56 protein-coding genes, 1 tRNA gene, 1 pseudogene, 1 riboswitch and 3 other annotated features (1 of these 62 running past the window's edge) are annotated in these 57,671 nt (G+C 46.8%); of the genes and pseudogenes, 6 read left to right on the forward strand and 52 right to left on the reverse strand.

From position 1 onward, the window contains the following. Window positions 1-58: 58 nt before the first annotated feature. The 13 genes from GBH70_RS06450 to GBH70_RS06510 all read right to left on the reverse strand — a co-directional run bounded on the left by GBH70_RS06450 (window position 59) and on the right by GBH70_RS06510 (window position 9,925). Window positions 59-132: transfer RNA gene (locus GBH70_RS06450), tRNA-Arg, on the reverse strand. Window positions 133-348: 216 nt separating this feature from the next. Beyond that, window positions 349-858 (reverse strand): metallophosphoesterase, encoded by a 510-nt coding sequence (locus tag GBH70_RS06455; protein WP_151680271.1) that lies wholly within the window; start codon window positions 856-858, stop codon window positions 349-351. Beyond that, complete coding sequence (locus GBH70_RS06460; protein WP_151680272.1) at window positions 855-1,463, reverse strand: XTP/dITP diphosphatase; 609 nt, start codon at window positions 1,461-1,463, stop codon at window positions 855-857. Before GBH70_RS06460 ends, GBH70_RS06455 begins: the two co-directional genes overlap by 4 nt. A 13-nt stretch (window positions 1,464-1,476) precedes the next feature. Beyond that, the gene (gene rph, locus GBH70_RS06465) at window positions 1,477-2,217 is read right to left on the reverse strand and encodes a ribonuclease PH (protein ID WP_151680273.1); all 741 of its coding nucleotides are present in this window, start codon (window positions 2,215-2,217) and stop codon (window positions 1,477-1,479) included. Between the two features lie 101 nt (window positions 2,218-2,318). Further along, on the reverse strand, window positions 2,319-3,359 hold the full coding sequence (locus GBH70_RS06470) for a GerMN domain-containing protein (RefSeq protein WP_151680337.1): 1,041 nt from the start codon (window positions 3,357-3,359) through the stop codon (window positions 2,319-2,321). 253 nt (window positions 3,360-3,612) lie between these two features. Then, complete coding sequence (racE, locus tag GBH70_RS06475; RefSeq protein ID WP_151680274.1) at window positions 3,613-4,422, reverse strand: glutamate racemase; 810 nt, start codon at window positions 4,420-4,422, stop codon at window positions 3,613-3,615. A gap of 10 nt (window positions 4,423-4,432) precedes the next feature. Then, window positions 4,433-4,885, reverse strand: a complete 453-nt coding sequence (locus tag GBH70_RS06480; RefSeq protein WP_172967582.1) for a MarR family winged helix-turn-helix transcriptional regulator — start codon at window positions 4,883-4,885, stop codon at window positions 4,433-4,435. Between the two features lie 306 nt (window positions 4,886-5,191). Further along, window positions 5,192-5,545: a DUF1648 domain-containing protein gene (locus tag GBH70_RS06485; protein WP_151680276.1), complete on the reverse strand. Its 354-nt coding sequence runs from the start codon at window positions 5,543-5,545 to the stop codon at window positions 5,192-5,194. Between the two features lie 135 nt (window positions 5,546-5,680). Continuing rightward, window positions 5,681-5,905 (reverse strand): helix-turn-helix domain-containing protein, encoded by a 225-nt coding sequence (locus GBH70_RS06490; RefSeq protein ID WP_014097816.1) that lies wholly within the window; start codon window positions 5,903-5,905, stop codon window positions 5,681-5,683. Between the two features lie 151 nt (window positions 5,906-6,056). Beyond that, the gene (locus GBH70_RS06495) at window positions 6,057-6,533 is read right to left on the reverse strand and encodes an acyl-CoA thioesterase (RefSeq protein ID WP_151680277.1); all 477 of its coding nucleotides are present in this window, start codon (window positions 6,531-6,533) and stop codon (window positions 6,057-6,059) included. Window positions 6,534-6,640: 107 nt separating this feature from the next. Continuing rightward, window positions 6,641-7,408 (reverse strand): succinate dehydrogenase iron-sulfur subunit, encoded by a 768-nt coding sequence (gene sdhB, locus GBH70_RS06500; RefSeq protein WP_151680278.1) that lies wholly within the window; start codon window positions 7,406-7,408, stop codon window positions 6,641-6,643. A gap of 75 nt (window positions 7,409-7,483) precedes the next feature. Continuing rightward, on the reverse strand, window positions 7,484-9,235 hold the full coding sequence (gene sdhA / locus GBH70_RS06505; RefSeq protein WP_151680279.1) for a succinate dehydrogenase flavoprotein subunit: 1,752 nt from the start codon (window positions 9,233-9,235) through the stop codon (window positions 7,484-7,486). 81 nt (window positions 9,236-9,316) lie between these two features. Then, entirely contained in the window at window positions 9,317-9,925 is a 609-nt protein-coding gene (locus tag GBH70_RS06510; protein WP_151680280.1) for a succinate dehydrogenase cytochrome b558 subunit, read from the reverse strand. Window positions 9,926-10,365: 440 nt separating this feature from the next. Between GBH70_RS06510 and GBH70_RS06515 the strand changes: the two genes are divergently transcribed. Then, window positions 10,366-10,815: a YslB family protein gene (locus tag GBH70_RS06515; protein WP_151680281.1), complete on the forward strand. Its 450-nt coding sequence runs from the start codon at window positions 10,366-10,368 to the stop codon at window positions 10,813-10,815. A 212-nt stretch (window positions 10,816-11,027) separates the two neighbouring features. On the opposite strand, the gene GBH70_RS06520 is transcribed toward GBH70_RS06515, so the two are convergent. The 12 genes and pseudogenes from GBH70_RS06520 to zapA all read right to left on the reverse strand — a co-directional run bounded on the left by GBH70_RS06520 (window position 11,028) and on the right by zapA (window position 25,773). Then, on the reverse strand, window positions 11,028-12,257 hold the full coding sequence (locus tag GBH70_RS06520; protein WP_151680282.1) for an aspartate kinase: 1,230 nt from the start codon (window positions 12,255-12,257) through the stop codon (window positions 11,028-11,030). Between the two features lie 167 nt (window positions 12,258-12,424). Continuing rightward, a riboswitch (Lysine riboswitch) is annotated at window positions 12,425-12,602 on the reverse strand. A gap of 130 nt (window positions 12,603-12,732) precedes the next feature. After that, complete coding sequence (uvrC, locus tag GBH70_RS06525; protein ID WP_151680283.1) at window positions 12,733-14,505, reverse strand: excinuclease ABC subunit UvrC; 1,773 nt, start codon at window positions 14,503-14,505, stop codon at window positions 12,733-12,735. 72 nt (window positions 14,506-14,577) lie between these two features. Beyond that, window positions 14,578-14,892, reverse strand: a complete 315-nt coding sequence (gene trxA / locus GBH70_RS06530) for a thioredoxin (protein ID WP_151680284.1) — start codon at window positions 14,890-14,892, stop codon at window positions 14,578-14,580. 194 nt (window positions 14,893-15,086) lie between these two features. Beyond that, entirely contained in the window at window positions 15,087-16,067 is a 981-nt protein-coding gene (locus tag GBH70_RS06535; RefSeq protein WP_151680285.1) for an electron transfer flavoprotein subunit alpha/FixB family protein, read from the reverse strand. 27 nt (window positions 16,068-16,094) lie between these two features. Further along, on the reverse strand, window positions 16,095-16,868 hold the full coding sequence (locus GBH70_RS06540; protein ID WP_151680286.1) for an electron transfer flavoprotein subunit beta/FixA family protein: 774 nt from the start codon (window positions 16,866-16,868) through the stop codon (window positions 16,095-16,097). A 64-nt stretch (window positions 16,869-16,932) separates the two neighbouring features. Next, the gene (locus tag GBH70_RS06545; RefSeq protein ID WP_151680287.1) at window positions 16,933-17,706 is read right to left on the reverse strand and encodes an enoyl-CoA hydratase; all 774 of its coding nucleotides are present in this window, start codon (window positions 17,704-17,706) and stop codon (window positions 16,933-16,935) included. 43 nt (window positions 17,707-17,749) lie between these two features. Beyond that, complete coding sequence (gene fadR / locus GBH70_RS06550) at window positions 17,750-18,343, reverse strand: fatty acid metabolism transcriptional regulator FadR (RefSeq protein WP_151680288.1); 594 nt, start codon at window positions 18,341-18,343, stop codon at window positions 17,750-17,752. Window positions 18,344-18,488: 145 nt separating this feature from the next. After that, window positions 18,489-20,185: pseudogene (locus GBH70_RS06555) on the reverse strand (AMP-binding protein). Between the two features lie 238 nt (window positions 20,186-20,423). After that, window positions 20,424-22,778, reverse strand: coding sequence for an endonuclease MutS2 (locus GBH70_RS06560; protein ID WP_151680289.1), 2,355 nt, complete (start codon window positions 22,776-22,778; stop codon window positions 20,424-20,426). 134 nt (window positions 22,779-22,912) lie between these two features. Continuing rightward, window positions 22,913-24,631, reverse strand: coding sequence for a DNA polymerase/3'-5' exonuclease PolX (polX, locus tag GBH70_RS06565; protein WP_151680290.1), 1,719 nt, complete (start codon window positions 24,629-24,631; stop codon window positions 22,913-22,915). A 346-nt stretch (window positions 24,632-24,977) separates the two neighbouring features. Continuing rightward, window positions 24,978-25,508, reverse strand: coding sequence for a CvpA family protein (locus tag GBH70_RS06570; RefSeq protein ID WP_172967490.1), 531 nt, complete (start codon window positions 25,506-25,508; stop codon window positions 24,978-24,980). After that, window positions 25,501-25,773: a cell division protein ZapA gene (gene zapA, locus GBH70_RS06575; RefSeq protein WP_151680292.1), complete on the reverse strand. Its 273-nt coding sequence runs from the start codon at window positions 25,771-25,773 to the stop codon at window positions 25,501-25,503. The genes GBH70_RS06570 and zapA overlap by 8 nt, the downstream gene beginning before the upstream one ends. A gap of 115 nt (window positions 25,774-25,888) precedes the next feature. Between zapA and rnhC the strand changes: the two genes are divergently transcribed. After that, complete coding sequence (rnhC, locus tag GBH70_RS06580; protein ID WP_151680293.1) at window positions 25,889-26,821, forward strand: ribonuclease HIII; 933 nt, start codon at window positions 25,889-25,891, stop codon at window positions 26,819-26,821. 49 nt (window positions 26,822-26,870) lie between these two features. Here rnhC and GBH70_RS06585 read toward each other — a convergent pair whose 3' ends face one another. The 4 genes from GBH70_RS06585 to GBH70_RS06600 form a co-directional block, all read right to left on the reverse strand. Further along, window positions 26,871-27,062, reverse strand: a complete 192-nt coding sequence (locus tag GBH70_RS06585; protein WP_151680294.1) for a hypothetical protein — start codon at window positions 27,060-27,062, stop codon at window positions 26,871-26,873. A gap of 77 nt (window positions 27,063-27,139) precedes the next feature. Further along, window positions 27,140-29,554, reverse strand: coding sequence for a phenylalanine--tRNA ligase subunit beta (pheT, locus tag GBH70_RS06590; protein WP_151680295.1), 2,415 nt, complete (start codon window positions 29,552-29,554; stop codon window positions 27,140-27,142). Between the two features lie 14 nt (window positions 29,555-29,568). Continuing rightward, window positions 29,569-30,606 (reverse strand): phenylalanine--tRNA ligase subunit alpha, encoded by a 1,038-nt coding sequence (pheS, locus tag GBH70_RS06595; RefSeq protein WP_151680296.1) that lies wholly within the window; start codon window positions 30,604-30,606, stop codon window positions 29,569-29,571. Between the two features lie 49 nt (window positions 30,607-30,655). Then, window positions 30,656-30,891, reverse strand: a binding site (T-box leader). A gap of 63 nt (window positions 30,892-30,954) precedes the next feature. After that, window positions 30,955-31,710, reverse strand: coding sequence for a TrmH family RNA methyltransferase (locus GBH70_RS06600; RefSeq protein ID WP_151680297.1), 756 nt, complete (start codon window positions 31,708-31,710; stop codon window positions 30,955-30,957). A 104-nt stretch (window positions 31,711-31,814) separates the two neighbouring features. Here GBH70_RS06600 and sspI point away from each other — a divergent pair, with 104 nt between their 5' ends. Beyond that, window positions 31,815-32,027, forward strand: a complete 213-nt coding sequence (gene sspI, locus GBH70_RS06605; RefSeq protein ID WP_151680298.1) for a small acid-soluble spore protein SspI — start codon at window positions 31,815-31,817, stop codon at window positions 32,025-32,027. Window positions 32,028-32,279: 252 nt separating this feature from the next. Here the strand turns inward: sspI and GBH70_RS06610 are convergent, their stop codons facing one another. From GBH70_RS06610 to GBH70_RS06620, 3 genes are all read right to left on the reverse strand, one after another. Next, window positions 32,280-33,317: an oxidoreductase gene (locus GBH70_RS06610; protein WP_151680299.1), complete on the reverse strand. Its 1,038-nt coding sequence runs from the start codon at window positions 33,315-33,317 to the stop codon at window positions 32,280-32,282. Between the two features lie 264 nt (window positions 33,318-33,581). Continuing rightward, the gene (locus tag GBH70_RS06615; protein ID WP_151680300.1) at window positions 33,582-34,682 is read right to left on the reverse strand and encodes a M42 family metallopeptidase; all 1,101 of its coding nucleotides are present in this window, start codon (window positions 34,680-34,682) and stop codon (window positions 33,582-33,584) included. 95 nt (window positions 34,683-34,777) lie between these two features. Continuing rightward, window positions 34,778-35,776, reverse strand: coding sequence for an O-antigen ligase family protein (locus GBH70_RS06620; protein WP_253693573.1), 999 nt, complete (start codon window positions 35,774-35,776; stop codon window positions 34,778-34,780). Window positions 35,777-35,828: 52 nt separating this feature from the next. Here GBH70_RS06620 and GBH70_RS17130 point away from each other — a divergent pair, with 52 nt between their 5' ends. Then, window positions 35,829-35,975, forward strand: a complete 147-nt coding sequence (locus tag GBH70_RS17130) for a hypothetical protein (RefSeq protein WP_253693575.1) — start codon at window positions 35,829-35,831, stop codon at window positions 35,973-35,975. Between the two features lie 131 nt (window positions 35,976-36,106). Here the strand turns inward: GBH70_RS17130 and dut are convergent, their stop codons facing one another. Beyond that, the gene (gene dut, locus GBH70_RS06625; protein WP_151680301.1) at window positions 36,107-36,553 is read right to left on the reverse strand and encodes a dUTP diphosphatase; all 447 of its coding nucleotides are present in this window, start codon (window positions 36,551-36,553) and stop codon (window positions 36,107-36,109) included. Window positions 36,554-36,697: 144 nt separating this feature from the next. Here dut and GBH70_RS16690 point away from each other — a divergent pair, with 144 nt between their 5' ends. Beyond that, a complete protein-coding gene (locus GBH70_RS16690; protein WP_172967489.1) occupies window positions 36,698-36,871 on the forward strand; it encodes a hypothetical protein in 174 nt (57 codons plus the stop codon). Window positions 36,872-37,116: 245 nt separating this feature from the next. On the opposite strand, the gene rplT is transcribed toward GBH70_RS16690, so the two are convergent. The 18 genes from rplT to GBH70_RS06715 all read right to left on the reverse strand — a co-directional run bounded on the left by rplT (window position 37,117) and on the right by GBH70_RS06715 (window position 56,275). Continuing rightward, on the reverse strand, window positions 37,117-37,470 hold the full coding sequence (rplT, locus tag GBH70_RS06630; RefSeq protein WP_151680302.1) for a 50S ribosomal protein L20: 354 nt from the start codon (window positions 37,468-37,470) through the stop codon (window positions 37,117-37,119). Window positions 37,471-37,502: 32 nt separating this feature from the next. Next, on the reverse strand, window positions 37,503-37,700 hold the full coding sequence (gene rpmI / locus GBH70_RS06635; protein WP_151680303.1) for a 50S ribosomal protein L35: 198 nt from the start codon (window positions 37,698-37,700) through the stop codon (window positions 37,503-37,505). A gap of 28 nt (window positions 37,701-37,728) precedes the next feature. After that, a complete protein-coding gene (gene infC / locus GBH70_RS06640; protein ID WP_172967491.1) occupies window positions 37,729-38,250 on the reverse strand; it encodes a translation initiation factor IF-3 in 522 nt (173 codons plus the stop codon). 88 nt (window positions 38,251-38,338) lie between these two features. Then, window positions 38,339-38,467, reverse strand: a sequence feature (ribosomal protein L20 leader region). 185 nt (window positions 38,468-38,652) lie between these two features. Further along, window positions 38,653-40,578: a threonine--tRNA ligase gene (thrS, locus tag GBH70_RS06645; protein WP_151680305.1), complete on the reverse strand. Its 1,926-nt coding sequence runs from the start codon at window positions 40,576-40,578 to the stop codon at window positions 38,653-38,655. Window positions 40,579-40,617: 39 nt separating this feature from the next. Then, window positions 40,618-40,837: a binding site (T-box leader), on the reverse strand. 72 nt (window positions 40,838-40,909) lie between these two features. Beyond that, window positions 40,910-41,746 (reverse strand): putative sporulation protein YtxC, encoded by an 837-nt coding sequence (locus tag GBH70_RS06650; RefSeq protein ID WP_151680306.1) that lies wholly within the window; start codon window positions 41,744-41,746, stop codon window positions 40,910-40,912. A 137-nt stretch (window positions 41,747-41,883) separates the two neighbouring features. Next, complete coding sequence (gene dnaI, locus GBH70_RS06655; protein ID WP_503827271.1) at window positions 41,884-42,819, reverse strand: primosomal protein DnaI; 936 nt, start codon at window positions 42,817-42,819, stop codon at window positions 41,884-41,886. Between the two features lie 5 nt (window positions 42,820-42,824). Further along, window positions 42,825-44,222: a replication initiation and membrane attachment family protein gene (locus GBH70_RS06660; RefSeq protein ID WP_151680308.1), complete on the reverse strand. Its 1,398-nt coding sequence runs from the start codon at window positions 44,220-44,222 to the stop codon at window positions 42,825-42,827. A 14-nt stretch (window positions 44,223-44,236) separates the two neighbouring features. Then, complete coding sequence (gene nrdR, locus GBH70_RS06665) at window positions 44,237-44,695, reverse strand: transcriptional regulator NrdR (protein ID WP_151680309.1); 459 nt, start codon at window positions 44,693-44,695, stop codon at window positions 44,237-44,239. A gap of 107 nt (window positions 44,696-44,802) precedes the next feature. Continuing rightward, window positions 44,803-45,186 carry an adenosylmethionine decarboxylase gene (gene speD, locus GBH70_RS06670; RefSeq protein ID WP_151680310.1) on the reverse strand — a complete coding sequence of 128 codons (384 nt, stop codon included), beginning with the start codon at window positions 45,184-45,186 and terminating at the stop codon, window positions 44,803-44,805. Window positions 45,187-45,571: 385 nt separating this feature from the next. After that, window positions 45,572-46,603 (reverse strand): glyceraldehyde-3-phosphate dehydrogenase, encoded by a 1,032-nt coding sequence (locus tag GBH70_RS06675; protein ID WP_151680311.1) that lies wholly within the window; start codon window positions 46,601-46,603, stop codon window positions 45,572-45,574. Window positions 46,604-46,735: 132 nt separating this feature from the next. Further along, on the reverse strand, window positions 46,736-47,338 hold the full coding sequence (gene coaE, locus GBH70_RS06680) for a dephospho-CoA kinase (protein WP_151680312.1): 603 nt from the start codon (window positions 47,336-47,338) through the stop codon (window positions 46,736-46,738). A gap of 28 nt (window positions 47,339-47,366) precedes the next feature. Further along, window positions 47,367-47,999: a sporulation membrane protein YtaF gene (gene ytaF / locus GBH70_RS06685; protein ID WP_151680313.1), complete on the reverse strand. Its 633-nt coding sequence runs from the start codon at window positions 47,997-47,999 to the stop codon at window positions 47,367-47,369. Between the two features lie 69 nt (window positions 48,000-48,068). Then, window positions 48,069-48,902 carry a DNA-formamidopyrimidine glycosylase gene (mutM, locus tag GBH70_RS06690; RefSeq protein ID WP_151680314.1) on the reverse strand — a complete coding sequence of 278 codons (834 nt, stop codon included), beginning with the start codon at window positions 48,900-48,902 and terminating at the stop codon, window positions 48,069-48,071. 35 nt (window positions 48,903-48,937) lie between these two features. Further along, window positions 48,938-51,565 (reverse strand): DNA polymerase I, encoded by a 2,628-nt coding sequence (gene polA, locus GBH70_RS06695; protein WP_371862238.1) that lies wholly within the window; start codon window positions 51,563-51,565, stop codon window positions 48,938-48,940. A gap of 162 nt (window positions 51,566-51,727) precedes the next feature. Next, complete coding sequence (mdh, locus tag GBH70_RS06700) at window positions 51,728-52,666, reverse strand: malate dehydrogenase (RefSeq protein ID WP_151680316.1); 939 nt, start codon at window positions 52,664-52,666, stop codon at window positions 51,728-51,730. Between the two features lie 97 nt (window positions 52,667-52,763). After that, entirely contained in the window at window positions 52,764-54,038 is a 1,275-nt protein-coding gene (gene icd / locus GBH70_RS06705; RefSeq protein ID WP_151680317.1) for an NADP-dependent isocitrate dehydrogenase, read from the reverse strand. 182 nt (window positions 54,039-54,220) lie between these two features. Further along, entirely contained in the window at window positions 54,221-55,336 is a 1,116-nt protein-coding gene (gene citZ, locus GBH70_RS06710) for a citrate synthase (RefSeq protein ID WP_151680318.1), read from the reverse strand. Between the two features lie 471 nt (window positions 55,337-55,807). Further along, entirely contained in the window at window positions 55,808-56,275 is a 468-nt protein-coding gene (locus tag GBH70_RS06715; RefSeq protein ID WP_371862170.1) for a DUF441 domain-containing protein, read from the reverse strand. Between the two features lie 176 nt (window positions 56,276-56,451). Here GBH70_RS06715 and ytvI point away from each other — a divergent pair, with 176 nt between their 5' ends. Then, complete coding sequence (gene ytvI / locus GBH70_RS06720) at window positions 56,452-57,570, forward strand: sporulation integral membrane protein YtvI (protein ID WP_151680319.1); 1,119 nt, start codon at window positions 56,452-56,454, stop codon at window positions 57,568-57,570. 56 nt (window positions 57,571-57,626) lie between these two features. On the opposite strand, the gene pyk is transcribed toward ytvI, so the two are convergent. Next, window positions 57,627-57,671, reverse strand: partial view of a pyruvate kinase gene (pyk, locus tag GBH70_RS06725; protein ID WP_151680320.1) — the final stretch only. 1,716 nt of this gene lie beyond the right edge of the window; 45 of the gene's 1,761 nt are visible here — the last part of the coding sequence; the start codon falls outside the window, past its right edge; the stop codon is at window positions 57,627-57,629.

Raw genomic sequence — 57,671 nt, forward strand, 5'->3', positions numbered from 1 at the left:
AAAAAAAGGCTGAATGACCGGGGAAACCCCCTGTCATTCAGCCTTTTTTTATTCGAAGCGTCCCAGAAGGGATTCGAACCCCCGACCGACGGCTTAGAAGGCCGCTGCTCTATCCAGCTGAGCTACTGGGACATTTTTCAAATGGCTCGTTGCGAACATACATTATTATACTCAGCAAACAATCAGTTGTCAATCCTATTTTTGCCAAACGATTTGATTATTTTGGGGAAACATGCGATGTTTTTGCGGAATGGAATTGGATTTCGTAGTGGGCACAATAACCTTAAGCCAATCATGCTCTGATTGCATGCCGCAGAACCAGCAGCTGCAATCAGAGCATGATTGACATTACAGCACGAATTCCTGGCGCAGATCTTCCAGTTCCCGGTGCTTGTCCGTATAAAACGAAACACGGATCGTATTGCCTTCTTTCTCAACGATGGCATATGTTTTCTCCACCCTGCCCCGCGGCATTAGAAGGCTGCCGGGATTGAGGAACAAGCGGTTGTCGATCATCTCCGCGCCAAGCACGTGGGAATGCCCGAAGAAGACAAAATCGGCGTCGACTTCTTTCGCTTTATAATTCAAATTCATCAGCGTCATTTTTACATTATAATGATGGCCGTGTGTGACAAAAATCGTATTGCCGTCAATTTTTTTTGTAATATCGAGCGGGAACCTCCGCTCGAAATCGCAATTTCCGCGCACGATCAAAAAATCTTTAATTTCTATCTGTCCGGCCCGCAGTTCGGAATCGCCGCAATGGATCAATGCATCGACAGAATCACCATATTGCTCTTGAAGCTCGGATAGTTCTTCTGTCAAACCGTGGCTGTCACTGACAATGAGCAACTTCATTTTTTGCCTTCCTCCCCTAAAATCAAATGCAATGAATCCGCCAGATTCGCTAATGCGTTTGCCCGATGGCTGATCTTATTTTTTTCTTTAGCGGGGAGCTGGGCCAGCGTTTTGCCGGACGAAAGCATAAAAATCGGGTCGTAGCCAAAACCGTACTCCCCCATCCTTTCGCGCGTAATCCTCCCTTTTAACGTTCCCGAAACGGTAAAGGTTTCCTTTCCGGGCTGCGCCACGGCAAGCGCGCAATAAAACGAAGCGGTGCGCTTTTCATCAGGCACATCTTCCATCTCGGAAAGCACTTTGTCAATATTGGCTTCATCGTTTTTTTCTTCCCCGGCATACCGTGCCGAATAAACGCCTGGCCTGCCGCCGAGCGCATCAACCATGAGCCCGGAATCGTCGGCGATCGCCATCATGCCGTAAGCTTTTGAAGCCGCCTCTGCTTTCAAAATCGCATTCTCTTCAAACGTACTCCCGGTTTCTTCGACATTCGCCGCACCTTCAAAATCCAAAAGCGTTTTAACTTCAAGCCCGAACCGGGAAAACAATGCTGCAAATTCTTTTGCTTTGCCTTTATTTTTTGTAGCGATTAATACAGCCGCCAATTTTTCCCCCTCCTTACTGTCCGATGAGCGGCAGCAAATCACCCAATATTTCTTTTTGTTTTTCAAAAAGTTCCTCCAAACCGGTTTGCGCAGCCGCGAGCAGTCCGTTCAGCTGGGCAGGGGTAAACGTCGCCCCCTCGCCCGTCCCCTGAAGTTCGACAAACTCCCCCGCGCTTGTCATCACAACATTCATGTCAACCAACGCCTTGCTATCTTCCTCGTAATTGAGATCAAGGACGATCCCTTCTTCCGGGATAATGCCAACACTCGTTGCGGCCAGTAAATGCTGGATCGGGAATGTTGCGAATGGTTTTGATTTATGTATGTTTGCGATGGCTTCTGCCACAGCCACGAAAGCACCCGTCACCGAAGCGGTTCTTGTGCCGCCGTCTGCCTGGATGACATCGCAATCCACCCAGATCGTTTTTTCCCCAAGCTGATCCAAATCAACTGCCGCGCGCAAAGCCCTGCCAATTAACCGCTGGATTTCCATTGTCCTTCCCGACACTTTTCCTTTGGAAGACTCGCGGATATTCCGCTGCTGGGTTGCCCTCGGCAGCATGGAATATTCCGCTGCAATCCAGCCTTTTCCGCTCCCCCTTAAAAATGGCGGAACCCTGTCTTCCACACTGGCCGTACAAATCACCTTTGTATTGCCGACAGATATGAGGACAGAGCCTTCCGGATGCATTAAATAACCACTTTCAATATGTACAGGCCTTAATTCGGATGCCTCCCGCCCGTCTGTTCGCACTTCTCCGCTGCCTCCTTCAACAATATCCATACAACAAATAAGAGGTAGCCCGACTACCCCTTTTTAGTGTCCATATTTTATAGTATAACAAAAATATGCCCTTAAAAACTACCCGTGTTTACTTTTTCCGGCCTTGTGACCGGTTCAGAAAGCGGTTTTCCGTCTTCAGTGACAAGCTTCTTGCTGCCATCCACTTCCACCGCGACACTTTTGATGCCTTTCTGCTCCGTCAGCGTGAGGACTAGCGGTTTTAACACCTCATTGGAAATCATTTTTTGATCTAAACTGCCCAAAATTTCTTTGTTGAAATTGAGGGTAACTTTTCCAGCCTGAATTTCCGGCTTATTCAGCAATTTAACATCATCCATGAATCCGGAAACAAGACGGGAACTCGGGGACGGGCCATTGACAAGCTCTTCGACTGCCGCTTCCACATCATCTGACATTTTATCCGGAACGCGCTTTGTTACCGGCACGTAGTATTCTTTATCCCCCGTTTGCGCCAAATAATAGACGGTCACCGAATGGGTATTCGTAATATCAGCGACTTGATCGATATCCGTATTGATGCCGACAGCCCTCGTCAATCCGTCCTCATTAATCGGCGTTCCGGCTACCGGCATCGCCTTCAGCGCCTTTCCGTTCATCTTGAGGTTCACTTTTTGAATGGAATCGAACTGAGTGAGTGTCCACGTAATCGATTCCATGATTTTTTTCTCATCTGCAGCTTTGTATCCTTTAAAATCATCCGAAAAATCAACAGCCGCCACCTTGTCTTTTACATCAAGGGTGAATTGCGTATTGGCAGGAAGCACCGCGCGGAATCCGTTCGGAAGCAAATTGGACACAGGTCCGTCCTGCACCAAATATTCTAACGCCTGCTTTGCGACACTTTTGCTTTCAGGCAGCGCAATGGTTTGCGGCACGACATACCCATACTTATCTATTAAATACAATTCTGTCAGCACTTGCCCTTTTTTCGCTTTTGCCGCTGTTTTTGTCCCATCTTTCAAGGAAACGCTTTGGTGCGGATCTATTTTTTCCGGCTGTTTGTCCGGCAGCAGGCTGCATCCCGACATGTAAATGCCGGAAGCCGCCAGCACCGCAGCGATGGTCCCGGCCGCTTTCGATCTTTTCAACATCCCTTCCCCCTCCTGAAGACTGTTTGTACTACTATGTATACGGGCACCGCCAAAATTTAGACCGGCCAGGCAAAAATTTCGGACTTTAACAAGCAAGTCGTTTTGAAATTCAGCATTTCATGGAACTCCATTATTTCATGGGCCGCAAGACTTCTGTATTCCATACGAACACCTCTGTTTTACAAGAGGTGGTTTGCCACATGCAGCCCTGTTCTATGTTGTTTCCTGGAACCGAAAGGAAAAAACCATCCAATCAGGAGAAAGTTTCTCCCAATTGAATGGTTTCAACATCGGTAATATCCTGCTCCAGCCAGTCGGAAGCAAGTGCGGCAAATATTTTTCTTGACCCTGTTGTAAAGAAGCGGTGTTTCGCCCTTGTATCTTCCATATTGAAAATATCGTGAAAGTAAAGGATCGTGCTCACTTCGCGGGCCGTTTCTTCACCTGAACTGATGACCGATACGTTCTCGCCCATCACATTTTTGATGATCGAGCCGAGGAGCGGATAATGGGTACATCCGAGGATCAAAGTATCAATCCCGCAGTTTTGGATCGGATAGAGCGTTTCTGCGACAATTTTTTTCGCAATCGGGCTGTTGTACTGGCCGCTCTCCACAAGCGGTACAAATTTCGGGCAGGCAAGCGCCGTAATCCTGACTTTTTTATTGATGCTTTTTAACGCCCGTTCATATGCTTGGCTTTTAATTGTCCCGATGGTGCCCAATACGCCGATCCGGAAGTTTTTTGTATGTTTTAAAGCAGCACGTGCGCCTGGGTAAATAACACCAAGAACAGGAATTTTGAGCTGCTCCCTTACTTCGTCCAAAATGACTGCCGTCGCCGTGTTGCAGGCAATAACAAGCATTTTGATATGTTTATCAAGCAAAAAATGGATCATTTGCCATGTAAATTTTTTCACTTCTTCAACAGGTCTTGGTCCGTATGGGCAACGCGCCGTGTCGCCCACATAATAAATCGATTCATTCGGGAGCTGCCGCATCACTTCCTTAACAACAGTCAGACCGCCTACTCCCGAATCAATAATGCCAATTGGTGCATTCAAACTTCTCGCCTCATTCTGTCTTCATTTCCTGATGCAGTTTCACTAAGTTGCTTTTTAATTTTACGAGTTCTTCCGGTGAAAAATGGCAGAGTACAGAGTTCAAATACGTCTGCCTTTTTTTGATCACCTCGTCGATCAGCACGCGACCTTTTTCCAACAAGTGGATGCGCACAACACGCCTGTCATGCGGATCTTTTACGCGCTTAACAAGCTCATTTTTTTCCATCCGGTCAATCAGGTCAGTCGTTGTGCTGAATGCCAGATACATTTTTGTCGACAGCTCCCCGATTGTCATGTCACCTTCTTCAAAAAGCCACTGCAGTGCCAAAAATTGGGGAGGCGTTATTTTATAATCGCTTAATAATTCCCGGCCTTTTTGCTTGACAATACCGGAAATATAGCGTAAGTCTTTTTCAATCTGCGCCACGATTTCCGGATCATGTATGTACGGTTGTTGTTCCATGTCCAAAGCGGCCCCTCTCCGATAAAATACGTTTCCTACTATTATTATATAACAGAATTACTATATGCTATTTTGACCTTTTTCGCGGAAAATTTCAAGCTGGTTTTTACTATCTCCGCCGGAATTTCACATCAAACTTTGATTTCAACCAATTGGCTATACTCGTGATCAATGTTAATATTGCTAATTTCTGAGACTCTTGCGGGATAAGCAGGCAAGAAGGTTCCCTCATGTTGAAGTATCGGGCGGGGAGGCTCGCGTACGCCTTATGTGCGGAGCGGATTTCGCGACCAAAAATAATAAAATTTAATAGGGAAAAACCGTTAGATTTGCCACGAATCGTAATCGAGAAATAGAGCACCCAGCCAAAAATATCGCGTAAAATACAAGCGAAATATGGATGAGAAATCCTACCATGATCAAAATGCCAATTTTAAAAGATATACTCTTTCTTCCTGCGAGCCACAATAAAAACATGATAACAGGCAAAATCCACAATCCGATCCATTTATTTAAATATCCGTCCGGCCGGAAATCCGCGTCAAAATGGGAGGGCATGTTTACCGGGGCAAAGAAAAGCCCGATAACGGAAATGGCGGCAGCTAACACGATCACATACAGCAAAAATTTTGGTTCGATGATCTTCAGAAAAAAGCGCATCGTATCACATCCTTTTTTCTATTATACTTCATTTTCATGGCTGTTTTAAAAAAGTAGAATGATTCTACTTCCCATTATTCAAAGTCCTGTAAAATATGAACAAAATCGACTGCAACAATTGCAGCCGATTTCGTATCAAAGCTTTAATTCTCCCATGCGGAGCAATTCCACGACAGCTTGCGAACGCCCCTTGACTCCCAACTTCTGCATGGCGTTGGAAATATGGTTTCGAACTGTTTTTTCGCTGATAAACAATTCGCTCGCGATTTCTTTCGTTGTCTTGTCTTGTACTAACAGCTCGAATACTTCTTTTTCTCTTTTTGTCAGCAGCGGTTTATGGGTGAAATCGTTGTCCTTCAACTATAGTAACCCTCCTTGCCTTCGCCAGCTTTAAACCGCGGGGATGGGTATTTTGGTTGTCACGATATCTTATGTTTTTTCACACCCGGGAGTGACTTGGCGGAGCAAGGAAACAGATAAATAGGCAAAAAAAGGGCGAAAGCCGTAAATTCTATTTACCGCCTGAGGAAACGACGGAAGCCGGACCGAGCAACCTCTCCCTTTCTTCCTCCGTCCACGGCAAGCCCTTCCCCGTTTCAACAGAGATTTGCACCAACGTGCCGCGGCCGGTAAAACAAATTTCATCTACTTCATTTTTTGCCATATAATGAATGTCGACAGAGGAGTTTCCGACTTTTTGCACTTTTACATAAATACGGAGCTTATCATTGAAAAAAACCTGCCGCAAATAATCGCATTGCAAATCTGCAACGACGGGAATGCTTTTGGCGCCTTTTCGTGCCCATTCCCCCATAAAGCCTAATTGTTGTAAAAACGCAATCCTGGCCTGCTCAAAATAAATAAAAGGGACCGTATTATTCATATGGCCGAACATATCTGTTTCGGAAAAGCGCACCGTTACAGGCAGACAAAAGCTAAACCCCTTCTGCCATAAGGACCAGTCTCCGATATAGGATATCTTTTTCAATTTTCATCCCCCTGAAATTGAATGAGTATTCATTCGTTTCTCTTGGAAAGAAGAACACCACATCATGTTATTTTTTTCCCTTGTTTTTTGATGTGGCGTTCTTCGCATCAGTCTACCGTATGATCGCTTCCAAAGAACTTTTTAAACATATAAATCGTTGTTTCACGGTTCAAAGCCGCAATCGAAGTGGTCAGCGGAATGCCTTTCGGGCAAGCCTGTACGCAGTTTTGTGCGTTGCCGCAATTGGCTAGACCTCCGTCTCCCATAATTGCTTCGAGCCGTTCATCACGGTTCATATGGCCGGTTGGATGCGCGTTAAATAACCGGACTTGCGACAGCGGGGCTGGCCCGATAAAATTGGAATGGCTGTTGACATTCGGGCAGGCTTCCAAACATACACCGCATGTCATGCATTTTGCCAATTCGTAAGCCCATTGCCGCTTTTTCTCCGGCATGCGCGGCCCTTCGCCCAGATCATAAGTTCCATCAATCGGGATCCACGCTTTCACTTTTTTCAGCGAGTCAAACATGCGGCTGCGGTCAACCTGCAAATCGCGAACAACCGGGAATGTCCGCATTGGCGCGAGGCGGATTGGCTGCTCCAGTTTGTCCACGAGTGCCGAGCATGCCTGGCGTGGCATGCCGTTGATCACCATAGAACAGGCGCCGCAAACCTCTTCCAAACAGTTCATTTCCCAAACAACAGGCGTTGTTTTCTCCCCTTTTGCATTGACCGGATTCCGGCGGATTTCCATTAAAGCCGAAATCACGTTCATATTCGGACGATACGGAATTTTGAACGTTTCTTCGTAAGGTTGCGATTCCGGGTTGTCCTGGCGTTGTATGATCAATGTAACGGTTTTTTGTTCACCCATCCTTATTCTCCTCTTTCCTTTTGGTCTCACTCTCTTGCGGGCCCTGTGGATAGGGGCTGCATCCCCCGCCCGAAATTAATGTTTTTTCGTATAGTCGCGTACACGAGGTTTAATAAGGGATACATCGACGTCTTCATAGCTGAAGACCGGTTCATTCTTTACAGGGTCATAATTTGCCATTGTGGTTTTCAGCCATTCTTCATCGTTTCGGTCCGGAAACTCAGGTTTATAGTGGGCCCCGCGGCTTTCATTGCGATTTAAAGCACCAATGGTAATGACCCGCGCTAACTGGAGCATGTTATACAACTGGCGCGTAAATGTTGCAGCCTGGTTGCTCCATTTTGACGTATCCCCGACATTGATATGCTTCCATCTTTCCATTAATTCCTGAATCTTTTCGTCAGTCTTCTTCAGACGGTCATTGTAGCGGACAACCGTCACATTTTCCGTCATCCATTCGCCTAGTTCCTTATGTAAAACATAGGCATTTTCGGTTCCATCCATCGACAGGATTTCATTCCATTTTTTCTCCTGCTCCTGGACCCCACGTTCAAAAACGCTTGACGGCAGTGCATCTGTGCTCTTTTCAAGGCCGTCGATATAGTTCACGGCTTCAGGCCCCGCAACCATTCCGCCGTAAATCGCGGAAAGAAGCGAGTTCGCCCCTAATCGGTTGGCACCATGCATCGAATAATCGCATTCGCCCGCCGCGAACAAGCCCGGAATGCTCGTGTGCTGCTTATAGTCAACCCACAATCCGCCCATCGAATAGTGCACAGCCGGGAATACTTTCATCGGCACTTTATGCGGGTCTTCTCCAACAAATTTTTCATAGATTTCAATAATTCCGCCTAATTTTACATCAAGTTCATGCGGGTCCTTATGCGACAAATCGAGATACACCATGTTTTCCCCATTAATGCCGAGCTTCAAATCAACGCAAACATGGAAAATTTCACGGGTCGCGATATCACGCGGAACAAGGTTTCCGTAAGCCGGATATTTTTCTTCAAGGAAATACCAAGGTTTACCGTCTTTGTATGTCCAGATGCGTCCGCCTTCCCCGCGGGCCGATTCGCTCATCAGCCGGAGTTTGTCATCGCCTGGTATCGCCGTTGGGTGGATTTGGATAAATTCTCCGTTCGCATAAGTTGCGCCCTGCTGATAAACAATCGACGACGCTGAACCGGTGTTGATCATCGAGTTGGTCGATTTTCCGAAAATAATGCCAAGTCCGCCTGACGCCATGATCACGGCATCAGCAGGAAAAGCTTTGATTTCCATTGTTTTCAAGTTTTGTGCGACAATCCCGCGGCAGACCCCTTCATCGTCTTTAATAATTCCAAGGAATTCCCAGCCTTCGTATTTTGTAACCAGCCCGTCCACTTCATGGCGCCTTACCTGCTCATCCAGTGCGTACAAAAGCTGCTGGCCGGTTGTTGCGCCGGCAAAAGCCGTCCGGTGGTGCTGCGTTCCGCCAAAACGTCTGAAATCCAAAAGCCCTTCCGGCGTGCGGTTAAACATAACACCCATTCTGTCAAATAAATGAATAATGCCAGGTGCAGCTTCACACATCGCTTTTACCGGAGGCTGGTTGGCCAGAAAGTCCCCGCCGTATACTGTATCATCAAAATGGATCCATGGGGAATCCCCTTCACCTTTTGTGTTGACTGCGCCGTTAATGCCACCCTGTGCGCAGACAGAGTGCGACCGTTTCACCGGCACTAAAGAAAACAATTCTACCTGTCGGCCCGCTTCCGCAATTTTTACGGTTGACATCAAGCCGGCCAGTCCCCCGCCGACAACGATGATTTTGCCTTTATTCATCGCGATTCACTCCCTCTACATACTTGATGCATATCTCTCAATCTGCCAAACAATCAATCTTCCGTTTATCAATCGTTTTCATTATGCAAATGCTAATAAAGCTCTAACGTCGACAATCGACAGCAGCACAAACACAACGACCATCACATAAGTGGAAATCTGCTGCGAACGCTGTGACTGCGTAATGCCCCAGCTGACGAGGAAACTCCACAGGCCGTTAGAAAAATGGAATATGGCAGCCACTGTCCCAATTATGTACCAGGCAAGCATCCATGGATTGGATAGCAGGTTTGCCATCAAATCAAAATTTAATGGTTTGCCGAGTGCCATTTGAATACGGGTTTCATAGATATGAAATACAAGAAAAATCAGTACCAGCACACCGCTGATCCTTTGCATCAGGTACATCCAGTTCCTGAAATACCCCAATCTCCCTACATTGCTTGAAGCGGTAAACGCAATGTACAAGCCGTAAATCGCGTGGAACAAGAGCGGCAAATAGATGAGTACCACTTCCAGAAACAGAAGGTACGGCAAATGTTCCATAAAGTTTGCTGCTTTGTTGAATGAAGCGGCTCCGTCTACTGCATAGTGGTTTACTGTCAAATGTATGACTAAAAACAAGCCGATTGGAAAGACACCCAACAAAGAATGCAGTTTGCGGTGATAAAACTCTCGGTTTCCAGCCACAAGTGTATCCCCCTTTGTAGTGTGAATTTATGCAAAGAAAACAATATCAATCATGCTTTCTTTTTGCATAAATGTTTTTATAACAATTATGTGACAGTTTTATTGTACTCCCGACAAATGGGCACGTCAAGGAAACGCATTCATAAAAATGCGCCAAAAATGCTACTAATTTGTCTTTTTATTACGATATCCCATTTTTTAATCATTTTTTTAGAATAGTGTATACTCAACATGATATTTGTATTAAATAGGAATTTTTATCCATAGGCTGCATATTTTAATAAAATTTTAATAGAAATGCGGTAAACTGCTTGAAGTGCTCTCCCCGGTTCCGGAACGCGGCCGGAAATCGTTTGTTTTTATACATATTTTATAAAAATGCCTTTTAAGTCCGGATTTATTTTGTATATAATATAGCATATAAGAAAGAGGGGAATCGCGTGAAATCTTCTACTGGCAACGATACAGCGGCTGAGCAGCTGACGGTGCCCGCTTTCGGGTACGAGCTGATGCGTGATATATTAATTCCGGAAATTCTCGGCAAAGAAACACCCGATATTTTATATTGGGCAGGAAAACATTTAGCAAGGAAATTCCCGCTGATCACCTTTGATGAGATTGTTTCTTTTTTTCATGAAGCAGGATGGGGAACCTTAACAATAAAAAAAGAAGAGAAATACAGAATCGAATTTGAGCTCGCCGGCCCGATCATCGGCAGGCAGCTGGAAATTGGCCGGGAATCCACCTTTAAGCTTGAAGCAGGTTTTTTGGCCGAACAGTACCGAATGCAGAAAAAACTGATTACGGAAGCTGCGGAAGAAGTGATGAAAAAAGCAAAAAAAGTACGCATTACCGTGCAGTGGGACCAAAAAGACCCATCCGGCGAATAAAAAGTGCAAAAAGCAGGGGGCAACCGGCCCCTGCTTTTTCTTTTGGCTCTGTTAAATTTTATTGTTGATGATCACTAATTCTGGGACTCCCGCGGAATAAGCGGACAAGAAGAGACCCCACATGCCGTGGTATTCGGCGGGGCGGCCCGCGGACGCGTCATTAGCGAAGCGGATTTCGCGATCATCAACATTGATCACGAATAACCTTTCTTTTAAATATTTTGCTCCACGGCATCGAGTTCAAATGCGTTGTGTAGGCATTGTGCCGCACGGATCATTTCTTTTTCGTCAACGACGGTGGAAACTTTGATTTCAGAAGTGCTGATCATTTTAATGGCAATTCCGTTATCTGCAAGAACCTGAAACATTTTCGCCGCAACACCCGGATTGGAAACCATGCCCGAGCCGATGATCGACACCTTTGAAAGGCCCGTTTCCGTTTCAAAATGGTCAATACCAAGCCGTGCTTTATTGAATTCCAAAATATCGGCTGTATCTTTCAAATCTTTATCTTTAATGGAAAAGGATAAATAAGTTTTATTGTCAGCCGTCTGGTTTTGGATAATGATGTCCACATCAATATGATGGTCCGCCAGAATCGTGAAAATATCCGATAAATTGCGGAACCCGTTCTCCAACCCGAAAATAGTGACTCTTGTAATGGCGTCTTCAAATGCCACACCGCGGACGATTAAATTTTTCTCCACTGCAACTTCCTCCTCAATGAACGTACCTTCAACTTTTTCCAAACTGGAGCAGACCTCAAGCGGAACCGAGAAATTTTTGGCAAATTCCACAGCCCGGGCATGTAATACGCCGGCACCAAGATTCGCAAGCTCAAGCATTTCATCATACGATATAGCCTGAAGCTTCCGGGCATTCGGTATATAGCGCGGATCGGATGTAAATACGCCTGTTACATCCGTAAAAATGATGCAGCGGTCCGCATGCAATGCCGCAGCGAGCGCGACCGACGTTGTATCCGAACCGCCCCTGCCCAGTGTCGTAATTTCACCCTCTTCGGTAACACCCTGGAATCCCGCTACAATCACAATCTGCCCTTTTTCCAAATGGGATTTGATTTTATCGGTGCGGATTTCCAAAATTCGGGCATTCCCGTGCACCGCTTCAGTCACGATGCCAGCCTGCCAACCGGTATAGGAAACGGCATCATAGCCCCTGTCAATTAATGCCATGGCAACCAGTGAAATGGTTACCTGCTCGCCGGTGGACAAAAGCATGTCCATCTCCCGCTTTGCAGGATAGGAAGAAAGCTCATTTGCCAGAGAAACAAGCTGGTCGGTCGTCTTGCCCATGGCAGAAACGACGACAACAACATCATTTCCTTTCTCTTTTTCTTCGATAATACGGTTCACCGTATTTTTGATTCTTTCCACATTTCCGACTGAAGTTCCCCCAAATTTTTGAACAATGATTCCCAATTATGCCGCCTACCTTCTTCTATTTGTGATGTATGAGGCTACCATTCAAAGCAAAAGCGATTTGACTGCGCCTTTCCGGTATTGGCACCGGCAAGGCCTGCCCGACCAAAAAAAGCAATGAGAACGGATATCTCATTGCTTTTGAATACGCGGGTACGCAGTCACTTTTATGAGATAGCGCTCCAAGATATTCCATCTTGACAGTTCTGGATTTCTTCAATACAGAACCAGCAAAAATGGCATTGAGGCCATTTTCACTTCGGCGGAACTTCCTTTCAAGAACCTTCACAGAAGCCCAATCTTCTCCGGCCCTTTACTCTTAAGCCCCGCGCCTCTATCATGAACGAAAATGCTCTGATGAAAAACTGCCGGCCGCTGCAACGGTACCGCATTATAAACGGCCAACAATCCCCTAACAAAGTAGCAATATGAAATTTTACAACGATTATAACACAAACTGAAAACTTCGGCTAGGCTATTCTTGTAATTTTTTGATTAATATTTCAGTAACCGGCCGTGGGATCCCGATTTCAATAAATTCTTCGGGTTTGGCTTCTTTTATTTTTTTGACGGATCCAAAATGCCGGAGCAGCTGTTTTTTCCGTTTCGGCCCAATGCCCGGGATGTCGTCCAAAATTGACTGGAATGCGGATTTTCCGCGCAATTCCCTGTGGAACGTAATGGCAAAACGGTGCACTTCATCCTGAATGCGCTGGAGCAGATAAAATTCCTGGCTGTTCCGGTCAAGCGGCACAATTTCGAGCGGATCTCCGAACAGAAGCTGCGAAGTATTGTGCTTTTCGTCTTTTGCCAGCCCCCCGATCGGGATCTTAAGCCCCAATTCGTTTTCCAGCACATCCCTTGCCGCATCAATCTGCCCTTTTCCGCCGTCGATGATAATAAGATCCGGAAGCGGCAATTTTTCTTTCAGGGCGCGGGTATAGCGGCGGCGGACAACTTCCCGCATCGATTCATAATCATCCGGCCCTTCCACGGTTTTAATTTTATATTTCCGGTATTCCTTTTTCGCCGCTTTTCCGTCAATAAACACGACCATGGCCGAAACAGGGTTCGTACCCTGGATATTGGAGTTATCGAAAGCTTCAATGCGGTGCGGCGTGTAGATGCCGAGCTTTTCCCCGAGATTTTCGACAGCTTTGATGGTCCGTTCTTCATCGCGTTCAATCAAGGCAAATTTTTCTTTCAAGGCAATCGCGGCATTTTTTTCGGCCATCAGCACGAGTTCATGCTTCTGCCCCTTTTTTGGCTGTAGCACTTTTGTTTCCAATAACTGTTCCGCCAGTTCCCGGTCCGCTTTTTCAGTGATCAGCACTTCTTTCGGCTTGATATGCTCCGGTTTTGCATAAAACTGGCCGAGATAGCTTAGAAATTCTTCTTCCGGTTCATCGTAAATCGGAAACAATGAAACATCCCGTTCGATCAGCTTCCCCTGACGCATAAAAAACACCTGGACACACATCCAGCCCTTATCAACCGCATAGCCGAGAATGTCGCGGTCGGTAAAATCGGTCATCGTAATTTTCTGCTTTTCCATCGTCATTTCAATATTGGCGATCTGATCGCGGTATTCTTTCGCCCGCTCGAATTCCAGCCTTTCCGCGGCGGCATGCATTTTTTGCTCCAATTCTTTTTTGATTTCAGTATAACCCCCGTTCAAAAAACGGGTGATTTCATCGGTAATTTCTTTGTACGTTTCTTCTTTGACCTCATTCACGCACGGCGCCAGGCATTGGCCCATGTGGTAGTAAAGGCAAACGCGATCTGGGAGATTGGTGCATTTCCTTAAAGGATACAGCCGGTCAAGCAGCTTTTTTGTTTCGTTAGCAGCTTGGACATTCGGATACGGCCCGAAATATTTTCCCTTATCTTTTTTCACTTTCCGGGTCGTGATCAGGCGCGGATGCCGTTCATGCGTCAGTTTGATATACGGATACGTTTTGTCGTCCTTCAGCATGACGTTGTATTTCGGATCATACTTTTTGATCAGGTTGATTTCAAGAATGAGGGCCTCGATATTGGATGAAGTGACAATATATTCAAAGTCTTCGATCTCACTCACAAGCCGCTGTGTTTTTCCATCGTGCGAACCGGTGAAGTAAGAGCGGACACGATTTTTTAGAATTTTGGCTTTCCCAACATAGATGACGGTCCCCTGCCTGTCTTTCATTAAATAGCAGCCAGGCTGATCGGGTAGGAGGGCGAGTTTATTGCGGATGGTATCGTTCAATTTCTCTCACCTCAAATATTGCGATCTGTAAAAAATCCGAGCCATTTCTGACCCGGATTCGACATGCATGGATTATAAATGTTTTTTCACTAATTCTTCCAAAGCTTCTTTCGGTTGGTAACCAATTACTTTGTCAACCTGTTTGCCGTCTTTCATTACGACAAGCGTCGGAATGCTCATAATCCCGAATTTGCTTGCAGTTTCCTGGTTTTCATCGACATCCACTTTTACGATTTTGACTTTGTCGCCCATTTCTGCGTCAATTTCTTCCAAAACCGGTGCAATCATTTTGCACGGACCGCACCAAGTTGCCCAAAAGTCCGTTAAAACCAAACCTTCGCTGACTTCCTGTTCGAAAGTAGCGTCAGTTGCATGAGTAATTGCCATATTGATAAAACCCTCCTAAGTCAAACTATTACTGCTGATGATAAGTATATCATCCTTTTCCATATGATGCGAATGTTATGTTTGAATCATTCACCCAAAAAATGCAGTAATGATTTTATTATTTTATACCCTTTTTGCATGAATTTCCAACATAAAGCAGGGCCTAGGGGAATCTGCCGCCCAAGCCCTTTTGGTTATGCCGTCGTGACTTTTAATTTTTTGAATTCTTCCGTCAAAAGCGGCACGACTTCAAACAGGTCGCCGACAATGCCATAGTCCGCCACGTTAAAAATATTGGCTTCCGGGTCTTTGTTGATGGCGACAATGACTTTTGAATTGGACATGCCGGCCAGATGCTGGATCGCGCCCGAAATGCCGCACGCAATGTACAGGTCCGGAGTAACAACCTTCCCGGTTTGCCCGATTTGCAAGGAATAATCGCAGTAGCCTGCATCGCATGCGCCGCGTGAAGCCCCGACCGCGCCGCCGAGCACATCGGCAAGCTCTTTCAGCGGTTTAAAGCCTTCCGCGCTTTTTACGCCGCGGCCGCCGGAGACGATCACCTTCGCTTCAGAAAGGTCAACGCCTTCACTCGCTTTACGGATAACTTCTTTTATAATGGTTCGCAAATCTTTAATCTCCGCTTGAATCGTTTGGACATCCCCTGTTCTGGACTCATCTTTTTCAAGCGGGCTTATATTGTTCGGGCGGATAGTGGCGAAAATGATGCCGTCTGTAATGATTTTCTTTTCAAATGCTTTACCGGAATAAATCGGCCGGGTAAAGACAACATGTTCGCCCGCCGCTTCTACGATTGTCGCGTCCGAAATGAGGCCGGCATCCAGTTTGCTTGCAATTTTTGGCGCCAAATCTTTGCCGAGCGCGGTATGTCCGAAAATGATGCCGTCCGGATTTTCTGAATGAACAACGGCAAGGAAGGCCTGCGAAAAACCGTCTGAAGAGTAGTTTTTTAGATTCCCGTCTTCCACAACTACAACACGGTCAGCACCGTATTGAATCATATCTTTGCCCAAATTTTGAACGGAATCCCCGATTAAAACACCGACTACTTCCCCGCCTTCCGCAACCGTTTTCCCTGCGGCAATAGCTTCAAAAGACACATTGCGGAGCGATCCATCGCGGACTTCTCCGAGTACCAATACTTTTCGACTCATTCTGTTCCCCTCCAGTACCAATTTCAATTAAATGACTTTCGCTTCGTTATGCAACAATTGGACGAGTTCTTTTACCTGATCGGAGATTTCGCCTTCAAGCACTTTCCCCGCTTCTTTTTTCGGCGGCAAATATACTTCGATCGTTTTTGTTTTCGGCTCAACGTCGTCTTCTTCGAGATCGAGGTCATCGAGTTCGAGTTCTACCAGCGGCTTTTTCTTTGCCTTCATAATGCCGGGCAACGAGGGATAGCGCGGCTCATTTAAGCCCTGCTGCGCCGTGACAAGCAACGGAAGCGTTGTTTCGATGATTTCTGAATCCCCTTCCACATCCCTTGTTACGGTTACCTTGTCCCCGTCGATTTCCAAGTTTGTAATCGTGGTCACGTACGGGATGCCCAACAGATCCGCCACCCTCGGTCCGACCTGGCCGGAAGCATTGTCAATGGCGACGTTTCCGCCGATAATCAGATCTGGTTCCTGCTCTTTTAAATATCGGGCAAGCACTTTTGCCGTTGTCACCTGGTCGCTATATTCCACATCATCCTCAATATTGATAAGCACCGCTTTATCCGCGCCCATGGCCAGCGCCGTCCGCAATTGTTTTTCCGCTTCCTCATTACCGACCGTTACGACGGTCACTTCTCCGCCGTGCGCATCGCGAAGCTGGATGGCTTCTTCGACGGCATATTCATCATACGGGTTGATAATATATTCCGCACCATCATCCTGAATACGGCCGTTTGAAGTCGTAATTTTTTCTTCTGTGTCAAATGTTCTTTTTAATAAAACAAAGATGTTCATGCCGGTCCCTCCCCAAATATATTCAAAATTTAATAATTTAAGCACATACATAATAAGGAATAATTTATTTCCCGGTAAAACGGGGCTCCCTTTTTTCGATAAAGGCTTTGATGCCTTCTTCTCCGTCTTCCGAGCCGAACAGCTCTTTAAAACGGGCGGATTCCTGCTGCAGGCCTTTTTCATATTCATTTGTCTTTGCATAGTTTACAAGTTCAATAGACGCTTTTAAGGCAAGCGGGCTTTTCTTTGCGATTTTTCCCGCGAGCGCTTTCGCTTTCGAAAGCAGTTCTTCTTCCTTATAAGCATGGTTGGCCAGCCCCCACTGCACCGCTTCGGTTCCGGTAAGCGGGTCACTAGTCCACAGCATTTCAAATGCTTTGCCGGGCCCGACATACCTTGGAAGCCGTTGCGTCCCTGCAAATCCCGGCACAAGCCCAAGCTGAAGCTCCGGCAGTCCAAGCTTCGCATTCTCGGCTACAAGGCGGATATGGCAGGCCATCGCCAGTTCCAGACCGCCGCCGAGCGCAGCGCCGTGGATCGCTGCAATCACCGGTTTCGGGAACGCTTCCAATTTTTCGAACAATTTCTGGCCTGAAACCGCCAGAGAATCGAAGCTGCCGCTTTCCCTCAACTGGACAAATTCTTTAATATCAGCACCTGCGGAGAAAAACCGCCCGACACCGTAAATCAGCACCACCCGGCTTTCCGCATCATTTTCGATTTGGTCAAGCGCTTCCGCAAATTCTTTTAAAAGCGCCTGTGCGAGCGCATTGGCAGGCGGCCTGTTGATTTCGATGCAGGCGACCGCGTTCTCGCGCTTTACTGTGATGTATTCCATCCCGTCTTTACCCCCTCACTTTTTATGGGAAGCCCGGCAGGAGCTAAACCGCCTTTTTCCTGCCGCAGCCGTTAATGATTAAGTGATGGACGGGTGCAGCTAATGAAACGAGATTGTATTTTCCTTCGTTCATCACCCATGTTGTCACCGTTTCGTCTACTGTCCCAAAAATCATCTGCCGCACCAGCCGGACATCAAGCTCCGGATCAAATTCTCCCGTTTCCATCCCTTCGCGGATAATTTTGTCAACGAGCGTCAAATACTCTTTCAGCACACTGTTGATTTTTAACCGCAAATCTTTGTTCGTTTGCCTTAATTCCAATTGCGTGACAACCGCCAAATTATGGTCGCTTGACAGTATTTTGAAGTGGTTTTCGATCATTTTCAGCAATTTCTCGGAAGGGCTGTAATCCCCTTCAATAAAATCAGAAATATTTTCAATAAATAATTGCATTTTTTCTTCAAACAAAGAAATAAGGATGTCTTCTTTGTTTTTGAAATACAAGTAGATCGTTCCGTCTGCTACCCCCGCCTGTTTTGCAATTTTTGACACCTGAGCTTGATGATAGCCGTGTTGCGCTATAACCACCACTGCTGCATCTATAATCTGTTTGTATTTCGGTTTATTTTTTTTCACGGACTATCACCTTTCATCTTTTCATCTATAAGTTAGAACACCTATTTCGATAACAGCTGTATTTAAAATGAATGATCATTCATTCATAATTTTATATTATATATGATTCGCCCGCTTGTCAAGTGCTGTTTTGAAAAAAGTTTTGCTAACTGATCTTCTCATCTCCATTTTCCACCTTTTCTTTTTCTACTGCAACCAATGAGCGACGCAAAATTTTGCCGACTGCGGTTTTCGGCAGTTCATCGCGGAACTCGTAAATGCGCGGGACTTTGTAAGCCGCAAGATATTTGCGCGCAAATCGGTCCAGTTCCTTTTCCGTCACTGTCATGTTCTCTTTCAGCACAATATAAGCTTTGACCGTTTCCCCGCGGTACGGATGCGGAACCCCGGCGACAACCGCTTCCTGCACAGCCGGATGTTCGTATAACACTTCTTCGACTTCGCGCGGGTAAATATTATAGCCGCCCGCAATGATGATATCTTTTTTACGGTCGACGATATAGAAAAAACCCTCCTCATTCATATACGCCAAGTCACCTGTCAAGAGCCAGCCGTCTTTCAGCACCTCCGCCGTTTCTTCAGGCCTGTTCCAGTAGCCTTTCATAACTTGCGGGCCCTTGACTGCCAGCTCACCAACCTCGCCCGGCGGCAAAGGCTTTTCGTCTTTCAGAGAGAGGATCCGGCAGTCCGTATCCGGCCATGGCACACCGACGCTCCCTTTTACGCGTTTTCCCCAAACAAAATTGGCGTGTGTCACGGGGGAAGATTCGCTGAGCCCGTACCCTTCTACAAGCTTGCCGCCCGTCACTTCTTCAAATTTTTGCTGCACTTCTACCGGCAACGGGGCGGAACCGCTGATGCACGCTTCGATCGATGATAAGTCATATCGCCCGATTTTTGGATGGTTCAAAAGTCCGATATAAATCGTCGGTGCACCGGGAAACATTGTCGGACGCTGTTTTTCGATCGTTTTCAGTAATGATCCTCCGTCAAAACGCGGGATTAATATCATTTTGAAGCCCTGCATGACAGAAAGGATCAGCACGGTTGTCATGCCATACACATGGAAGAACGGAAGCAAGCCGAGCACGACTTCTTCCCCTTTTTTCGCTTTATACATCTAGGCGCCACACATCGCCGCGTTCGCAATGAGATTTTTGTGCGTCAGCATAACCCCTTTTGGCACGCCAGTTGTGCCGCATGTATATTGGAGTATCGCCAGGTCCTCTTCAAAGTCGAACGGAATGTCCAGCGGCTCCGCTTTTTCTTCCTGTAAAATCCTTTTCAGCAAATGTTGGTGGGTTTCGTGTTTCACCTGTACGGCAATACCCATCTGTTTCATTTGGATAAAACGATATAGAACATTTTTTGGGAACGGCAGATAATCTTCGATAGCGGTTACAATAATGTGCTTGAGATCAGTTTTTCGAAAAACTTTTGCCACAACTGGATATAAAAAGTCAACCGTCAAAATTACCTTGGAACCGGAGTCTTTCAGCTGGTATTCAAGCTCCCTTTCCGTATAGAGCGGGTTTGTCATGACAGCAACGCCCCCTGCATAAAGGACACCGTAAAAACCGATCACCGCCTGCGGAGAATTCGGAATCAAGACCGCAACCCTGTCGCCCTTTTCCACCCCGATTTTTTTAAATACCGGGCAAATTTCAGCGCGGACTCATATACTTCCCGGTACGACATTTCTTTTCCTATGAAATGGAGCGCCTTCTTTTCGGGATAGCATTCTGCCGCTTCGGTCAAAAAAGCACAGACCGGTTTGCGCTCATACTCAATGGAAGTCGGGATTTCCGGTGGATACTGGGACAGCCACGGCTTTTCTGACATTTGCATCACTCCAACTTTAATAGTATTTGAAAATTCCCATTTCTCATTTTATTATAACGAAAGATAAAATCGCTGACAAATCTTTGTACCGAAAAAGGAGAAGGATCCGCTCCTTCTCCCTCCGTTAGTCTGCAATGGCAAGATAAATAATGCCAAGCAGCACAAAAATGATGCAGCACACAATTAAAATTTTTGCAAGCCTGTCCAAAAACATTTGCCATCCCCCTGCCTGCTTGGTTTATTTAAATTCTACAATTGTCACGCCGCTTCCTCCTTCCCCTGCTTCGCCAAGGCGGATGCGTTTCACTGCGCGGTGGTGCTTCAAATATTCCTGTACGCCGTTTCGAAGTGCACCTGTCCCTTTGCCGTGGATGATTGAGACACGCGGATAGCCGGCCAAAAGCGCATCGTCAATATATTTTTCAACTTTTAACAGTGCGTCTTCATAGCGCTCGCCGCGCAAATCGATCTCCAGGTTGACATGGTAATCAGGCCCCTTTACGGTTGTAAGGTGCTTTTCTGGCTGTTTTTGCGGCACCTGGATAAATTCGAGGTCAGATTCTTTCACTTTCATTTTCATGATACCCATTTGCACCTGCCACTCGCCGCTACCCGTTTTTTCAAGCAGTGTGCCTTTTTGGTTGAAGCTCAATACCTTTACTTCGTCGCCAGGCCGGAACGTATGCTGCTGCTTCGCCTTAGCGTGCGGTTTTGATTTATCCAGTTTCGGCGCGGCTTCCTCGAGCCGTTTTCTCGCTTCTATCAGTTCGTGTTCTTTAATATTTGCTTTCGTATCGAGCTGCATTTTCCGCAAATCACGGATAATTTCTTCAGCTTTTTCTTTCGCCTGTTCCACCACTTTTGCCGCTTTTGCTTCGGCTTTTTCATACAGCTCATCACGGCGGGCATAAAATTCCATCATCTGTTTTTGCAAATCTTTATGTAGTTTTTCGGCATTTTTCACAAGTTCGTGCGCTTCCTGCCGCTCTTTTTCCGCCTCGCGCCTTGCAGATTCAAGCGCAGCAATCATATTGTCGACCTGGTTCGTGTCCGCGCCGATATACGACTTGGCATGTTCAATGATGGAAGGGGACAGCCCGAGCCGTTCGGAAATCTCAAACGCATTGCTCCGCCCCGGAACGCCAATCAAAAGCCGGTATGTCGGACTCAAAGTGTCGACGTCAAACTCGACGCTTGCATTGATGACGCCTTTGCGGTTATAGCCGTATGCCTTCAATTCCGGGTAGTGTGTCGTGGCGACAACGCGCGCCCCCCGGTTGTAAACCTCATCCAAAATGGAAATTGCAAGGGCTGCCCCTTCCTGCGGGTCGGTCCCGGCACCGAGCTCATCAAATAATACGAGCGATTCGCGATCAACACGGTTCAAAATGTCGACAATATTTGTCATATGCGACGAAAACGTACTCAGACTCTGCTCGATCGACTGCTCATCACCGATATCGGCAAATACTTCTTTGAACACCGCCATTTCCGAGCCATCTAGAGCGGGGATCTGCAGCCCAGCCTGCGCCATCAGCGTGCATATACCGATTGTTTTTAACGTAATGGTTTTCCCTCCCGTATTCGGCCCGGTAATGACAATGGTTGTATAATCCTTGCCAAGCGCGATATCATTCGGCACAACCTTGTCCATCGGCAGCAAAGGGTGCCTGGCTTTGAACAGGCGGATGATACCATCTTTGTTCATGGATGGTTTCGACCCTTTTATCGACCTGCCGTATAAAGCTTTGGCAAAAATAAAATCAAAATCAGCTAAAATCCCAATGATTGTTCCCAGTTCGCCGGCTTGTCCGGCAACGGCAGCCGACAACCCGCTTAAAATCCTGTCGATTTCCTGCTGCTCTTTCAAATGCCATTCGCGGAGCTGGTTATTCAGTTCCACGACTGACTGTGGCTCGATAAACAGCGTCTGCCCGGAAGAAGACTGGTCATGTACAATACCCCCGTAATTGGCGCGGTATTCCTGCTTGACCGGGATCACGTAGCGTTCATTGCGAATCGTAATAATGGCATCCGACAGCATTTTGGCCGCATTTTTTCCGCGAATGTACCCTTCCAGCTTTTCGCGGATACGCCGTTCTGTTCCGCGCAGCCCTTGGCGAATCTGCCTTAATGTTTCGCTTGCTGTATCGAGCACTTCACCGTTTTCGTCGATCGCATTTTTGATTTCATGCTCAAGCGGGGTTAGGATTGCAATGCCCTCCGCCATTCCCCCTAAAATCGGGAGTTCAGTGCCTTCCTCTACGATGCCTTCAATAAAACATTTCATTGAGCGGCTGGCATAAATGGTGCTGGCGATCTGCATAAGTTCCGCTGGGTTCAGCCTGCCCCCGATTGACGCCCTTTTCAGATGGCGGCGGATGTCATATATCCCTGATAGCGGAACATGCCCTTTTAAGCGGAGCACCCGGGCCGCTTCATCCGTTTCCTCCTGCATCCGCATGACTTCTTCATAAGAAGAGGAAGGAAACAGCGCTTCAATTTTCTCGGCCCCTAGCGGCGAAGAGGCGTGCTCAAGCAGTAAGCCCTTAATTTTATCAAACTCCAGCGTTTTGATGATTTTTCCTTTCATATATTCATCCTCCATGCTTTCCGGATCTCCTGTCCCCGGAAAACTGCACTCTGTTTTGGCCGTTTAATAATTTGTCCATGGCCGCGAAGTCCGCTTACAACGGGGCGGCCGGCGGATTTTCCCGGCAGTAAAATTTATCTGCGCTTTTCATTTAAAAAGCGGATGAATTGTTCCCTCGAAAACGTATTGACAACATTTTTCGGTTCAATCCAGCCTTTTCTTGCCGTTCCAACTCCGAATGCAATATTGTCCAATTCCCTGATGCTGTGCGCATCGGTGTTAATGGCGATTTTCACGCCGGCCTCCTGCGCTTTCCTGGCATTTGTTGCGGATAAATCCAACCGGTTCGGATCCCCGCTTAATTCCAGTATCGTATTGGTTTCTTTTGCCCATTGGATTAAAAGATCTATATCCACATCGTAGCCCTGCCTTTTCCCGACCAATCTGCCGGTCGGATGGGCAATCATATCAATATGCGGATTTTCAAATGCCCGCCGGAACCGTTTCATGATTTGTGTGCGGCTCTGCCCGAAGCCGGAATGGATCGATGCAATCACAAAATCGAGCCTGGAAAGGAGGCCGTCATCAAAGTCCAATGTCCCGTCCGGCAAGATATCCATTTCAATACCGGATAAAATGAGGATATCCGGATATTTTTCATTCAAGTGGCGGATTTCTTCCATTTGTTTCAGCAAGCGTTCACGTGACAGCCCGTTTGCCACCTTTAAATACTTGGAATGGTCGGTAATGGCGATATATTCGTATCCCTTTCGCCTGCACGCATTGACCATCTTTTCAAGCGAAGCTTTTCCATCGGACCAGTCCGTATGCATGTGCAAATCGCCTCGCAGGTCATCCAACTGGATAAACGGGGTTCCTTTATACATTTCAATTTCACTGCCATCATCACGGATTTCAGGAGGGATGTACGGTAAGCCAAAATAATGGTATAGCGACGCTTCGCTTGAAAATGTTAAAAATTCTCCGGTATCAAGCCTTTCCACGCCGTATTCGCTAATTTTTTCGCCACGTTCTTTGGCGATCTGCCTCATCCGGCGATTATGCTGTTTTGACCCCGTAAAATATTGGAGCGCCGCAGCATATTGGTCGGGCGGGACAACGCGGAAAGTGACTTGCAAGCCGTTTTCGCCTTTCAGTTTGACCGTCACTTTTGATAGCCTGACCGCGACGGCTTCCACCACTTCATTCATCTGGAGAATTTCCTCTATAACGGGCTTTGGATCAAATGTGGCAATGACATAATCGAGGCCTTTTAATGTTTCTTCAAACCGTCTTGCACTTCCGGCTCGGGAAAATTTTTCCACTTTTCTGATCTGGGAAAGGGTCTCTTCTATCATCAAAAGAACCGGAACCATTTGGCCGATCGGATACCGGTCCGTTTTTGCCCCGAGCGCATCAAGGGCCCGTAAAATATTGGACTGGGTTGTTTTTCCGAAACCTTTTAACGTTTCCACTTTCCCTTCTTCACATGCTTTTCTCAAAGACTCCGCATCCATAATGCCAAGTTCCCTGTACAACTTTGATATTTTTTTGGCCCCGAGGCCCTGTATTTGCATTAACGGGATTAATCCTTTTGGAATCTCATTTTTTAATTGCTCAAGCAAGGAAGATTTTCCGGTAGAAAGGAATTCTTCGATCGTCGAGGCAGTCGCTTTTCCGATATGCGGAAGTTCCAAAAAGTTGTCGATCTCAGAAATGTCGCGACCGTCCGCTTCCAATGCTGATGCAGCCTTACGGTAGGCAGCGATTTTGAAGTGGTTTTCCCCTTTGAGTTCCATATAGACCGCTATTTGTTCCAGCAATCGGATTACGCTACGTTTATCTATCTGCATACGCCTGCCCCCTTTGGAGACTGATTTTCCTTTATTTCATTTAATAATACTAGCAAATTTTCATTTATTCATGAAGCGGCGCGCTTTATAATTGATATGATGGATGATCGGGAATCCCGAAAAACATGGCGGGAGGGGCTGCCTCCTACAGGGGATCCGCAAGTTGCGCCTTCACCCTGCACGTAACAGAGCCAATCCAAAAAGAAACACTTCCCGGCAAAGAGAAGTGCTTGTTTGGCCGCTTCCGCTTATATATGTGTGGCATCTGCCCTGTGCCTGGTCGTTCTTTTACCCCGAGAAAGCGCCCGCTGTTCCATACGCAGATCACGGGCAACCTGTGCTTTTCTTATTTCGTCCACCACTGTTCCACAAGACCCGAAATGTACGGGGTATTTTTGATCATACCTTCCGCGACGGCAGACTGGCTCAGCGCAGTTTGGATGGAATCAATCGGCAGCAAGGATCCAATGTACAGTATAATAAAGAGGATCAGATACAGCTCGGCAAAACCCAAGATTCCGCCCGCCCATCCGTTTATTTGTTTTAAAACCGGCAGCTGGGCCACAAAAGTAAGAGAAGACCCCACAATATTCAAAAAGATCCTTACGGCAAAGAAAAGGATGGCAAAAGCGATGATCCGGTAAAAAGCGGTCTCCATATCGGATTGGTGAACAAGAAGCGCAAACGGGCTTGTTTGACTGAAGGATGGGTAAGGAATCCACAGCTTAAGTTTTTCCGCCAGATCATCATACAGCATATAAGCGACAATGGAGGCGATGGCAAACCCTGCAATATGAACAGCCTGCAGAATAAAGCCTTTCCGCTTTCCGTTAAAAAAACCGAGCACCAGCAACAAGATGATGATTATATTAACCATGTTCACCTTCATCCTTCTTTAATAATTGTAAATAATGCTGCTCAAGCAGCTCATACTGCTCTTTCAGCTTTATATAATCATGGACAGCATTCACGGCTGTCAGGACAGCCAGTTTACTCGTATCTAATGAAGGATTCTTTGCACTGATTTCCCGCATTCTTTCATCGACCATCGAGGCAACTAAGCGAATATGGCTTGCCGGATCCGTTCCAACTATGGTATATTGCTGTCCGTATATGCCGATTGTAATTCGGGTTTTTTCCAATGTTGCTTGCCTCCCCTTTTAAGAATCCTATTCCTTATCATATCATGTTGGAAAACCCTTTGTCTAACACTGTCGAACATTTTCATACAAATCTCAATCCTCTGGAGGAATCAAAATGTCCAATACTGTCATTCTGGCTTCACATTCAGCCATCCAGGAAATGAAAGAATATTATCAAACTGCCCAATTGAATAAAATACCTGCCGGCGCAATTTTTGCCGCGAAAATCCCGGGATGCCAGGTCACCGCTTACCGGTCGGGAAAAGTGCTGTTTCAGGGGCCCGGAGGCGAAGCTGAAGCCGCAAAATGGGGAAAGGCAGTGGAAAAGAAGCCTGCTAGCGCTAAACCAAAAACTTCCGGCAACCCGCTGCCGCCGTATATTGGCTCGATGTCTGTCATCGGTTCCGATGAAGTCGGAACGGGTGACTATTTCGGCCCTATCACGGTGGCCAGCACTTACGTAAAAAAAGACCAGATTCCGCTCTTAAAGGAATTGGGTGTGAAAGATTCGAAAGGATTGGCAGACCATCAGATTGCAAGCATCGCAAAAGAACTGCTCCACTTTATCCCTTACAGCTTGTTGGTTTTGCCAAATGAAAAGTATAACCGGCTCCAGCAGTCCGGGATGTCTCAGGGAAAAATGAAAGCCATGCTCCATAACCGCGCCCTCTACAATCTATTGCAAAAAATCGCGCCGGAAAAGCCGGATGCAATTTTAGTGGACCAGTTTGCTGAAGCCCCGACCTATTACCGGTATTTGCAAAACGAAAAAAATGTGGTGCGCGACAACGTGTTTTTCAGCACAAAAGGGGAGAGCGTCCATCTTGCGGTTGCGGCCGCTTCGATCCTGGCCAGGTACGCATTTGTGCGTGAGTTTGAAAAATTGGGCAAGGAAGCCGGGGGTGTGTTGCCAAAGGGGGCCGGGGCACAGGTAGATGCCGCTTGTGCACGGCTGATCAAGGCACGCGGCTTGGACGTGCTGCCGCATTTTGTGAAACTCCATTTTGCCAATACGGAAAAAGCAAAGCGGATTGCGGGTGTAAAATAGTTTCGATTTGGTTTCCAGGGCCTGTTCTTTTTTTGGAACAGGCTCATTTTTACACAGCTGATTCTCCCCGATTGCGGTTTCTTTCTCCAACGATTTTCGGTATTTTTCTTGCCTCTTGAAAAATGATCCCCATTTTCCATTTGTTTCTCGCCCGTATCACGGCTTCTACCCGATCCGGATGTTTCTCCCCAATATTGAATTTTTTCTCGCCTATTTTTAATAAATGATCCCCGTTCTCCATGGAATTCCTGCCTGGTCATCCAATTAGATCATCATGAAAAAAGGAGAAGACCATCACGGCCTCTCCTCATTCACGAATTATCCCCTTAATTCCGCGCCTGTTTTTTCTTTTACCGCAGCCAGCACTTTTTCATGCTGGGAAACTACTTCTTCATCCGTTAATGTGCGTTCCGGATCGTAATAAGTAAGCGAGAAGGCAATGGATTTTTTACCCGGTTCCATATGTTCGCCATCATACAAATCAAAAATGGAAACGGATTTCAACAGCGCACCGCCGGCTTCTTCAATAACAGTCTGCAAATGTCCGGCTTCCACACCCCGATCCACAACGAGAGCAATATCCCGAGTGACCGCCGGAAATCTCGGGATCGGCTGGTATTGAATCGGCTCAACCGGATAATCGTAAACCGGACCGAGCTTCAGTTCAAATACGTACGTTTCCTTAATGTCCAGCTCTTTTTGCACATTCGGATGCACCTGGCCGACAAAACCGATTACGTTCCCGCCAAGCAAAATTTTCGCCGTCCTTCCCGGATGCAGCCCGTCGATTTCCTGCGCCTGGAAAGATACTGCATCCGCAACGCCGAGTTTTTCAAACAAACCTTCCAAAATCCCCTTCGCGACGAAGAAATCCACGGCTTTCTTTTCGCCCTGCCAAAGGTTTGCGACCCAAAGTCCGGTAATGGCACCGGCGAGATGCTCCTGTTCTTCCGGCTGTTCTCCTTCCGCTTTTTTCAAAAAGACGTTGCCGACTTCATACAGTGCAACCGAGTTATTTTTGCGGGCAACATTATAGGCGACAGATTCAAGCAAATGCGGCAAAATGCTCAACCGCAAAACGCTCCGCTCTTCGCTCATCGGCATGGAAATCCGGACAGGCTCACGTTTTTCAAGCGCGTACTGACGCGCTTTTTCTTCGCTTGTTAACGAATAGGTCGTTGCCTGGTACAATCCGGCGCCTTCCAAAAAACGTTTTGTTACGCGGCGTTTTTTCTGGATTTTTGTCAGACCTCCCTGTGTCCCGGCACCCGCCGGCAATGTTTTCGGCAAATTGTCATAGCCGTACAAGCGCGCGACTTCCTCAATCAAATCTTCTTCGATTGTAATATCACCGCGGCGGGTCGGCACAACGACCGTGAAACGGCCGACTTCGTATTTTGCTTCAAACTGCAGGCGTTTAAAAATATCGAGTACTTCTTCCTGTGTGATATTTGTGCCGAGCACACGGTTGATTTTTTCAAGCGTAATCGTCACGACAGCAGGTTCTACCCGAAAATGGTTTGCTTCAACTATTCCGGAGAGCACTTCCCCGCCGGCATATTTGGCCATGAGCATCGCGGCCCTTTCAGCTGCCGGATACACGCGGTTCGGGTCAATCCCTTTTTCATAGCGGCTGCTGGCTTCGCTGCGCAGCCCGTGGTCTTTCGAAGCAGTGCGGATCGTTTGAGCATCAAAATAAGCCGATTCAAGCAGAACGGTTGTCGTGCTATCGGATACTTCCGAATTGGCGCCACCCATCACACCGGCCATGGCGACAGGTACGGTGCCGTTTGTGATCACCAAATGGCTTGATTTTAACGTGCGTTCCTGATCATCAAGCGTCACTATTTTTTCGCCTTCGTGCGCCATGCGGACAACGATTTCTTTCGAGCCGAGCTTGTCGTAGTCAAACGCATGGAGCGGCTGGCCGTATTCGAGCAAAATATAGTTCGTAATGTCGACCACATTGTTGTGCGGGCGGATCCCTTCAGCCATGAGGCGCACCTGCATCCAAAGCGGGGACGGGCCGATTTTTACATTGCGGATGACTTTTAGGGTATATAATGGCGCGGCTTCCTTCGCATCCACGCGCACCGAAATGGCTTCTGTTGCCTTGTCGGAAACTTCCTGCACTTCCGTTTCCGGCAGCTTCACGTCTCTGCCGAGAATCGCGGCCACTTCATATGCCACACCAAGCATGCTTAAGCAGTCCGCCCGGTTCGGGGTCAGGCCGAGTTCAATGATCGTATCATCCAAACCTAAAAGCGGCACCGCATCCTGCCCGACTTCCACATCATTTGGAAAAACATAAATCCCGTTTGCAAATTCTTTTTGCACGAGCTTACTTTCGACGCCGAGTTCCTGCAGCGAGCAGATCATACCGTTCGATTCCTCGCCGCGCAGCTTCGAGCGTTTGATTTTCACATGGCCCGGCAGCCAGGCGCCCGGTTTCGCAACCGCTACTTTCTGCCCTTTATCGACATTCGGCGCGCCACAAATAATCTGTACCGGTTCGCCTTCCCCGATATCGACAAGGCATTTATTTAATTTATCGGCATTCGGATGTTTTTCTTTTTCGAGCACATGCCCGACGACGACATTTTTAATGCCTTCGCCCCTGAATTCAACGCTTTCGACTTCAATCCCGGTTCTCGTAATTTTTTCGGCCAGTTCTGCCGGCGAAATGCCGTCCAAATCCACATATTCCTGCAGCCATTTATATGAAACAAACATCGCTTATTCCTCCCTTATTCTTGTACGGAAAACTGCTGTAAGAAACGGATATCGTTCGTATAGAAATGGCGGATGTCATCGATGCCGTATTTTAGCATCGCAATCCGCTCCGGCCCCATGCCGAACGCAAAACCAGTGTACTTATCGGCATCAAATCCGGACATTGTTAACACGCGCGGATGTACCATGCCGGCCCCTAAAATTTCAATCCAGCCGGTGCCTTTGCATACATGGCAGCCGTGCCCTCCGCACATTTTGCACGAAATATCCATTTCAACAGATGGTTCGGTGAACGGGAAAAAGCTCGGACGCAGACGGATTTCGCGGTCTTCACCGAACATTTTTTTCGCAAAAACTTCAAGGGTGCCTTTTAAATCAGCCATGGTGATGTTTTCATCCACGACAAGCCCTTCAATCTGCATAAACTGGTGAGAATGTGTCGCATCGTCGTTATCGCGTCGGTACACTTTCCCCGGGCAGATGATTTTAACAGGGCCTTTGCCATGATGCTTCTCAAGCGTCCTTGCCTGGTTCGGCGACGTATGGGTCCTGAGCAAAATTTCCCCGGTAATATAAAAGGTGTCCTGCATATCACGCGCCGGATGCCCTTTCGGCAAGTTCAGCGCTTCGAAATTGTAATAATCGGTTTCCACTTCCGGCCCTTCGGCAATTTTGTATCCCATCCCGATGAACAAGTCTTCAATTTCCTCGATGACTTTTGTAAGCGGATGTTGGTTTCCTGTTTTTACCGGGCGACCCGGCAGCGTGACATCAATTTTTTCGGATGCCAGTTGCTTTTCGATGGCTTCCGCTTCCAAAGCGACCTGTTTCTTTTCAATCCCGGTTTGGATCGCAACCCTTACCGCATTGGCGAGCGCACCCATTTTCGGCCGCTTTTCCGCCGATAATTTGCCCATCCCGCGCAGGACTTCCGTAATCGGCCCTTTTTTGCCGAGATAGGCAACGCGAATGTCGTTTAATGTTTTTAAATCGGCCGCTTCTTCGATTTTGGCGAGGGCTTCAGTTTGCAGTTCTTTTAATCTTTCTTCCATTATGCTGTACCTCCTTTAGTTTTCGGGCGTTAAAAAACCCCGCCCCAAGCAAAGGGACGAGGTTGTATGTATCGCGGTACCACCCTAATTAACATAATAAAATTATGTTCACTCATTGGGATAACGGCTTTGCACCGTCCCGCCTTTACATTGCACAGGCAATGGTCCAAGCGGCAACTCGAGGGGTGAACTTCGCTTTATTTCCCCATAAAAATGCTTCCAGTCTGCGGCATTTTTTCCCTGCATGGCGAGCATAAAGCTACTTTTCCCTGTCATTGTTTTTGACATTTTTCAGTTATTTTTTATTATAGCGGGATGCGCCCGGGATTTCAAACGGATTTTAGAATTTTAGTCACGCATTGCAAAATCGTACATCAAAATCCCGGCAGCAACTGCGACGTTCAGCGATTCGCTTTTGCCGAAAATCGGGATGTATAAGTTTTGTTCGGTTTTGGCGAGCAAATCCGGATTTACACCACTTCCTTCATTGCCGACAAGGATGGCAAACGAGTCCCCAGGATCCACTTCACGGTAAGAAACGCCATTATCAAGCGCTGTCCCGTAAACCGGAACGTCCGCTTCCTTCAGTTTTTCGATCCACATGTTTAAATCGCCCTTTAACAGGTCGACATGCAGATGGCTCCCTTGTGCGGCGCGCAAAACTTTCGGGCTGTACGCTTCAGCAGAGCCTTTCCCTAAAATTACGGCATCAAACCCGGCGGCGTCGGCTGTACGGATCATCGTGCCGATATTGCCGGGATCCTGGACGGCATCAATGAGCAGGAAACGTTTGCCGATGATTTTGGACGGCTGTTTCTTCATCCGGCACACGGCAAAAATGCCTTGGCTTGTTTCCGTATTGGCAAGGGCTTTGCTGATTTCATGCGCCACCGTTGTAACGGGCAGCCCTTCGATATCCCAAGAATCCGGCATTGTGACGCCTTCTTCAAGTATGATTTCAAGCACAACTTTTTCTTTCAGCGCTTCTTCGACCGGATGGAATCCTTCCAGCAAATAGGTAAACGTTTTTCCGCGTTCTTTTTTCGTGCTGAGTTTTTTCCAATGTTTCACTTGCGGGTTTTGCAAGGATTGAATGAATTTCACCGTACCTGCTCCCTCATATCAAAGTTATATCTTGAAATAGTATACATAAAAACAGCGGGCTTGTGAAATGCTACCATTGAATTTGGATGAAAGGAGTGCCTGTGATGAATTTGGATTTGCGGAAAGCTGTCATCCATAACGTAAGCGGGGACACACAGAAACAGCTGGAAGATACGATTGTGGATGCCATTCAAAGAGGTGAAGAAAAAATGCTGCCGGGGCTTGGCGTCCTGTTTGAAGTGATTTGGAACAATGCGGATGCAAACGAAAAGAAAATGATGCTGGAAACGCTCGAGCATGGGCTGAAACAGGCGTAGCCGGGGAGCCCGGGGTGCTGTCCCAAAAGTCGGTAAACTGAACTTAGTGGGCTAAAATTTTCCCGTGAAAATGGTTCTGGGAAGTTTACTCAAGACCGTTTGAGCAAAACTTTCCTAATAAAATGGTTTTGAGAAGCTTACTCACGACCGTTAGAGGAAAATAATACTCCTGAAACAGTTCTTAGAAGCTTTATAAAGGTCATTTAAATAAAATTTCTGCTTAAAGGGGCTTTTTGGACAGCCCCTTTTATATCACAATTTTATCACGCTTGGGCTCGGCTGTTCAAAGCCCCTTTCCAAAATTTCCATGTTGGCCAGTAATTCCTCATCGCGGACAAGTTTTTCGGCACCGTTGATTATACTCTCATACATTAGGTCATAGATGCGGCCGTAATCGCCTTGCGGTGTCGGCACTGTTTCTTCCACGATGTTTCCTTCCGCATCGATGTAAGTAAGTTTACCATATGCTTCTTCCGGATCCACCCCAAAATTTTCGCTGCCCGGCATTTTCCCAGCTTTCAGGCATGTTTCCTGCTGGTCAATGCCATATTTGATAAAGCTCCCTTTCGTGCCGTGGAGAATCCATTTCGGATATGGGTCGAGCACAAGGTGGCTCGTTTTCACAATAGCTTTAAAATTATCATAGAAAAGCTGGACTTCATACAGGTCGTCCGGATTTTCTGTGTTCCGTACCGAACGGATATCATAGGCAGCATGGTGCGGGCGCCCGAACAACGAAATCATCTGGTCAATCGTATGGACACCGAGGCCGTACAATGCCCCTTCATAATACTTTCCGGGGGCACTTGGCGCATCCGGCCTATAATAATCAAAATGCGATTCAATTTCGACGAGTCCGCCGATTTTTCCGCTTTGGAGCACTTCTTTCACGGCGAGAAAATCCCCGTCAAATCGCCGGTTTTGATAGGGCATCGCAACCAGCCCTTTTTCTTTTGCCAGTGCTGTGATCTCCTCAGCTTCTTTTTTTGTTGTGCAAAAAGGTTTTTCGACAAGGATATGTTTCCCGGCTTCCAGGCAAAGTTTCGCATATTCGTAGTGGGAATCGGGAGGCGTGCAAATGGACACCATTTGAATGTCCCCGTCATTCAGTATGTCTTCAATTTGGTTAGTAAAAAAGATTCCTCTTCCTTCGTATTGTTGTTCAAGTTCCGGTTTCCGTTCACGATTATAAATGGATTTCACCCGAATGGAGTCCCGGATCAAAACATAAGGCAAATGATAACGGTTTGTGCTTTTGCCAAATCCGATGTAAGCAATTGTAAGTGGCATGGCGCGTCCCCCTTTTTATGTATACTCTTTCTCAAATTGTATATCTTTTTGCAGGGAATCTTCCAATGATTTTAGCTAAAAACTTGGGGGACAAATATCCCCTGCCGCTATCTTTTGCTGTACCGCCGATATTTTGGCAGCTTTTCGCCAATAAATTATTTTAAGGGCGGAATACCTTGTAAAAACAAGCTTTTTTGGGAGATTCCCTGTTTCCACGCCGCATACAGAAAAACCGGACAAGAAAAAGTGCCCGACTTATAACTTTCATCCAAAAATAATTTGATCTACTATTTTGCGGTCGAGACGTTTAATCACTTCGGTCATCAATTTTACCGTATTTTCGTAATCATCCCGGTGGAGCATGGCGGCATGCGAATGGATGTAGCGCGTCGCAATCGTCACGGCCAAGGACGGAATCCCGCTGCCGACCAGATGGATGGAACCGGCATCCGTGCCGCCACCCGGAATTGATTCATATTGGTACGGGATATTTAACTCTTCGGCAACTTTCACAACGGTATCACGCAAGCCTTTATGGGACACCATTGAAGCATCGTAAATAACAATTTGCGGCCCTTTGCCCATTTTGCTGAGCGCTTCTTTTTCGCTGATTCCCGGCGTATCGCCTGCAATGCCGACATCGAGTGCAAAGGCGATGTCCGGTTTGACTTTGTTCGCCGCCGTTTTGGCGCCGCGAAGACCGACTTCTTCCTGGACATTTGTGACTCCGTAAACGACATTCGGATGGTTTTCTTTTTGCAGATTTTTCAGCACGTCAATGACAACGGCGCATCCAATGCGGTTATCCCAAGCCTTGGCGAGCAGCATCTTTTCATTTTTCATAACGGTGAATTCAAAATATGGCACGACCATGTCGCCCGGTTTGACGCCCCATTCAAGTGCTTCTTCGCAGCTTGTCGCTCCGATGTCAATAAACATATCTTTGATTTCGTACGGTTTTTTCCGTGCTTCCGGCGGTAAAATATGCGGCGGCTTCGAACCGATCACACCTGTAATATCGCCTTTATCCGTCACAACGGTTACGCGCTGGGCAAGCATGACCTGCGACCACCAGCCGCCGACCGTTTGGAAACGGAGGAACCCTTTCTCGTCAATTTTTGTAACCATGAAGCCGACTTCATCCATATGGCCGGCGATCATGATTTTCGGCCCATCCACCCGGCCCGTTTTTTTCGCAATCAGGCTCCCGAGCCCGTCGGTGTCCAGTTCATCGGAATACGGCTCTATATATTTTTTGATAACGGCGCGCACTTCTCTTTCATTGCCGGCAATTCCCTTTGCATCGGTCAACTCTTTCAGCATGGACAGCGTCTCATCTAATTGTGCTAATCGGTATCCCCCCATGTTCATTTATATTCAATGTCCATTATAATGGAAATCGATGAAAGTGTAAAAAACATCAGCTTTCTTAAGCAGCTGATGTTTCATGAATGTCCAGATTAATTCTTGGATTGGACAGTAATTTTTTTTATTAAATTTATGTTCAACGGGACATGCATCGATTTTGTATACCACTCCCAATACGACAAAAGCACAACTGCCAGCAGGCCGATTTGGGGAGAAAAAACCGGTTCGTCCAAAAACCCGGTCAAGACAATGATCGGCAGGCTGAGAAGAAAGATATTTAAATATCTATAATTTTTTTTAACAAAAAATAACATACTTAATTTGCAGGCCGCCATCAAGAATACGGCCAAAAAAGCAATCCCGCCAATCACCCCGTATTCTACAAATAATCCGATGAAAATATCATGAGCATGAAAAATATCTTTATGGAACAGGCTGGCATACGCCTGCTCAAAACCAATTGGCGTTGTTCCAAATAGAAAATGGTTTTCCCAAAGTTCAAAGGAATGGAGCCAAATTTTTTCCCTGTCCCAAAATGAACCGGCAATTGATTGATTTCTCGGAATAAATGTTGTGAGTTTTCTTGCTCCTGCCGTAATGAAAATAAGGCCAGCAATAAAAACGCCTCTATTCAGCCTGAAAAAGAAGATGAGATATATGCAAATCATTGCCACAACGCCGGCCCTCGATCCAGTGTCAAATACCCCTTTGCTTAAAATGAAAAGCGGCAATACTTTCCAAATGAAACTTTTCCAACGTTTCTTGCCCGCATTCTCAAGCATTTCGGCAAAAAGAAAAGCGATCCCCAACAGCAGCAGAAACATCGTAAAATTCGGATTGTAGGTACTGCCGATCAGTCTGTTGTAGTTTTTGTAACCTAACAATTCTGTCCCGGTTAGAAATGCGAGTACCGGTTCCCCGGATAACAGCTTGGGAACCCACCCAATTAAAATGTCATATATGCCGCAGCCAATGACGATCCACCGGAAAAACCTGAACTTATCACTTGTGCCGGTGTCCATAACTTTAAGATAAATTCCCCAGTAGAAAAGAACCCTCAAGCTTTCAATGAAAAGAAACGGCTTTGCCATTTGTAATGCTGCCCCGACGGTTGAAACCAAAAGGCAGAGGAAGAATAAGGATATGAAAGAAAAAGGAAACAGCCGTTTATTTTTTATATGGCTGTACAGTGCTGCCAAGCTTAAAACCAGCATAAAAAATATGCCTGCCGGCGGCAAAACAAAACATAAGATTGTACTTAGCTCAAATATCTTATTTTTAATAAAATGAATAGTCACTTGCATATTATGCCCCATTAACTACAATTAATTTTTATAATAGGGCATCATTATAACCTATCCAGATTAAAATTTCGTTAAAATACTCCGCCGGCGCTTTAAATTAGAAAGATATGAATTTTGTTAATTGAAACGGGTAAGGCCCGAGGATCCAAATCCCCCTTCTCCCCTTTCCGAATCTGTCAATGCTTCAACCCGGCTGACAACCACAGAAGCAACCGGTGCGATAACCATCTGGGCAATCCTCATATTTTTTTCGACTTTGAATGCCTTTTTTCCATGATTGATCAAAATCACTTTAATTTCTCCTCTGTAACCTTCATCGATTGTACCCGGGCTGTTTAAAACCGTGACGGCATGTTTTAAGGCCAACCCGCTTCTAGGCCTGACCTGGGCCTCTGTTCCGTGGGGAAGTTCAATACTGATGCCGGTGCGGATCAGCTCCGCCTCTCCCGGTGCAATGACTTTTTCTTCAATGGAAAACAAATCCAGCCCCGCATCGCCTAGATTGGCCCTTTGCGGCAACTGCGCGTCTTGATGCAATAATTTTACTTTTAAATGATAGTCCAATGCCGACACTGCTCCTTTTTAAGCTTTGTTTATTACGCGGAGGCATATCTCCATGATGATTATAACAAAATAAGACCAGCTTTTACTGTTTATAAATGTACAAAAGAAAAATTTTTCTCACATTAAACGTAAAGGGGGGTTTTCATGAAAAAATTTCGCAAAAAACATCCGGAAATCCCGGCAACCCCAGAAGTTTCAATTGCAACCGACTTGAATGAATATCCGCCGGGTGAATCCGTTGATGAGCATGCCAACTTGGAGGCGGTAAACGCCATTTTAAACGAAGAAGAAATTAAACAACAGACGGAAAATTTATAATTTAGATGGCAGGCGGCAACTTTGGGGGCGCCTGCCCCTTTTTGTGGAAAAACCGAAGTATTCCCCTTAAAAATGATCAACGAAGAACAAATAACCCGACTTCGGCTTCTGTTTTATCCGTGGATTTTTAAATATATCCACGAAATTTCCCAAAATATCAATGGATTGGTACCTAAATACGCATAAGGGTATCTTTGATTTTAAAAAATAGAGCCCCCAACCCGGATTGGAGGCCCCATTTTTCATTACAACGCTGCTTTTGCTTTGTTTGCCAGTTCAGCAAATGCTTTTTCGTCGGTAACAGCAAGGTCGGCAAGCATTTTGCGGTTGACTTCGATACCGGCCAGTTTCAAGCCGTGCATTAAACGGCTGTAGGAAAGGCCGTTGATTCTTGCAGCAGCATTGATACGTGTAATCCAAAGTTTGCGGAAATCGCGTTTTTTCTGGCGACGGTCGCGATACGCATACATATAGGATTTCATCACTTGCTGGTTGGCAACTTTATATAAAGTGTGTTTCGAACCATAATAACCTTTTGCTAATTTAATGATTTTTTTGCGTCGTCTGCGGGTTACTGTACCGCCTTTTACACGTGGCATATTATTTTCCTCCTATTTAAATCTTCGTTTTCTTATTGATTGTCCAGCATTTGGCGGATCCGTTTCATGTCGCTGGCGGATACAAGCGTCGCTTTACGCAGCTGGCGTTTTTGTTTAGTCAATTTATTTGCGAACAAATGGCTTCTGTAAGCGTGGGAACGTTTCAGGCTGCCTGAGCCGGTTTTCTTAAAACGCTTTGCAGAGCCGCGGTGAGTTTTCATTTTTGGCATTTGGTCGTCCTCCTCAAATATCAAACAATTACTTCTTCTCGTTTTTTGGTGCAAGTACTAAGAACATGCTGCGTCCGTCCATTTTCGGTTTGGACTCGATTGTGCCTACTTCCGCACATGCCTCGGCAAACCGGTCCAACACGCGCTGACCAATTTCTTTATGGGTAATGGCGCGGCCTTTGAAACGGATCGATGCTTTTACCTTATCACCTTTTTCTAAAAACTTAATGGCATTGCGAAGTTTCGTATTAAAGTCATGTTCTTCGATGGTCGGACTCAAACGAACTTCTTTCACGTTGATGATTTTTTGTTTTTTGCGTGCTTCCCTGTCTTTTTTCTGCATTTCAAAACGGTATTTGCCGTAATCCATGATGCGGGCGACAGGCGGTTTTGCGTTCGGTGCAACAAGCACGAGGTCTAGATTGGCGCGAGCAGCAATATCCAATGCTTCGTTCCGGGATTTAACCCCCATTTGTTCTCCGTTTTGGCCGATTAAACGGACTTCGCGGGCACGAATGCCTTCGTTAACCATCATGTCTTTGCTAATAATGAGCCACCTCCAAGTTTATTTCCAATCCCATGCTCCGGATCGAGCGCGATTGAATATATCGCTTGCGAAAATACCCTTTAACGCACTGCATACGAAAAAAGCGCAGGAAAAGGCACCCGCGCTTAGCATATTCATAGCCATAAACGTCTTGATCCAAACCTGGCAACTGCACAAAATGCGTCAACAGGTGAGAAGCGGGCTGCTCCTTCTTTCCACAAACTTATATTCAATTCCACCACAATACTATATCATGTTATGCATGTACTGTCAAATGGTACAGACAGCCTTGGATGCGGCTTAGCTCAACGGAAAATATCGTATCAAAATTGCACGGCGATTGCAACAGTTTTTTTCAAAACACCAAAAAAATCAGACCGTCTCCGGGCCTGATTTTTTTGGTTATCACCGTTTTACTTCTTCTTTGATTTTGGCAAGGAAGCTTTCAAACGGAACGGTTTCCGATTTTTTCTCACCATACTTGCGGACGTTGACGGCATTTTCGTTTACTTCCTGGTCGCCGACAACGAGCGCATACGGGATTTTTTGCACCTGGGCTTCACGGATCCGGTAGCCCAATTTCTCATCACGCGCATCGAGTTCCACGCGGATCCCTTCCGCTTTGAGCGCATCTGCAATTTTGCGCGCGTAATCATAATGGGCGTCCGGCGATACCGGGATGACCTGGATCTGCACCGGCGCAAGCCATGTCGGGAATGCGCCTTTGTACTCTTCGATCAGGTAAGCGACAAAACGTTCCATTGTCGACACGACGCCGCGGTGGATAACAACCGGGCGGTGCGGTTTGCCGTCTTCCCCGACATAAGTCAAATCGAAGCGTTCCGGCAGCAGGAAGTCGAGCTGCACGGTCGACAGCGTTTCGTCTTTTCCGAGCGCGGTACGGACCTGTACGTCGAGTTTCGGACCGTAGAAAGCGGCTTCGCCTTCCGCTTCATAGTAGTCAAAGCCGAATTCGTCCATTGTTTCTTTTAGCATTGACTGGGCTTTATTCCACATTTCATCATCGTCATAGTACTTGTCTGTGTTTTCCGGATCGCGGTACGAAAGGCGGAATGAATAATCGGTAATGTTGAAATCTTTATAAACGGCAAGGATCAGCTCAACGACGCGTTTGAATTCTTCTTTAATTTGGTCCGGGCGCACGAAAATATGGGCGTCATTCAACGTCATGCCGCGTACGCGTTGCAGGCCGGAGAGCGCACCTGACATTTCATAACGGTGCATCAGCCCAAGCTCCGCTATCCGGATCGGTAGTTCACGGTAGCTGTGGATCGTATTTTTATACACCATCATATGGTGCGGGCAGTTCATCGGGCGCAGCACCAGTTCTTCATTGTCCATTTTCATGACCGGGAACATATCATCCTGGTAGTGGTCCCAGTGGCCGCTCGTTTTATACAGGTCCACGCTGCCGAGCACCGGGGTGTATACATGGTCATAGCCCAGCTTTACTTCTTTATCAACAATATACCTTTCAATCGTGCGGCGGATCGTTGCACCTTTAGGCAGCCAGAGCGGCAAACCTTGGCCGACTTTTTGTGAAGTCGTAAAAAGTTCCAGCTCTTTCCCGATTTTCCTATGGTCGCGTTCTTTTGCTTCCTCCAGGAATTTCAAATGGGCTTCCAAGTCTTCCTTCTTGAAGAAGGCCGTGCCGTATATGCGTTGCATCATTTTGTTGTTGCTGTCGCCGCGCCAGTATGCGCCGGCAATGCTCAACAGTTTGAATTCCTTGATTTTTCCGGTCGACGGCACATGGACGCCGCGGCACAGGTCAAAAAATTCGCCTTGCTCGTAAATCGTGACCGTTTCATCTTCCGGAATCGCATCAATCAATTCAAGCTTATATTCATCGTCTGCAAAAAGCTTTTTCGCTTCTTCCCGGGTTACAACTTTGCGGACAACTTCGAGATTTTCCCCGACAATTTTCTTCATTTCTTTTTCGATCTTTGGAAGGTCTTCCGGCGTGATCGAAACATCCAAATCCATGTCATAGAAAAAGCCGTTTTCGATCACCGGACCGACGCCGAGCTTCACATTGCCGAACAGACGTCGTACTGCCTGCGCCATTAAGTGCGCCGTACTATGGCGGAGAATTTCAAGCGCATCCTCGTGCTCCGGGGTCACGATTTCAATTGCACCATCTTCTTTAATCGGTGTGCGCAAATCGATCAGTTTTCCGTTCAATTTTCCGGCAAGCGCCTTTTTCTTGAGCCCCGGGCTGATCGAAGCGGCAATATCTTCCGTTGTTGTTCCATTTGGAAATTCCTTGACTGCGCCGTCAGGAAATGCCATTTTCAATACATCTGCCATATGTACCACTCCTTTACAAAAATAAAAACCCGCCCCTCATCAAGGGACGAGTTTGTTACACGCGGTTCCACCCTCATTTCCACGCTAAAAAAGCGCGGCTTCATTTTGATAACGGAAATTTCCGCCAACCGCTACTGTTTGGTTCACGGCTGAAGTTCAGAGGCGGTAAGCATTCAATCGTGCCGGAAAGCTTGCAGCCAAAGGCTTTCCTCTCTGAAAGGCCGTAACAGAATACTGTTGTCCCCATCATCACATTGACTTTTTCATGCCATTTCAAATATGTAAGATATTATAGAAGTTTGCGGCGAAAAAATCAAGGGATGGAAAACAATTATTCGTTGGCGGCATGCTGTTCATGCAGGAAATGGGCCCGGCTTTTTACGTTCACGCGTTCTTCAAATATATTGCAAATCGTCCGGATCAGCGCATGGTCCGGGTTATCCGTGTAGATTTCAATCTTTGCGGGCGAAATCGACAAAAGCGGCGCAATCGTGGCGGAATCAATATAAACGGGATGGTTGGTAAGCAGCCTGCGGTCAATCATTTCATCCAGCTCTTCCCTAGTAATTTCCCGAAATTGTTCATTGTAAAATTTTGCCTGCTCTCCGAGGCAAAGCTTTACCGTTTCTTTTTTCGGCTCTTTTTGTTTCAAATAATCCCGGAGGCTTTGAATAAAAATCTGGTATTCCTGTTCCATTTTATATTCATCGATGGCAATCCCGACATAATTGTCAAGTGCATCGAAATAAGCCTTTAATCGGAATGTCAGCAAAGAATCAATTGGCAGCGTGCCTTCTCCGCCAAGCAGCGGCCCGACTGCTTTCCCGATTTCCCGGCATTCATCAATTTCCCCTGCCAGAACCGTTAATTCCGGCCGCTCCCCTTTTAACATGCCGACAACAATTTCGAGAATGCGGTTTTGTTCTTCTTCCGCCTGAAAAAAATAAAAATGTTTTAATTGCCCGCGGATCCACCCATTTCTCTTTTTCTGTATAATAAAATCGACGACAGCCCGTTTGAGTTCCTGTTCACTGCCGGAAACCTTAAGGGAGTAGTTTTTTTGCCCCGGCAGCGCCACTTCCCGGATCTGCACGTCCCCGCCGCATTGTCTTGTAAAATATTCCTTTACCCACAGCGCATCTTCCTTGTCTTTGAATAGGAATTCCAATCCAAGCCCCCCTCATACGGTAAAACGTTCTCCACTGTTTTACCTTATGTATATGAAAGGGATTGGACAAATAGAAGAGGCTGTGCACGCAGGCAGGGAAAAAAGAAAGGGCCCGGCCCCGCTCTTTCTTACAGGGGTCATGCCCTTTGGTTCAACCCTTCCATTTTAACAGGGACGGCGAGGTATTTGATACGTTCCAATACGCGCGCCGCTTTTAATTTTTCCTCTTCCCCGCGCTGTGTGTAAGTCAGGTGATACATTAACTCTTCATAGTTAAAATTCGATGTAAAAAATGTCGGAAGATCTTCCTGCATCCTGTATTGGAGAATCGGCCCGAGCACCTCATCCCGTGTCCAACTCGAGTTTGTTTCCGCCCCGATATCATCAAGCATCAATACCGGCACCGATTTGACCATCTCGAGTTTCTCCCCTGTGGAATGGTCACCGAGCGATTCCTTCATTTCACGGAAAAATTCCGGCACATACACAATTAAAGACGAAACCTGCTTCATATCGGCCAGCTGGTTTGCAATCGCCCCGAGCAAATACGATTTCCCGACGCCGAATTTGCCGTATAAATACAATCCTTTCATTTTTTTGCCAGGCTCGTATTCGCGGACAAAGCGTACGGCCAAATCATATGCAACGAGGCGGCCGGGATGGTCCAGCGAAAAATCGCCGAATGACGCCTCAAGGATGCTTTTCGGCATATGCATGCTTTGGATCAGCTTGCGCGTTTTATTTCGTTCATCTTCCAAAATTTTCTTTTGACATCTTTTATAGCGGATTTCAATATTGCCATTGTGCACAACGAGCTCCGGAACGTAACCTTTCATCAAATTCATGCACTGGTCAAGGCTTTTGCAGCGGCTGCAGTTTTTTTCCTGCGAAATATATTCATACAGTTTCATCCAGCTTTTTTCAATCATCGACCTGGTGACTTCGCCGCGGTGTTCGTCCAAAAATGCGCGGATTTCGGGGTGGGAGATAATTTCCCGCTTCATTTCTTCATACCGCTGCCGAAAACCTGGATTGGATGAAAGCCTTTTTAACGTCTCATTAATGTTTTCCACAGCCTTCACCCTTTCTTGTATTGTTCGCGTATTTTTTCAAGCCTTTTTCTCTTTTCCTCCAGCGTTTCCCCGTCTTCCGCAACCGCTGCGGTTTTATTTATGGTTTCCTGTTCAAACCAATCCGGCAATTTTTCTGTTCGGATCGGCTTCCTTCGTGTTGCGGCCCTGTTTTCTTTGTCGTTCATCCACTGCTTGTACTGGCGGTCTTCTTTAATGGCCAGCTCCATCGCTTCCTTAACTGTCTTCAGTTTTTTGCGGGCCCAGTGGGATGCGACTTTTTCCAAATAACTCTTGGACAGTTTCATATCGGTTTTGAATAAAACATATTGGATGAGCACATTCATGACGCCCGGTGGAAGCTGCTGGGCAAACATAACATCTTCAATGGCGGTAAGGTCCGCCTTTGACGGTTCGCTGCCGCCTGAAAAATCTATCAGCATCTGGCGCGGGGACGTATTCTCCAGGTAATGGATTAATTTTTCTTCCTGCGTCTTTCCTTCATCCCGGGCATCCGACTTGTAGATTTCCGGCTGCAGGCGGTCAATGAGGCGCGGCAATTCTTCAGAGTGCTCGATCTGGTACCAGTCGCGCGCGGTTTTCCGCAGCTCGTCAACCCGAATTTCCTGCTCAGGCGTTAGAGCGCTCAATAATATTTGTTTCATTTCCAATTCATTAATATCATATAAAAACGACAGCTTTACAATCGCTTCTTTTACTTCGGGCGTAATGGCGCGCAGCGGGATGACCGCATCGCGCAGACCCGCATACAAAATATCGAAATTGAAATGGGTGTTTTCGATTTTGATGGCTGAAGCAGAGTTTTTCCCGATATACCGGCGGTTTTTTTCGAGCCGGCTCAGTTCCTGCGCTTCGGTGTCATTCAGCACTTCAGGGCCGATTTTTGCGGCATACACATCCTGGAAGGAGCGAGTGATTTCCCGATATTCGCCAGGTTCGACGGCACGGTCTGAGAAAAAGTTTTTCAGCCGCAGAAAATGCGTCCTGCCCAATTGCCGGTACAAAAAGACGTTCAACAGCCCGTCGTTGAAAAACTGTTCCGGCGACAGGGGCGGCTGCAGTTCATAAATAAACGTGCGGATATCGCCGCTAGTTTTGATAAACGTCTTCAACAGCCCGATGCCCTCCAGCTTCAGCCGGGCTTCATAAATGTCGGACAGATTCATTGATAAAAAATTCATGAGATGGTAATGGTTCCAGTCTTCGGACCATAAACGGTTGATTTCCACTTCATTCCACAATGTCATATACAGACTGTAGCATTGCGGCCCGATCAAAGGCTGGTATAAAAGCGAAATGACCTTTTGATCATAGTCCTGCAGCAGACCGTTTAACGCTACCTGGTAACGGTCTGCCGGCTGAATTTCGTTCCAAATCTGTTTCATAAAGGGCACTCCGTTTAAGCATTCTTGTTCAGCAGTTCTTTCAGTTCATCCAAAAAGACGTTTAAATCTTTAAATTGACGGTAAACGGACGCAAAGCGGACATAAGCCACTTCATCGACTTCTGCCAGTCTGTCCATGACCATTTCCCCGATCAGGCTTGATTTGACTTCCGTGTAGCCTTGCCTGCGGATTTCTTTTTCAATGTCCATTGACATTTTCTCCAGCTGTTCCAGGGATACCGGACGCTTTTCGCACGCCTTGATCAACCCGCGCAAAATTTTCTCGCGGTTAAATTCTTCCCGGTTGCCGTCCTTTTTCACGACGATCAGCGGGGTTTCTTCCACTTTTTCAAAAGTGGTAAAACGGTAAGAACAGTCTTCGCATTCGCGCCTTCTCCTGATCGAACGCCCTTCGTCCACTGGCCTGGAATCAATGACACGCGTATTGTTGCTATGGCAAGACGGACATTTCATATTAACACTCCGTTCCTATACATTCTTACCTCCATCATATATAAAAGAAGCCGAATAGACAACTTATTGCCATTAAAAAACGGGATGAAAAATCACCCCGTCGAACATCATCCTTTATTGGCTTTGCTTGCAACGTCCATTTTCACTGGACCCATACCGCGCGGAAGCTCGATTGTTTCCCTCGAAGTTGCCCCCAATTTTTCCGCAATATAATTGGCTGCCACTTTTGGATCCAAATGGCCGCAAGTATAGACGTCAATACTTGCATAACCGTGTTCCGGGAAGCTGTGGATCGTTAAATGCGATTCGGAAATAATGACGACCCCGCTTACGCCCTGGGGCGCAAATTTGTGGAATGCGACCTCGCGGATTTCAGCGCCCGATTTCAATGCTGCGTCGACAAACAATTGCTCAATATAATCCATATCATTCAGCTTGTCTGCATCGCAGCCCCACAATTCTTCAATAACATGACGACCCATGGTTTCCATGATCGTTCCCCCTTTACATGAATTTAGCGACCTAAAATACTCAAGTCACTTACTTGCCACTACCACGGGGGAAAGTTAGTCCTAAGAGGTCCTAACCCTTTAAGTAGTCGCAATGAAAAAGCCTAACTTCATTTTCATGCGTGATTCATCAGAAGTTCACGGAAAATAGTATACTGATTTTGCCCGGTAAATGCAATCATTGTTTTTTTGATTTATGCCGTGTTCTCATTGCGAAAGCCGCTTCTTTCCGCGGGGCTCCCCGCGTTGCCCGCTGCGGGGTTCGCTCGGCCTTCTTATCCCTTAGTGCCTCGTGGATGGCCTGTATATAAAAAACCGGTTGCAGCATTCAAACCGCCAATGGTTTGGACACCGCACCGGCTTTCCATTATGCGATATTCATTTTTTCCGCCTGTTCCATTTTTTCGGCAACTAGCTGCGCCAGTTCGACTACGCGGCAAGAGTAGCCCCATTCATTGTCATACCAAGCCAAAACTTTTACTTTGTTCCCTTCCATCACGATCGTAGAAAGCCCGTCAACAATAGCGGAATGCGGATTGGTATTATAATCCGCAGAAACGAGTGGCTCTTCCGTATAATCCAAAATACCGTTAAGTGAACCTATCGCGGCCGCCTTGAACGCATCATTTATCTCTTCCACAGTTACTTCTTTTTTCAAATCGGCAACGAGATCCACGAGGGACACGTTCGGGGTAGGCACACGCAGCGCCATGCCGTGCAGTTTTCCTTTTAATTGTGGCAGGACAAGGCCCAAAGCTTTGGCGGCGCCTGTTGTCGTCGGGATTATGGATTGGGCACAGGCCCTGGCGCGACGCAAGTCTTTATGCGGATTGTCGATGTTTTTCTGGTCATTTGTATAAGAATGCACTGTCGTCATCAGGCCGTTCACAATGCCGAATTGTTTATCAAGCACTTTTGCGACCGGTGCGAGGCAGTTTGTTGTGCATGAAGCATTTGAAATAATGTGATGCTGGTCGATATCTAAAACGTTTTCATTTACCCCTAACACAATGGTGACATCTTCGTTTTTCCCCGGTGCCGTCAGCAGCACTTTTTTGGCGCCCGCCTGCAAATGGAGTGCAGCTTTTTCCCGCGCGTTAAACTTGCCGGTCGCTTCGATGACAAGATCAATGCCCAATTTTTCCCACGGCAGTTTGGCCGGATCGCGTTCTGCCAACAGTTGGACATGTTTTCCGTTCACAATGAGCGTATCCCCTACTCCCTTGACTTCGCCCTGGAATACGCCGTGGATGGTGTCATATTTGATTAAATGTGCCAAAGTTTCAGCAGGGTAGCAGGCATTCACTGCCACGATATTTAAAGAATCGTCCATCATGGCTTTTCTGAAAACCATCCTGCCGATACGGCCAAGACCATTAATCGCGATTTTCGTTTCCACAGTGTACAACTCCTTCAAATAATAAGTGACATACTTTTTAAACCATTATTCTTTAATTAGTATATCATATTTTTTAAGTGGTGTAGCGTTATTTCATCCATTTTTCCATAGAAAAAACCATGATGCAAAAGATCATGGTTCTAAATTCCATTTCAATATAATTTTTTCCAGCTGCCGTTTTGTTTCGACGAGGCCGCCATTGTTGTCGATCACGGCATCGGCAAGCGCCGTTTTTTCCTTTAACGGCACTTGCGCGCGTATCCGCATCAGCGCTTCTTCTTCTGAAAACCCGTTGCGGGCCATTAATCTTTTTAACTGCGTTTCTTCGTCCACGTATACCAAAATGGTACGCTCCACCATAAAGGTGAGCCGGCTTTCAAACAGAAGCGGGATATCCATGATTACCGTCTTTTTCCCTTCCCCGAGCGCCCGGTCTTTTTCCCGCGCCATCCAGGCCTGGACTTCCGGATGGACGATTCCATTTAGTATCAGCCGCAGATCTTCATTTTGGAAAATGAGCGCACCCAGTTTTTTCCGGTCAATCGAACGGTCTTCAAGCAATATCCCTTTCCCGAATGTTTTTATAATATGTTCATAGGCCCGTTTGCCGGGTTCCACCACTTTTTTTGCGGCCACGTCGGCATCGACCACCGTAAAACCTTTTGCTTTCAACATATTGGAAACCGTGCTTTTGCCGCTTGCAATCCCGCCTGTTAATCCGATAATGTTCGCCATGTCCATCCCCCGCAACTTATCATGTACTTTAAAATTTGCAAATTCCGATGAAAATGAGCAGGATGCCTGGAATAAAAGAGACTTTTTGGATCCACTGCAAATGGGAAAAAAGTTTACCAAGCCGGATGCCGGATGACACAAGCACAAAACTCATGCCGGCAACGAGCAGGCTGAGCAAATAAGGGGAATATCCCATCATCGCCGCGCCGATCCCCGCCCCGAACGCATCAAGCGACAGGGCAATCCCGAGCATGACCGCTTCAATTCCGGTAATAATGCCGGACCGGTCGAAATCCGCGCTCGTCGGTTTTTTTAAAATATGGATAACCACGCCCAAAGAGTGGATTTCAAGGTTCAGAACGACCTTTTCCGCAGGATCTTCTTTTTCATCGTTCGACAGGAAAAATTGGATAATTACCCATAAACCGATTAAAATCAAAATGGCGCCGCCAAGCCGGTTTGCCGTTTCCGGCCGCATCAAATGCAGTAATGTTTTTCCGAACAGCATTGATATAAATAAAGATGTGCCCGAGCATAACGCGATAATGATTAAAGATTTGAGCGGAATTTTCATTTTCCGCAGCCCGTATGTAAAACCTGTACTGAAATTATCCAAACTGACGGCAAATGCCAACAACCATATTGAAAGCTGAAGCCCCATGGCCCTCGCCCCTCCCGTTTCGCATGCTGCTATCAGTGTATGGAAGGGGCTTAGCCGATGTTCATGAAATTATTTGCGTTTCTTTTGGCAGTTCGGACAGAAATGGGTGCCCCGGCCGGCTGTAACCATCTTTTCGATCGGGGTGCCGCATTTTTTGCAGAGCTCCCCTTTCCGGCCGTATACAAACAATTCCAGCTGGAACATGCCGATCTGTCCCTGTGAGTTAACATAAGAACGGACGGTGCTCCCGCCTTTATCAATGGCTTCACGCAGTGTTTCGATGATTTCGTGGTGGAGCAGGTGCACTTCTTTTTTCGTCAGCGACTTTGCTTTCCGTTCCGGATAAATGCCGGAACGGAACAGCGCCTCATCGACATAAATATTCCCAAGCCCTGCCACAACTGTCTGGTCAAGCAGGACCGCTTTAATATTCCGCTCGGTTTTTTTTAATTTCCCGTACAAATACGATTCGGCAAACGCATCGGAAAACGGCTCCGGCCCGAGCTGCGAAAGCGGAAGAGACGCCATTTCCTCCCCTTTTAAAAACAAATGCATTGTCCCGAATTTGCGCACATCTTTATACCTTAATTCTTTTCCGGATGCAAAAGTGAAAATGATATGGGTATGCTTCTCCACCGGTTCGCTTTTGCCGTAAACTTGGTAGCGCCCTTCCATTCGCAAATGGGAAACAAGGGCATATTTATCCGTGTAAAAAATAAGGAACTTGCCGCGCCGTCCGAGCGAGCGGATCGTCTCACCTTTCAGGGCATCGGCAAACTGTTCCGGGATTTCCGGCCTTTTAATGATTTTCGGCCAAAGCACGGTTACCTTTTTAATCGTTTCGCCCGTTACAAGCTGTTCCAGCGTCTTTCGTATTGTTTCTACTTCCGGCAATTCCGGCATACTTGATTCCTCTTTCCTTTCTTTGTTGCCAAATCTTATTTTGCGTCAAACCACGTCGGCCCGTATGCGGAATCGACTTTCAAGGGAACCGACAGCTCCAGGGCATGCACCATCACATCGGGCACGATTTTTTTCAGCACTTCAATTTCTTCCTCTGGCGCTTCAAAGATCAATTCGTCATGGACTTGCAGCAGCATCCGCGCTTTCAGGTTTTCCTCTTTCAGCCTTTTCGCCATGTCGATCATCGCTTTTTTAATGATATCCGCGGCGCTCCCCTGGATCGGCGTGTTCATCGCCGTCCTTTCCGCAAAGCTGCGCAGGTTGAAGTTCCGGCTTGTGATTTCCGGAATGTAGCGCCGGCGTTTCAAAAGCGTTGAAACATAGCCTTTTTGTTTTGCTTCCGTGACAATTTCATCCATATATTCCTTGACGCGCGGGTAGCTTTTGAAATACCGGTTGATAAATTCGCCCGCTTCCTTCCGCGTAATGCCAAGGTTTTGCGAAAGTCCATAGTCGCTGATTCCGTATACGATCCCAAAATTGACGGCTTTCGCCTGCCTGCGCATATTCGGCGTTACGTCCTCCGCTTTGACGTGAAAAACTTCCATCGCCGTTTTCGTGTGAATGTCCATATCTTCCTGGAACGCTTCGATCAGCTTTTCATCGCCTGAAATATGGGCCAGCACACGCAGCTCAACCTGCGAATAGTCAGACGAGAAGATGACCCATCCTTCTTCGGACGGCACAAACGCCTGCCGGATTTTCCGACCCTCTTCCAGGCGGATCGGGATGTTTTGCAAGTTCGGGTCGGTGGAGCTGAGGCGTCCTGTCTGCGTCAGTGCCTGGTTAAACCGCGTATGCACTTTCCCGTCTTCATGCACGACTTTTAACAGCCCTTCAATATAAGTGGACTGCAGTTTTCCGAGCTGGCGATAATGGAGGATTTCCTTCACAATATCGTGAGCAGGTTCCAGTTTTTCCAGCACATCCGCCGATGTGGAGTAGCCCGTTTTCGTTTTTTTAATGACCGGAAGCCCCAATTTTTCAAAAAGGATGATGCCGAGCTGCTTCGGCGAATTGATATTGAACGTTGTGCCAGCCATTTCGTATATTCTCTGCTCAATCTCATGGAGTTTGCTTTTAAATTCTTCGCCCATCTCTTTTAAACGGTTCGTGTCGACTTTTACCCCGGTGTATTCCATATCCGCCAGAATAAGCGAAAGGGGCAGCTCCAATTGTTCAAACAGCTCAAGTTGCTCATTTTCTTTCAGCGCATCCGTGCACGGGGTTTCAAGGGCTGCGATCGCTTCCGCTTTGCGGGCAATATGTTCGGCATACACATTTTCTTCCGGCAGCCTCCGTTTTGCCCCCTTTCCGTACACCGCTTCATCCGTTTCAACATTTTCGTAGCCGTGCGTTTTTGCAACGGAAGCGAAATCCTCCACCGTATCGGATGGGTTCAGCAGGTAGGAAACGAGCAAAAGATCAAAATCGATGCCCCTCAGTTCCATGCCGTAACGCCGCAAAGCGACAATCGAGCGTTTTGCATCATATACATGCTTGATTTTTTCGTCATCTTCCACCCATTGTTTAAAAGCGGTGGAATGCAGAGCATCTTCTGCGCGCAGGAAAAAGAGCCCGTTTTTGTTTTTCAGCCCGAAACCAATGATCTCGCCGGTATGGTAATTCTCATCCAAAATTTCCACATAGAAAGAGGAAATATCGGCAAAAAGGCCGTCTGTGATGTCTTCGGCAATGGAAAAAGATATGGATTCTAGCGCGGCTTTTTCTCCCGGCTGGTCGTCTTCACCCATTTTTTCGAGCATCGACTTAAACCCTAATTCTTGATATAAACGCCGTAATTTCTCCATATCCGCATGCTTGTATTCCGCCTGGCCGATCGAAATCGTGAGGGGAATGTTTCGGTTGATCGTGGCGAGCTGCTTGCTCATGAGTGCCTGGTCTTTATAGGCTTCAAGTTTTTCCTGTAATTTTTTGCCGGACACTTCATCGATATGGCTTAACAGCTCTTCCACCGTCGGAAACTGTTTTAACAGCTTGACCGCGGTTTTCTCCCCGATGCCCGGCACGCCCGGGATATTATCGGAAGTATCGCCCATCAACCCTTTCATGTCGATGATTTGTTTCGGCGCAAGCCCGTATTTTTCCTGCAGATGTTTCGGCGTATAGGCTTCCATATCGGTAATGCCTTTGCGCGTTATCATGACTGTCGTTTTCGGGGAGGCAAGCTGGGTCAAATCTTTGTCCCCGGAAATAACTGTCACTTCAAACCCTTCTTCTTCCGCCAATTTCGACATCGTGCCGATAATGTCATCCGCTTCATAATTTTCCAATTCGTACCGTTCGATCCCAAATGCATCGAGCAATTCGCGGATGAGCGGAAACTGTTCGGAAAGCTCCGGCGGGGTTTTTTGGCGGGTCCCTTTGTATTCGCTGTATGTTTCATGACGGAATGTCGTTTTACCGGCATCGAACGCCACCAAAATATGCGTCGGCTTTTCTTCTTCCAAAATTTTAGAAAGCATCATTGTAAAGCCGTACACCGCATTTGTATGTATCCCTTTGTCGTTATTTAAAAGTGGCAAAGCAAAAAATGCCCTGTAGGCGATGCTGTTTCCGTCAATTAAAATCAATTTTTTCAAAACAAAAACCTCCCAAAAAAGTGGAGAATATACGTTCATACTCCTTATCCCATTTTAGCATGTTTCCATGAAAACAAAAAACAGCTGCACTTGTTAAGGCGTAAAATGCAAAAAAGCCTAAACGGACCAGTACAGGCCCATTTAGGCTTCATTCTTTTTTGATTAGTCCAAAACAGCCATGACGTTCTTTACAGAGCCGGCGGATTTATCAAGGGCAGCTTTTTCTTCCTCGGTCAAATCGAGTTCGATAATTTTTTCAATGCCGTTGCCCCCCAAAATCACCGGCACACCAAGGTAAATACCGTTATAGCCGTATTCGCCTTCGAGATAAGCAATCGCCGGCAGGACGCGGCGCTGGTCTTTCACAATCGCTTCAACCATTTCTGCCAAGGATGCCGCCGGCGCATAGTAGGCGCTGCCGTTGCCAAGGAGATTGACGATTTCGCCACCGCCTTTGCGCGTACGTTCCACTATTCTCTCAAGCCGGTCTTTCGGAATCAATTTTTCAAGCGGGATGCCGCCTGCATACGAATAGCGGACAAGCGGAACCATATCGTCGCCGTGGCCGCCGAGCACAAAACCGGTGACATCTTTTACGGACAAGTTCAATTCCTGCGCCACAAATGTTCGGAATCTCGCCGTGTCCAGTACGCCGGATTGGCCGATGACACGGTTTTTCGGGAAGCCGGATTCTTTGAAAACCGTGTAAGTCATGGCGTCAACCGGGTTTGTCAAAACGATGATCATTGAATTTGGCGAGTATTTCACGACTTCTTTCGTCACGCTTTTCATGATTTTTTGGTTCGTTTGCACAAGGTCTTCGCGGCTCATCCCTGGTTTGCGCGCGACACCTGCAGTGATGACAACAACCTCGGAATCTTTTGTGTCCTCATAATTGGATGTGCCGGTAATATTTGCGTCAAATCCCTGTACCGGTGAAGCTTCGAGCATATCCAAAGCTTTCCCTTTCGTCGGATTTTCCATTTGCGGAATATCGACGAGCACCACATCCCCGAGTTCTTTTTGGGCGAGCAAAAATGCGGTTGTGGCCCCCGTAAATCCCCCGCCAATGACCGAAATTTTTTTCCTCTTCATCAAGATGGCCCCCCTTGTTTTAATGTAAACTGGCTATTCAAAGAGCAGTCTATTGCATGCATTCAGTGAATTCTTCATCCCGCGCTTTTCATTTTGGGCGGTGTTATTCCGCCATGTTTTTGATCAACTCATCCCCGAATTCAGAGCATTTAACTTCTTTTGCCCCTTCCATTAGGCGGGCAAAGTCGTAAGTGACCACTTTGGAAGCAATCGTTTTTTCCATTGATTGGATAATTCGTTTTGCCGCTTCATTCCAGCCCAAATGTTCAAGCATCAATACGCCCGACAAGATGACGGATGAAGGGTTGACTTTATCCAGTCCCGCATATTTCGGCGCAGTGCCGTGGGTCGCTTCAAAAATTGCATGGCCGGTTTCGTAGTTGATGTTTGCCCCCGGCGCAATGCCGATGCCGCCGACCTGTGCAGCAAGCGCGTCGGAAATATAGTCGCCGTTTAAGTTCATCGTAGCAACGACATCAAATTCACGTGGACGCGTTAAAATCTGCTGCAGGAAAATATCGGCGATCGCGTCTTTGATAATGATTTTTCCGTTTGCTTCCGCTTCTTTCTGTGCCTGGTTCGCGGCTTCAACCCCTTTTTCTTCTTTAATGCGGTCGTATTCGGCCCATGTAAATACTTTATCGCCGAATTCCCTTTCCGCCAGTTCGTAGCCCCAATTTTTAAACGCGCCTTCCGTAAATTTCATGATATTGCCTTTATGTACAAGCGTAACGGATTTCCGGCCTTCTTTAATGGCATAATTAATTGCGGCGCGCACGAGACGTTCCGTACCTTCTTTTGAAACCGGTTTGATCCCGATTCCGGATGTTTCAGGAAAGCGGATTTTATTTACGCCCATCTCATTTCGCAAAAATTCGATGACTTTCTTCACTTCAGGCGTGCCTTCCTTGTATTCGATCCCTGCGTATATGTCTTCCGTGTTTTCCCGGAAAATGACCATATCGGTATCCTGCGGGCGTTTTACCGGAGACGGGACGCCATCAAAATAGCGTACCGGGCGGAGGCAGACAAACAAATCGAGTTCCTGGCGCAGCGCAACATTTAAAGAGCGGATGCCGCCGCCGACAGGAGTCGTTAACGGGCCCTTAATCGCAATTAAATATTCGCGGATCGTATCAAGCGTTTCAGCAGGCAGCCATTCGCCCGTTTTGTTGAAAGCTTTTTCTCCTGCATATACTTCTTTCCATACAATTTTCTTTTCGCCTTTATATGCTTTTTCAACGGCAGCGTCCAGCACGCGCTGTGCAGCCGCCCAAATGTCCGGGCCGGTCCCGTCGCCTTCGATGAACGGGATAATCGGGTTGTTCGGTGTTTTTAAAACGCCGTTTTCAACGGTGATCTTTTCTCCTTGTGCCATATAGAAATCTCCTCCAGTTCCATATCAGGTATATTTCTGTTAATCTTTATTTTCGTGCACGGGTGGGCCGGCCCCTCCCGGAAGTACCAGCTGGAGGCCGGCCCATCCTTTTTCAGACAGCCGCACTTGTAAGAAAAAGCCCCATCCCCTTAAGAAGCTTTTAGCAGACGCAAACCATCCGGTTAACGGTTTTCGATCGGGATGTATTTTTGCATGCCGGGGCCGACGTATTCCGCACGAGGGCGGATAATCCGGTTATTGGAGTATTGTTCCAAAATATGGGCAAGCCACCCGGATACGCGGCTGACCGCAAAAATCGGTGTGAACAGATCGTGGTCAATTCCAAGACAATGATAAACAGATGCGGAGTAAAAGTCTACATTTGCCGGAATGCCTTTTTCAGTTGTAACGATTTGTTCAATTTTTACCGACATATCGTAATATTCGCGCTGCCCGGTCAGTTCTGTCAGTTTTTCCGACATTTTTTTCAGGTGCTTCGCGCGCGGGTCACCTTTTCTGTATACGCGGTGTCCGAATCCCATGATTTTTTCTTTATTCATGAATTTTTCCTGCAGGTAATCTTCCACTCTATCAATTGATCCGATTTCGGTGAGCATCTTCATGACCTGCTCGTTTGCCCCGCCGTGCAGCGGCCCTTTCAATGCGCCGATTGCAGCCGTAACACCGGAATACACATCGGAAAGCGTCGCAACACAAACGCGCGCGGTAAAAGTCGAAGCGTTCAGCTCATGGTCCGCATGCAGCACAAGCGCTTTGTTGAATGCTTCCACTTCAATATCATCCGGTTCTTTCCCCTTTAACATATACAGGAAATTCGCGGCAAAGCCAAGATCTTTTCGCGGTGCAACCGGTTCGAGGCCTTTCCTTACCCTTGCAAAGGCCGCGACAATAGCAGGAATCTTAGCCTGCAGGCGGACAGCTTTCCGCATATTCGCTTCCTTGTCCATCGCATCCGCTTCTTCGTCATAAAGCGCCAGCGCAGAAACAGCGGTACGGAGCGCGGCCATCGGATGGACTTTTTCAATCGGATAGGTTTTAAAGCTTTCAAGTATTTCTTTCGGCAACTCCATATTTTCCGCCAGCTGTTGCTTCAATTCATCCAGTTCGGCCTGTGTCGGAAGTTTCAAATTCCACAATAAATAGATCACTTCTTCGAAACTGGCATTTTCCGCTAAATCATCAATGCTATAGCCGACATATGTAAGCGTGTCATCGATGATCGAGCTGATTGAGGTTTCACTGGCGACTACCCCTTCTAGACCTCGTGTTGCTGTCATGGTTATCTCTCCTTCTCCTTACGGTAGTTTTCCCCATCTCTAACGTAAATAAGTTGAATTTGGTTTATACGTTGTTTCTGCGAAAAACAATCGACAAAAAATCGATTGTGCCCCGGCACCATGCAAGCGATCACATATCCTATTATAATATAATATTTATATTTGTCTATTTTTTGTCGTTCTTGTTCTCGCTTACATGAATTATTATAAACAATTTTCTTACATATTTGTACAAAAAATAGACAAAAACAGCTAGGAATTTTCTCTTTTAGTATAGCGCTTTCATTATTTGGGTGACAATCATTTTGTTTTGACATGATCCAGTATCCGAATTTGCGAGGCTCCTGCGGACAAAGCGGTGCTTACGGTAAGAGGCGGCGTGCGGGGGGATCCGGGTGAATTCCACAAATAGCCTACTTTTATAACCGCGCTGAAAGTCAAAGCCCGCAGATTTCTCCTGCAGGCTTCCACTTAAAAACTGTTTGAGACCCATTCGACGATTTTCATTGCCATATACGCAATCCCCGCCCCGATCAGCGGGCCGACAGCAACCCCATTAAACAGCGAAACGGCGAGAATGGTGCCGAGCACGAGCGCCGTCGTAATCTGGGGGTCACTGGACAGCAGGGTAATGCCGTTTTTTGCCAATAGTGCCACCACAACACCAGATGCGAGCGCAATCCAGGCGTAAGGAGATTTTAATGATTCATATAAATCTTTAAATCCGATCTGACCGGCTGCGATCGGCGCCAGGACGGCAATGGTGATAATAGTTACGCCCCAGTTGATCCCTTTTGACTGGATCGCGGAAAAAATTTTGGCATCAAGCCCCGCAACTTTTAAGACAAGCAGAACAGCAATGGAAATCATCAAAGACTGGTTTTTTGCAACAAAACCAATCGCAAGCAGCATCAGCAAAAATAAATACGGCTGGTACAAATCATTTCAACCTTCTTTCTATATTTTTTAAAAAATTCCGCAGATAAGCGATTATTTTTCTGAATATTGAGCAAAGATGGAGAAGGGAAGTATTTCAGAAAAAAACTTCTTTTCCTTTGTTTTGCGGTCGCCACCGTGTAAAATAATAGCATAAACCATTCGTAGGAGGGTCATGATTGAATTCTGTCTACATACACCGGGCGTTTCGGGGCCTCTTTGTTGCCTTGTGCATTCTCGCCGGAATTTATGCCGTGTATCTGGCCGTGAAGTACGCCTATCCGTTTTTAATTGCGCTTTTTATTGCGCTGCTCATTAATCCGCTTGTCAATTTCCTTGAAAGAAAGGCAAGGCTTCCGCGCACCCTTGCCGTTATTATATCCCTGATTTTTATTATCGGTGTCTTTGTCGGCATCATTACATTGCTTGTCGCCGAAATTGTGGCGGGAGCCAATTATTTGGCCGATGTGCTGCCGAAGCATGTCCAAACGCTCGTCAATTATACCGAATCGCTTGTGACCGCCCAGGTGCTGCCTTTGTACGACCAATTGGCGGGACTGTTTAAAAATCTTGACGCAGGCCAGCAGGAAACGATAGTGCAAAACATCCAAACTGCCGGCCAGAAAATCGCCTCTTCCGCAGGGGATTTTTTATCGGGGCTGTTTAAAAAACTGCCTGGGCTTGTTTCCTGGATTCCAAATGCGGCAACGGTGCTCATTTTTGCTTTGCTGGCAACGTTTTTCATCAGCAAAGACTGGAACAGCTTCTCCGAAAAAGGGAAGCTTTTGCTGCCGAAAAAAGCAAGGAGAAGCGGGATCACCGTTTTTTCCGACCTCAGGAATGCGCTGTTCGGATTTATCCGTGCCGAATTGACGCTCATTTCCATGACGCTCGTGATTGTGCTCATCGGACTTCTGGTTTTGCGGGTCGACTATGCGATTACAATCGCCCTCGTCTGCGGCATCGTTGATATTTTGCCGTATTTGGGGACGGGAATCGTATTTGTGCCATGGATTATTTACGAATTTATTACCGGCAGCATTCCGCTTGCAATCGGGCTTTCGGTCCTTTATATCGTCGTCGTTGTCCAAAGGCAGATCATGGAGCCGAAAATTTTGTCATCCAGCATCGGAATGAATCCGCTCGCCACGCTGATTGCGCTGTTTGTCGGCTATAAAATGGTCGGCTTCCTCGGCCTGATCCTCGGTCCTATCACGCTTGTGCTGCTGACGACGCTGATCCGCGCCCGCGTTTTCCATGATATTTGGAACTATATCATGGGCAAAAAAATCGTGTAGGCAACAAAAAACCGCAGGGACAGGTGCTGCCTCTGCGGTTTTTGTTGCCTTTACCTTTACAGTACGGTTGCATGCCCGTCGTAAACCGAACCGGTTGCCGC

Origin of the sequence: Weizmannia acidilactici (genome assembly GCF_008974225.1) — a bacterium.
Taxonomy (GTDB): Bacteria; Bacillota; Bacilli; order Bacillales; family Bacillaceae_C; genus Weizmannia; species Weizmannia acidilactici.

What these genes read in the sequence shown, in the direction of transcription:
- GBH70_RS06455 (WP_151680271.1), bottom strand. Translation starts at nt 858, where the DNA reads ATGAAGTTGCTCATTGTCAGTGACAGCCACGGTTTGACAGAAGAACTA.
- GBH70_RS06470 (WP_151680337.1), bottom strand. Translation starts at nt 3,359, where the DNA reads ATGTTGAAAAGATCGAAAGCGGCCGGGACCATCGCTGCGGTGCTGGCG.
- GBH70_RS06480 (WP_172967582.1), bottom strand. Translation starts at nt 4,885, where the DNA reads ATGGAACAACAACCGTACATACATGATCCGGAAATCGTGGCGCAGATT.
- GBH70_RS06485 (WP_151680276.1), bottom strand. Translation starts at nt 5,545, where the DNA reads ATGCGCTTTTTTCTGAAGATCATCGAACCAAAATTTTTGCTGTATGTG.
- sdhB (WP_151680278.1), bottom strand. Translation starts at nt 7,408, where the DNA reads ATGGGTGAACAAAAAACCGTTACATTGATCATACAACGCCAGGACAAC.
- sdhA (WP_151680279.1), bottom strand. Translation starts at nt 9,235, where the DNA reads ATGAATAAAGGCAAAATCATCGTTGTCGGCGGGGGACTGGCCGGCTTG.
- trxA (WP_151680284.1), bottom strand. Translation starts at nt 14,892, where the DNA reads ATGGCAATTACTCATGCAACTGACGCTACTTTCGAACAGGAAGTCAGC.
- GBH70_RS06535 (WP_151680285.1), bottom strand. Translation starts at nt 16,067, where the DNA reads ATGAGTCGAAAAGTATTGGTACTCGGAGAAGTCCGCGATGGATCGCTC.
- GBH70_RS06540 (WP_151680286.1), bottom strand. Translation starts at nt 16,868, where the DNA reads ATGAACATCTTTGTTTTATTAAAAAGAACATTTGACACAGAAGAAAAA.
- GBH70_RS06545 (WP_151680287.1), bottom strand. Translation starts at nt 17,706, where the DNA reads ATGGAATACATCACAGTAAAGCGCGAGAACGCGGTCGCCTGCATCGAA.
- GBH70_RS06560 (WP_151680289.1), bottom strand. Translation starts at nt 22,778, where the DNA reads ATGAAAGGAAAAATCATCAAAACGCTGGAGTTTGATAAAATTAAGGGC.
- polX (WP_151680290.1), bottom strand. Translation starts at nt 24,631, where the DNA reads ATGCAGATAGATAAACGTAGCGTAATCCGATTGCTGGAACAAATAGCG.
- GBH70_RS06570 (WP_172967490.1), bottom strand. Translation starts at nt 25,508, where the DNA reads ATGGTTAATATAATCATCATCTTGTTGCTGGTGCTCGGTTTTTTTAAC.
- rnhC (WP_151680293.1), top strand. Translation starts at nt 25,889, where the DNA reads ATGTCCAATACTGTCATTCTGGCTTCACATTCAGCCATCCAGGAAATG.
- GBH70_RS06585 (WP_151680294.1), bottom strand. Translation starts at nt 27,062, where the DNA reads ATGGAGAACGGGGATCATTTATTAAAAATAGGCGAGAAAAAATTCAAT.
- pheT (WP_151680295.1), bottom strand. Translation starts at nt 29,554, where the DNA reads ATGTTTGTTTCATATAAATGGCTGCAGGAATATGTGGATTTGGACGGC.
- pheS (WP_151680296.1), bottom strand. Translation starts at nt 30,606, where the DNA reads ATGGAAGAAAGATTAAAAGAACTGCAAACTGAAGCCCTCGCCAAAATC.
- sspI (WP_151680298.1), top strand. Translation starts at nt 31,815, where the DNA reads ATGAATTTGGATTTGCGGAAAGCTGTCATCCATAACGTAAGCGGGGAC.
- GBH70_RS06610 (WP_151680299.1), bottom strand. Translation starts at nt 33,317, where the DNA reads ATGCCACTTACAATTGCTTACATCGGATTTGGCAAAAGCACAAACCGT.
- GBH70_RS06615 (WP_151680300.1), bottom strand. Translation starts at nt 34,682, where the DNA reads ATGGGGGGATACCGATTAGCACAATTAGATGAGACGCTGTCCATGCTG.
- GBH70_RS06620 (WP_253693573.1), bottom strand. Translation starts at nt 35,776, where the DNA reads ATGGCAAAGCCGTTTCTTTTCATTGAAAGCTTGAGGGTTCTTTTCTAC.
- GBH70_RS17130 (WP_253693575.1), top strand. Translation starts at nt 35,829, where the DNA reads ATGAAAGAAAAAGGAAACAGCCGTTTATTTTTTATATGGCTGTACAGT.
- GBH70_RS16690 (WP_172967489.1), top strand. Translation starts at nt 36,698, where the DNA reads ATGAAAAAATTTCGCAAAAAACATCCGGAAATCCCGGCAACCCCAGAA.
- rplT (WP_151680302.1), bottom strand. Translation starts at nt 37,470, where the DNA reads ATGCCACGTGTAAAAGGCGGTACAGTAACCCGCAGACGACGCAAAAAA.
- rpmI (WP_151680303.1), bottom strand. Translation starts at nt 37,700, where the DNA reads ATGCCAAAAATGAAAACTCACCGCGGCTCTGCAAAGCGTTTTAAGAAA.
- thrS (WP_151680305.1), bottom strand. Translation starts at nt 40,578, where the DNA reads ATGGCAGATGTATTGAAAATGGCATTTCCTGACGGCGCAGTCAAGGAA.
- GBH70_RS06660 (WP_151680308.1), bottom strand. Translation starts at nt 44,222, where the DNA reads ATGAAACAGATTTGGAACGAAATTCAGCCGGCAGACCGTTACCAGGTA.
- nrdR (WP_151680309.1), bottom strand. Translation starts at nt 44,695, where the DNA reads ATGAAATGTCCGTCTTGCCATAGCAACAATACGCGTGTCATTGATTCC.
- speD (WP_151680310.1), bottom strand. Translation starts at nt 45,186, where the DNA reads ATGGAAACCATGGGTCGTCATGTTATTGAAGAATTGTGGGGCTGCGAT.
- coaE (WP_151680312.1), bottom strand. Translation starts at nt 47,338, where the DNA reads ATGGCGAACATTATCGGATTAACAGGCGGGATTGCAAGCGGCAAAAGC.
- ytaF (WP_151680313.1), bottom strand. Translation starts at nt 47,999, where the DNA reads ATGGGGCTTCAGCTTTCAATATGGTTGTTGGCATTTGCCGTCAGTTTG.
- mutM (WP_151680314.1), bottom strand. Translation starts at nt 48,902, where the DNA reads ATGCCGGAATTGCCGGAAGTAGAAACAATACGAAAGACGCTGGAACAG.
- icd (WP_151680317.1), bottom strand. Translation starts at nt 54,038, where the DNA reads ATGGCACAAGGAGAAAAGATCACCGTTGAAAACGGCGTTTTAAAAACA.
- citZ (WP_151680318.1), bottom strand. Translation starts at nt 55,336, where the DNA reads ATGACAGCAACACGAGGTCTAGAAGGGGTAGTCGCCAGTGAAACCTCA.